This window comes from Alphaproteobacteria bacterium, assembly GCA_030680745.1.
Taxonomy (GTDB): domain Bacteria; phylum Pseudomonadota; class Alphaproteobacteria; order JAUXUR01; family JAUXUR01; genus JAUXUR01.
In genome coordinates, this window is the sequence record JAUXUR010000034.1 from 1 (window position 1) to 49,750 (window position 49,750).

Here is a 49,750-nt window from a genome sequence, read left to right on the forward strand (position 1 = left end):
TAAAGGCAATCCATTCATATAGGATATAGCTGATTTTTCGTCTGTAACTTGAGTTGTTTGTTTAGGTGTCGTTGCAGCATTTGCTGTAAAATCGGATAAAATAGTTTTTGAGGTATCTTTTGAAGGATCGATATTTTGAGAAATATTGGTATCATGTGACGCATCTGTTGCCAATGGCTTTGCATTAATATCATTATGAACAGCCGCATCTAGATGTGGATCAGACGTATTTTGAGCATCGGCAACAGTAGTTGCAATTGCCGCATCAAACATGAATCTTTGCTCTAGCAATCGCATCGTCGTACGAGAAGATAATTTAGATTTTTTGCTATTTTGCAAATTAATAAAATCTTTTGGCATCTCAATACCTTTCAAAGAATACATTTATACTATAATTATACATCTAATTTGTTAGTTTTTTATTAAAAAAGTTATATTTTTATATGTTGTTACATTAATTCTTTATTAAGATTTATGTGATAAAACGCTAGACATGCAATTAAAAGAAACTTACAATGAATTAAATAAAATAATAATGTGGGAAGACTATGTTCAGCAAAAAAACCCAATTTGTATCAATCTCTTTTTTAAGCATTTTTTTAGCTTCTTGCTCCTTTCATACAAAACCATTTACGGAAGAAGATAGGCAGAAAAAAGTACTGAGTGATCGTGAAAAAATCAGAGAACATACACCGCGTCCTACAAAACCAATTACATTTTATGAAGCGCTTGCGCGCGGCATTAAATATAATCTAGATCATCGTGTTAAAACATTAGAAGAAGCTTATGCTTTAAATTTAAGCAATATTGCCGATTGGGATATGTTGCCGCCTATTACAACAAGTGCTGGTTATTCTAGACGTAGTAATGTGTTGGCTTCTAATTCGCAATCTGTTGCAACTGGACAACAATCACTTGAAACATCAACATCAACGGATAATAATCGCCGTTTATTTGATCTAGGTGTTCTATGGAATGTGCTTGATTTTGGTACTGCCTATTTTACTGCGCGTCAAAAAAGTGATGAAGCTAAAATTGCGCAATTAAGACGTCAAAAAGTACTTCAAAATATGGCTTTTGATATTCGCAATGCTTATTGGCGTGCTGTCACAGCTGAACTACTTTTAAAGGAAGTTGATCAAGTCATTGATCTTGGTTATGGTGCTTTAAAAAATGCAAGGCGTCTTGAAAAAGAACGCATACAACCATTGCCCATCAGTCTTAATTATCAAAAGATTATCCTAGACGCCATCAGCAAATTGTTTAAACAACGTCGTGAATTAGCAATGGCTAAAGCAGAGCTTGCTTCCCTTATGAATCTAGAGCCTGGCACACAATTTGAAGTTGAAACAATTCATAAAAAAAAGCTAAATCTTCCAGAAATAAATATTTCTGTAGATGCGCTAGAAAATATCGCTTTATTGCATCGCCCAGAAGTATGGGAAGAAGATTATAACAAACGTATCTCTAAAAATGAGATTTATAAATTATATACATCCTTTTTCCCCGGTATTAATCTTGAAGCAAGACGCAATTATGATAGTAATTCGTTCTTGTACAATCAGTCTTGGACAGACTTTAGTGCAAAACTTGGTTTAAATCTTTTCAAGATGTTGGCAACGCCGACCAGATTACGTGCTGAACGTCAAAAAGGATCGGTTATAAGCACAAGACGTTTAGCACTTTCAATGGCAATTCTGACGCAAATTCATTTATCGCTTGAACGCTATTCAATCGCTAAAAAAGAATATGTGTTCAGCAAACAAATTGATCGCGTTAATACAAAAATTGCAAGCATTTCAAAGAGCAAAGTTCAAGCTGAGCTTGAAGACAATTTGAAACTCATTGAAGATAAGGCATCCGAAATTGTTGGGCGCGTCAGACGATATGCTTCTTATACAGAGGTTCAAAATGCTTATGGACGATTGATTAATTCTTTGGGTGTTAATCCATTCCCTATGATTATTACAGAAGATTTGGATGAAATGACCAGATTGATTGAGTCTCATTTAAGTAAAACTGAGCTTAGGCTTGATGAACAAAGTCTTTTATCTTTTACCGTTAATCCCAATACAGCTTCTTAAAAAGGTGACAAAATGCGCTTTTATGTTCCACTGATTACTTGTATAGCAATTTTAGGCACATTGCCTGCTTTTGCTGAAGAAACACCCGTCAAAGACGCTAAAGAGCTGCGTGCTCTTGTTATTGCCAAGCGTGAAGCTACCATTTCTGCAGGCATTAATGGTAAAATTGACAAAATGGATGGCGATATTGGTGATCGTCTTAAAAAAGGACAAGTGATTGTCAGTTTTAATAATAGTTCTTATCTTGCTGAATATAATAAATCTAAGGCAGATCTTCAAGAAGCTGAAAAAATACATTCAGCTACTCAACAATTGCGCAAAAGCAATGCAGTGAGCATGATTGAGATTACAAAAGCCGAAGCAGGTCTTGAAAAAGCAAAAGCTGATTTACAGTTAAAACGCTATTATTTGGACGAATCTGTCATTCATGCACCTTATGATTGTCGTGTTACGAAAAGATTAACAAATGCACATGAAGTTGTGCCCGTTGGTACAAAACTCGTTTCAATTGTTGGTGATGAGGCTTTACGCATTCAGGCTTTAGTGCCTTCCTCAATGTATGCCCAATTGAAATTAAAAGATAAAATTTCAATTACACTTGATGAAACAAAGCAATCATATGTGGCGTCTATTTCACATATTGGCGCAAAAGTTGATCCTGCCAGCCAATCAATTGAAATAATAGCTGATTTTGATAAATATGATCCAAATGTTATTGTGGGGATGAGTGGCGCTGCAAAAATTAACTAATGAAGTGTGTTGACAATCGTATAGTCAACTAATGTACGGGACAATTTTTATATTATGTTAAAAATTTGCCTACACAACTCTTTTGCTTTCCTGAACGCCTTGAAGCAAGGCTTCGAAGGCAGATTCAGGATCCAGAAGGAAATACATGCTCGAAAGAGCATGATTCCTAATTTTTTAACATGTCATGATCTTTGATCATGAGTATTATCTGGACCCTGAATCTGAATTCGAGTCCTTTGGACTCTCATTGGTTCAGGGAAACTGTGGGTTGTTTGTAGATTTAGCTGAAACTATATTTTGTCCAGTAGATTGATCGACGGTAGATTCAGGATCCAAAAAGAAACACATGCACGTAAGAGCATGACTCTATTATATTAAAGCATGTCATGTTCTTCGATCATGATTATTCATTGGACCCTGAATTCGTGCTCGAAGCTTTGCTTCTTACCTGTTCAGGGAAACAATAATGGCGGGCAATTTGGTTATTCTTCTTAAGTCCGCCTTTTTTAGGTGGTGGGAAACGCGCAATGACGTATGGTGGTTGTCATTCTTTTTAGTCTGCCCCATCTAGGTAGTAGGAAACGTGCAATGACAAATCTATTAGCCTAATGGATAATACAATAATTTCGAGTTCGTGCTAATTAGGACGTGAGCAAATCGTGAAAGAATAAAAGATGAGTGACGCCGCACAACAAACACATCATATTGATCGGCAACATTTTGCGCTTGCTTTATTTATTCAGCTTGAACAAGAAAGTCGGCATGTTAAATCACTTCAAGAGCTTTATTTTTTAATCGCTAATGAAACGAAAAGACTTATACCTTATTACCAAGCTTTTGTTATTAATCATGATTTTTATACAAAAAAATATGAACTTGTTGCAATTTCAGGTGTTCCTGATTTTGAAAAGCACTCCCCTTATATTCGATGGATCAAAAAAGTTATTGCTGAAATAAGCGCTCAAAAAGATACTCACAAACCAATCATTATTACTCATGAAAATTTATCTGCCTCAATTTTAGAAGAAGGCAAAGAATGGTTTTTGGGCACTTTCACCTGGATTCCTTGTGTCGATAGACATCAAAAAATTCAAGGCGGTCTTTTATTAACACGTCTAGATAATAAATGGGAACAAAATGAGATAAGTCTTTTGGAACGGTTAGGCGATGCATATGCCTTTTCATGGCTTAGTTTACGTGGACATGAAAAAAAAACAAGAAGCATTTTTAGATTTTTACTTAAAAAAACATTCTGGATTATTTTTCTAATTCTTTTTGTGAGTATTTTTTTTATTCCTGTACCTCAATCTGCTTTAGCGCCTGCTGAAATTACACCCAAAGATCCTTTTATTGTGACGTCCCCCCTTGATGGTATTATTAAAGAATTTTTAATTGAGCCCAATACAATTGTAACAAAAGGTCAAATTGTTTTAAGATTAGATGATACAAATTTACGTAACAAATTAGAAGTTGCTAAAAAAAGCTATGATATAGCACTTGCTGATTATACTAAAACACGGCAACAAGCATTTTTGGACGAAAAAAGCAAAGCACAAGTCAATTTATTAAAAGCACAAATGGATGAAAAAGCAGCTGAAGTTAATTATAATCAAGAGCTTTTACAACGTGTTGAGGTTAAAGCTGACAAAGACGGCATTGCTATATTTTCGAATCCTTTTGAATGGATCGGGAAACCTGTTCAAATGGGTGAAAAAATACTTTTAATTGCCGACCCCCAAAAAATTGAATTAAACATAATGTTGCCTATTGATGAAGCTATTTCACTTAAAAACGGATCAGATGTTAAACTATTCCTAAACATTGACCCCATTAATCCATTAGAGGCAAGTCTTACTTGGGCAAGTTATGAAGCAAAACAAACACCTAATAATATTATGTCGTATCAGGTTAAAGCAGATTTCAAAAACCCAAATGACATTCCACGCATAGGTCTTAAAGGAACGGCTAAAATATTTGGTGATGATACCACTTTGTTTTATTATGTTTTTAGAAGGCCTATATCATCTTTTAGACGTTTTTTCGGCATATAAAGCTGCCCAGATTATGGCCAAATTCGTTGTCATGTATGCGCTTCCGATACTCATGTACTTAAGTACACGCCGTTTCGGTTCTCTCCTTTCCTAGACTTTGCCACATAATCTGGGCAGTTAGTTCAAGGATCTTGTAAGTAGTAATCTTTGACGCCCTCACAGCTTGAAAAAGGAAGGGTAAAAATGTTTTCGATGCAGCAAAGCCCTATGGAACAATTTTTGGGACAGAATTTGCCCAAAATCCGCGCTGATCTCGAAATTTATGATGGTCCAAAAGATATCGATTCAATGCCCAGTTGGACATTGCATGATCCATTAAAGCATCTTTTTTTTCGTTTGGGCTGGGTTGAGTTTCAATTTTTAGGTCTTTGGGGCGACAAAAAACCTCAAGAATTATGTGATGAAATTGAAAGCAAAACAACATTGCATCTTGAACCTGAACAGCTTTTTTATTTTGTTCAATTTCTATCTCAGAATAATTTAACGGAAAGATCTGATCCAGCGCTTAAAGAAAAATTTCTTGAATCCCTAGAAAAAAAGAAATCAGGTGTTTTTTGGTCATTGATTAAAAATTATTTATTTTTTAGGATACCGCTCGTTCATCCGTATAATTTTTTAAAAAAAACATTGCCTTATGTGCAATGGATTTTTACAAAACAATTCCTTTATTTTAGTCTTTCTATGCTTTTTGTTAGTCTTTATCTTATTTTTAGACAAATGGATCAATTTATTAATACCTTCATCTATTCATTCACTTTTGAAGGTTTTATTATTTACGGATTCGCCATCATCTTTGCAAAAATTATTCATGAATGTGGGCATGCTTATACGGCAACTTATTATGGGGTTAAAGTACCCACAATGGGCGTTGCTTTTCTTGTCATGTTTCCTGTGCTTTATACCGATACAACCCAAATTTGGAAAGTCTCAAGTAGAAAGGCACGCCTTGCTGTTGGTTCAGCTGGCATGGCTGCAGAATTGTTGCTTGCTATTTACGCGTCGCTTTTGTGGCAATTTACACCACCGGGCCCCATTCAAAGCGCTTTCTTTGCCCTTGCAACAGTAACATGGGTATTAACGCTTATTATCAATCTTAGCCCTTTTTTAAGATTTGATGGCTATTATCTTTTATCAGATTTTTTAGGTATCGAAAATCTACAAGGGCGATCATTTGGTTTGGCGAAGTGGCAAATGCGCGAATTTATTTTTCATTATGATTATCCACCACCTGAATATTTCTCGCCACGTATGCATAAAATTCTTTTAATTTATGCATATTGCACATGGATTTATCGTTTTTTCCTTTTTATAGGGATCGCCTTTCTTGTCTATTATTTTTTCTTTAAAGTATTAGGCATTCTTTTAATGCTCGTTGAAGTCATTTGGTTTATTTTACTGCCTATTTTAATAGAACTCGGAGTATGGTACAAAATGCGTCATAAAAGTAGATGGTCTTTAAGTGGTTTTTTTACTCTATGTCTTTTTATAGGAATAATCACTTTTCTTTTTTATCCTTTTCAAACAACAATTGATGCGCCTACTTTTGTCTATAATCCAAAAGCAACAACACTTTATCCCGAGATTTCATCACAAATAAAAAAAATACATGTTCAAAAAGGTGAATATGTCAAAAAAGACCAGCTTCTTCTTGAGCTTTCTTCGTTAGATCTAACATTTTTAAAAAATAAAACGAATGAAAAAATAAAAATACTCAAATATCAATTAGAACATCAGTTGTTGGATGAAGCGCGCGCTCAAAACACTAAAGTGCTTGAACAAGAATTTGAAAAAGCAATAACAGAATCAAATGGTTATGAAAAACAACTTCAACAAACTTTTATAAAAGCACCTTTTGATGGGTATCTTGCTGAATTTGACGACCACTTAAAAGAAAATCTATGGATTAATCCTAAATGGGCTATAGGGATTATCATCAAGCAAGAAAAACCTCTTTACGAAGCTTATGTTCATGAAGAAAATATTGAACAGGTAAAAAAAAGTAATAAAGCAAATTTTTACCCAGAAAATATTTGGACGCCTTCAATCCCTCTTAAATTAGTAGAATTCGATAAAACAAATACAAATCATCTTAATCGTGCAGAGCTTTCATCTCTTAATAAAGGAGATATAGCGATTGAAAAAGATGACAAGAACAAAATGGTGCCTACTAAAACTATTTATAAAGCCGTTTTTGAAGCTACTGATTCACAGCCTGCGCTTGCGCAAACACAACGAGGTACCATTAAAATTGAAAGTGATCCACATAGTATTATGGGCCGTGTTTGGAAAAATGTAGCATCCGTATTTATTCGCGAAAGTGGGTTTTGATGAATATGTTCGAATAATTTGAAAATACTTAAGGGGAGGGTTATCGCTCCCCTCCTACGCCCAGCGGATTGACCACTGGGTCAAAAAACCTTTAGTTTCTTTAATGTAATTTCTTAAACACATAATCATGCTGCCCTTCAATCATTTTAAAAGAACCTCCCTCCATAGGGATCAAAGTAAAACCAGTAAAAGGAGACATGATAAAACCTAATGTATTTTCACCATTTTTTTCTTCATGCATCATTAATTTTGTTTTATAAACACCCATATCAAAAATATAATTTCCTTGATCTTGCTTAATCTTAAATACGCCTAACTCATCGTTTTGATACTTTCCTAAAAAAGGTCTCATCCATTCTGCTTTAGGTTCAGATAATTTTTCTTTAAATTCAATGTCTTGATTATCAGATAGCTGTGAATAATGTTCAAGTAATTCAGATGATTTTTCATTCGTATCAAACCACAATTCAAGAATTTTACTACTGATATAATCATGTAAAAAATCGCCAGCAACCCCATTGGTTAATATAATAAAACCACATTTTTTATCTGGATAAAATCTTAGCATTGATTTAAATCCGAATGTACCACCACCATGACGAATACAGTTAATCCCTTTTGGCTTTGTAAGTCCCCACCCTAATCCATAATAACTATCATGACCTAATTTTATTTGAGGTATTCTTCGATACATTAAATTTTGTTTATCAAATATACGTTTTCCAAAAGGATTAATACCATTTTGTAATTCTGTTATCAAATAAAGAGCCATATCATGGGCGCTCGACCATATCCCTCCTGCAGGTTTTTGAAAATCTGAAAATTCATCGTCTTGCAAAGATAAGAATTGAACTTTTCCATCTATGGTTTTGGAATGGGGTAAAGCAAAATTTTCAATCGGCGTAAAAGTTGTTTGTATCATCCCCATAGGCTCAAAAACTTTTTCAACCATTAAATCACAGAAAGCTTGATCCATTGATTTTTTTGGATAAACTGCATGAGCCGACACATAGCCTACAGCTGTAATCATTTGATTGTTGTATTGAAATGTTTCCTTGGATTCAGTAGTCGGCTTTGTTGTTGCAAGCTGTTGAAATACATCCTTTGACTTATAATTTAAAATCATAGGTAAATCTTTTCTAGGCATTCCAGTACTGCCGCTTGCTAATTGCTCCATTACAAATGTTTTTGATAAAACATCATCATCTACTTGAAAATCTGGATATATTTCTTGAACTTTTGTGCACCATTTAAATTTTCCTTCTTCTATTAATTTTGCCATTAACAAAGTCGTCATGGATTTTGAAATAGAACCAATCTTCATTAAGGTGTGTTCATTTATATGATCTTGCTCACCCCATTTTTTAACACCATACCCTTTTTCGAAAACAATCTCACCATTTTCAACAATTGCAATTGATATGCCAGGCACATCTAGTTTTCTCATGGCTTGAACAATTGATTGATTAAATTGACCGATATTTTCTTTAATTGATTTAAGAGGTTTTGCCGTAAGATCCTCTATAATCATATCAGGAATTTTCAAGCTGCTTAAAAAACTTAAGATCTGTGAATTTCTTTTATGAACTGTAGCTGCAGGTCCTGATATCAGAAACGCCCAAATCGTGTCATTCTTTCTTTGGGCAAGCGCCTGAATAAATGTTTCTTTATCAGCCTCATAATTTTGTATAAGAAAAGCATCATAGCCAGAAGGTGAGGGTGGCTCCATTGTCTGCGCAATTTTGTGATCAAATTTAGGTATCACAGATTTCCAGGCGTCTTCAATGGCATGTTTTAGATTACTTCCTTTTGATTCAATCAAAAAAATGTTCATATCTTTTTCAGGAGATTCAAGTTTTATTCTTTTATTTTCTTGATCTAATTTCTGGATTTGAAATCCATCCGGAATTTGTAATGTGGCGCCAGAATTCATACTGATATTAGTTATCATTGTACTTGTCTCATTTGCTGGAGATGAATTTACTTGTATGTTTATATTGACATTTAATAACTGAAAAATAAAAGTTAAATTCCTTTTATTCCCCATTTTTATTCGTGAAAAATGGATTTTAATAAACAGATCGGTGATTAATTTAATTTTTTATGTCTATTAATTTCTTCATCGATGCGTCCCTGATATTCAGGTACAAGATGCTTAAGAGCTGTCAAAGATTTTTCTATATCATGGTGCAAACATTTTTCATTTAATTCATTAATAGCTTTATTTAGAATGGCATAATCAGGTGTCCGGGGAGAGGCAAGCATAATACCTTCAATAATGGTTTTATCAAGTGCTTCATCACCATAAAAAAGTTCTTCGAAAAGTTTTTCACCAGGTCTTAATCCTGTATAAACAATTTTAATGTCTTTGTTTGGCTGAAGACCAGCTAATGTTATCATTTGGTGTGCTAAATCAACAATTTTAACAGGTTCGCCCATATCAAGAACAAAAATTTTACCAATATCCGTTTTTGAATCTAATCCAATAGAAGCACCTTGAAGAACAAGTTCTACAGCTTCTCGAATCGTCATGAAAAAACGAATAATATCAGGATGGGTAATTGTTATGGGACCGCCTGCTTCCATTTGTTTTTGAAAAAGCGGTACAACAGATCCGTTTGACCCTAACACATTGCCAAAGCGCACAGTTATATAACGTGTTTTACATTTCGATTTCTGGACTTCATGGTCTAATGATTGGCAATAGGATTCAGCCAATCTTTTGGTTGTACCCATAATATTGGTTGGGTTAACAACCTTATCCGTTGAAATCATAACCATCGCTTGAGCTTGATATTTACGACATAAATCGGCAACGTTTTTGGTACCCATAACATTGGTTAAAATACCTTCCATGGGTTGTTCTTCAACAATAGGTACATGTTTAAGGGCTGCCGCATGAAAGACTATGTCTGGTTTTTCACTCGAAAAAATGGTTTCAAGTCTATTGAGATTTCTTACGTCTGCTAAAACAGAAATTTTAGATAATTGTTGATATTTTTCTTTTAGTTCTAAATCTATTGAATAAAGAAGATATTCTGATTGATCTAACAAAATAATATGTGAAGGATTATATGAACAAATTTGTCGAACAAGTTCACTGCCAATACTGCCACCTGCGCCGGTGATTAAAATACGTTTGCCATTAATAAGATGATTTAATCTTTGTGTATCAAGAATATTTTGTGGACGCCCTAAAAGGTCTTCAATAGCTACGGGACGAATTTGACGTGCCGCTTCTTCACCCGCTAAAAGATCTGTGATTTTGGGAAGTCGTGAAATCGGAAATCCAAAAGTTTCTGCTTTTTGAACAAGTAATCTTAATTTTGATCCTCTGAGCTTTTCATCGGCAATAATAACATGTTGAGGTTTATTATTATGCATGGCTAGACGTTCAATTACTTTGTCAAAAGATTCTATTGAGCCATAAACTTTAACATTACGTATTTGAAGACCAACATGTTTGGTGTCACTATCAAGAAGACCTACAACACGATAAGGCGCATTTTTGGAACGTGCCATTTCACGAATAAAAAGTTCAGCATTATCACCCACACCAATCAATAATACAGGAATTTTGTTGGATTTGTTTTCATTTTTAAAACGTCCGGAATCTTTAAGCAATCGATAAAGAAGCCTTGGTCCACTTAAAAATGCAATAAGAACAAATCCATTGGCTAAAAAGGAAAGTCTAGGATAATAGCCAAGGCCATTAATAAAAAACAATACGCAAACAAAAGCAGGAATTGCAAAAATAGAAGCCCAAAAGATTGCCGTTACTTCGTTAATAGAGGCATAACGCCAAAAACCACGATAAAGCCCAACACTTAGAAAAGAAAAAGTACAAATCATCATAAATAATGCAGTGTCTTCTATTAATTTAAGTGAGGCTATACTTAAAAAATTTTCGCCAAGACAAATGTAAAGAGAAACGATAAAAGAAATACCTGACATAATAATATCATGTAAGAGTGCAATCTGTGCGCGGGGAGGCATTTTCAATTTACCGAACATTTTTCTATCTTTTTTAGAGGCTAAACAGATTATTTATTAATACGAACTCGGCATTAAACTTATTAAAAATAGAAAAGTTCGTCGTTGCGAACCCCCCTCTTTTTTAGGGGGTGTGGCAATCCAGTCCTACAATCAACATTTGAAGCTTTTCAAATAGTTTTTTCTGGATTGCTTCATGGCCCCTTTTAAATTTGGGCCATTCGCAACGACGGAAACTCCACGTTTCATAATATAAGGTATTACCGAGCTCACGTTATTAAACTTAAAATAAACGCCTGGAATCTATTTTGCAAGATATTAATAACATCTATTCTATTTCTAATGAACGCGTATTTAAGTACTATCGCACAATTGGAACGTAAGCCGGCAATCTGTTTTCTTGCACCCCATGACATTCAACATAACCACCAGGAACTGGTGTTGGTAATGGCATTTCAGTCTTGCATCTTTCGTTGGCAAAAGGACAACGTGGATGGAATCTACAAGCACTCGGTGGATCTATAGGATTAGGCACTTCGCCTGCAACAGGCATACGATCACGACCACTCATATCCAAATCTGGGATAGTATCAAGAAGAAGACGTGTATATGGATGCAAGGGATTGCTAAACAAAGATTTTGAATCTCTAACCTCAGCCAATCGCCCTAAATACATGACCCCTACATGGTCGGATATGTGATAGACAACGGCCAAATTATGAGAGATAAAAAGATATGTAAGACCAAGTTCTTTTTGAAGATCGACCATCAAATTAAGAATTTGGGCTTGAACTGAAACGTCTAAAGCTGATGTTGGTTCGTCACATACAATAAATTCAGGTTTGCTAGCTAAAGCACGTGCAATTGAAATACGTTGTCGTTGACCACCTGAAAATTCATGAGGAAACTTATCACCATCAACTTTTGTGAGCGACACTAAATCAAGCAGTTCATTAACGCGTTTATCAATCGTATGATTATCACTAAGCGTTTTATGCGCACGAATGGGTTCAGCAATAATATCTTTAACGTGCCATCTTGGATTTAAACTCGCAAACGGGTCTTGAAAAATCATTTGCACATTTTTGCGTAATGTTCTTAAGGCTTTTGGTGAGTCCAAATTCGAAATATCATGACCTTTAATTTTAATTTTGCCATCTGTTGGTTCGTAAAGCCCTACAAGAAGACGCGCAATTGTTGATTTACCGCAACCGGATTCGCCAACAAGAGAAAAAGTTTCACCTTTTTGAATTTTAAAACTGATACCATCAACAGCTTTCAGAATTTGCTTGGGCTGTCCTGAAAAAACACGTGAAAGCCAAGGCGCTGAAACATCAAAATATTTAACGAGATTCTGAACATCAACTTCAGTTGTGGGCATTATTTTGTTTGTCATCAGAAATTACCTTGTTTTGTCATGGAGCCAACAGGCAGCAAGCGAGTCTTGCGCTGTCATTAAGTCGGGTCGATCATGATAACAACGTTCAAAAACTTTGGGGCAGCGCGGATTAAAACTACAGCCTGTAGGAATAGCGTTTAATCTAGGCATAGCACCATCAATTTGCGCTAATCTTTCAGCTTGGTGTCCAATAATAGGGATGGCAGCCATTAATCCCTGCGTATAAGGATGTTGTGGGTTTTTAATGACAGATGCAACAGGTCCAATTTCAGCAATACGCCCAGCATACATAACAGAAACACGATCAGCGGTTTCGGCAATGACACCCATATCATGCGTAATAAGCATAATAGCTGCACCATGCTCTTTCGACATGGTTTTAAGAAGACGTAAAATTTGTGCTTGAACAGAAACGTCTAAAGCAGTTGTGGGCTCATCTGCAATAATAAGTTTTGGATTGGCGCAAATAGCAAGTGCAATCACGACACGTTGACGCATACCGCCTGAAAATTGATGTGGATATTGTTCAAATCTTTTTTCTGGTGCTGGAATACCAACTTCAGTTAAAAGGCGTATCGCATGATCTTTGGCCTGCGCTTGATTCATGGGTAAATGCGTCATGATTGTTTCAACCAAATGAAATCCAACGGTATAAAGCGGATTTAAACTGGTTAAGGGATCTTGGAAAATCGCGCCAATCTTAAGACCACGTAAACGACGCATTTCCTCATAAGGAAGATTATCAATACGTCGATTTTCAAAAAGGATTTGACCTGATTTAATAAAACCTGGTTTTTCAAGCAAGCCCGTTAAGGCTGATCCCGTTAAGGATTTACCAGCACCAGATTCACCAACAACCCCCAAAATTTCACCAGGGGCCATTTCGAAAGAAATATTATCAACAGCGGTTAATTCACCATGACGTGATTTAAAGGCAATGGATAGATTTTCAACTTTTAAAAGAGCTTCTGTCATTTAACGCAACTTTGGGTTCAAGGCATCACGGAGCCAATCTCCGAGGAGATTAACCGATAAAACTAGGGCAGCAAGTGCTACACCGGGGAGGATAGAAACCCACCATTCGCCAGACAATAAAAATTCATTGCCAACACGGATTAGGGTTCCGAGAGATGGTTCGGTGGGCGGTAAGCCCACACCTAAAAATGAAAGGGTTGCTTCTGTAATAATGGCAAGGCCTAAATTAATGGTCGCAATAACAAGAACAGGGCTCATGACATTGGGTAAAATATGACGAATCATAATAAAGATTGGTGTTCTACCAATGACTCTGGCTGCTTGTACATATTCTTTTGATTTTTCAACAAGTGTCGAGCTACGTACTGTTCGTGCAAATTGCACCCAGCTTGAAAGGCCAATTGAAAAAACCATGACATAAATCGCTAAATTATCATGGGCGTCACGGGGTAAAATACCGCGAAATATACCATCAACAAGAAGCGCTACAAGAATGGCTGGAAAAGTGAGCTGAACCTCAGCGCAACGCATGATAATATTATCGACGGTGCCACCTAAATAACCGCTTAAAAGGCCCAAAAAGATACCGATGACCATTGAAAAGAGAACAGAGGCAGCACCTACAAGAAGTGAAATGCGTGTACCATATAAAATAGCCGATAATACATCGCGACCTTGATTATCGGTTCCCAGCAAAAATTCTTTACTACCATCTGGATACCAAGCGGGTGGCATCGATCCATTCATAAGATCAAGACTTGCCAGATCGAATGGATTATGAGGTGCAAAAATATTAGCAAACGTGGCCGTAACCACAATCAAAATAGTAACTAAAAATGCCAAGATTGTTACAGGCGATTTTCTAAAACTATAAAAAAGATCACTTTCAAAAAAACGTTTCATGATTATCACTTTACTATGTTGAACGCGCTACGACATTGCCAGTTTTTAATCTTGGGTCGACCCAAAAATATAATGCATCCACGATAAGATTAATAATAACAAAAATAAGCGCTACAAGCATTAAATATGCGGCCATAATGGGGATATCGACATTATTAATCGCTTGAATGAATAATTGACCCATACCTGGCCAATTAAAGACAGTCTCGGTAATAATCGCAAAAGCAATAATTGTCCCAATTTGAAGGCCTGTAATAGTAATGACAGGCAAAAGCGTATTTTTAAGGGCATGTCCAAAATAGATAGCGCTATTTTTAAGACCGCGCGCACGCGCAAATTTAATATAATCAGTGCGAAGTACTTCAAGCATTTCAGAGCGTACTAATCGCATAATCAGGGTCATTTGGAAAAGGCCCAAGGTAATGCTTGGTAAAATAAGCGCTTTTAAACCAGAAATCGTTAAAAATCCTGTTGACCAATATTTACCCAATTCGACAACATCACCTCGACCAAAAGGAGGCAACCAATGCAGCTCAACAGCAAAGATCCAAATCATAAGGATACCGATTAAAAAAACGGGCATTGATACGCCAATTAAAGACGTGGTCAGGAAAAACTTACTTAAAATACTATCTTTTTTAATACCGGTATAAACGCCCATAGGAATACCAACGCAAAGTGCAAAAAGAACAGCAACTAAGCTGAGTTCCAGCGTTGCGGGTAATCTTTCGGCAATAATTTCAGAAACTGGACGTCCGTGTCGATAGGATGTGCCAAAATCACCTTTTACAGCATCTTTTATAAATTTATAAAACTGAACATAAAAAGGATCATTAAGACCTAAAGCTTCTCGTAATTTTTCACGATCTTCCATGCTTGTTTGTTGTCCAACCATGTTATGAACAGGGTCACCTACGAAACGAAACATTGAGAATGCAATAATAGCGACAACCAGCATCACAAAAAGTGACTGTCCAATACGTCTTAACACAAAAGCAAACATCAAAAATCCATATGGTTCAAAAATTAATATTTTATACGGCGATAATTGTTTCAAAAACCTTCAAGTTTTTGTCATGCTCAACTTATTTTATTTATTAAGTTGAGGGTGAGCAAAGCGATTCAAACGAACGTATCATCTAGAAACACCGAACACGCCTTATCCTATTTTAAACAGAATAGGAGCTAGAATTAAACAAAAGTTTTATTATGTCAACATGTTTTTACCATTATTAAAATAAAATTATAAAATAATATGATTTTTTGGTTTATAATTTCATTTAATTGACTGTTGTTAAATTTATAGCGTCAAAATTGATAATTTACATCTTGTTTCTAAAGAATGTATTTTTTATCAAAGATACCAACATTAAAAAATTATTTACTTTAGTAAAATAACGATGTATTAATGATGAACTTAAAAAATAATATGTTAAATAGAAAGTTTGTTATGTTAAAAAAAGTTTATTTCTTTATCGTTTTCTCGTGTCTTTTTTTTAAATCTGTTGATTGTTTTGCAACTATTTACGATGTTGATGATACAGACATCATTATCAATGATAGTGAAAATCCGTTTGCTGATACTCGATTTTGTGGTTTTGAAAAATTTAAAGAATGGTTCGGATTTAATGCTAAGAAAAAAAACAATATTGACACTGAAAACTTAAAGCATCTAAAAAATGCTGTATCATTGTATATGAAATACAAAACAAGCAATGAAAAAGATTTACTTGATGAAGCGACTTGTCTTTTAAAAGATGGTGCGCAAAACGGATGTCCAAAATCAATGCAGTGGCTTGCCGATTTAAAAGTAGAGCAGGGTGATAATGCACCAGATGAAGAAAAAGAAAAATTTTATAATGATGCTTTTTCATGGTATATCATTTCTTTTTGGATGCAAATAATAAAAGAGGTTTACATAAATCAAGAAATAACATTGCCTTTGCCAATTATTTCAAAATTAGAAACACTTATTAAAAAACATAAATTTTCTAAAAATCGTTTAAATCATTTTAATGAAATTAAAACTAAAATGATTTGTTTTCCATCAACACTTTTTTCACATGAAAAAAAGAATTTTTATTCCAGACTTTCATTTATTTGTTATCACATTTGTTTGAATTATAAAAATAATAATTTTTTTGCTGATAAAAAATTATCCATATTTGTTTATAATTTTCTTGAATGGGTCTACACTGAAGGAGATCAGGGATTAAAAATTAAATGTGAGTCTTATTTTCAAGAGTTTGCGCTTATATTTAGAAAAAATAAATTTATTAATGAAAGCAATTATTTCTATCGGAATCCACCTTTAACTGAGGAAGAATCAGTTTGTAATTTAGCAAAAGCAATTATGAATAATCAAAGAAACATTGATCAGAATGGAAGAAGATTTAGAGAACAAGATAGAAATAAGATTGGATCCAAACTATTGTGGAAAACTAATTCAGTAACATTAAAACAACATATTATACAATTGATAGATCAAAATGTAATTCGTACCGATGTGTATGGTAAAAATATAACAAACAAATATGAATTAATATTAAAATTATGCTTAGAAATAAAAACACCTTATGCTTTGGATAGAATCGGAATGTTAATATGTGACAATCATATTAATATGATTAATAAAAAAAACATTACTAAAAACGAAAAATTTAATCTTGCTGCAGATTATTTTAGAAAATCAAAAGATCCTAATGCCATGTTTAATCTAGGGACATTAATAGGAGAAAAAAATGTTGATAAAGATGAGAATAATCAATTTATTCCTATCGATCAACGATTTGAAGTTGCGGCAAAGTTATATCGAAAATCAATTATTGGTCACCCTTTAGCTGATTCCGCGCCATTATGTAAACTTGCGACATTAATTCGCGAAAGAAAAATAAATACAGATCTGCAGAATAAATTAATTCCAGAAGGTGAACATTACGAGGTTGCAGCAGATTTGTATAGACAATCAAAATATGAACCACTTTCTTTAAGTTATCTTGGCTGGCTGATTCATCAAGGTCTGATTAAAAAAGATTTGAATGGTATGGATATACCACAAGGTCAGGAATATGAAATTGCGGCAAATTTATATAAACAGTCAAAAAATGTGCCATTTTCTGTATTTAGATTTGGACATCTTATTTTTACAGGCTTGATTACAAAAGATATGGAAGGTATTGAAGTTCCTGAGGAACAAAAATATGAAGTTGCAGCACGTTATTTCAGACAATCAAACAGCGAGCCAGAGTCTGTCTATATTCTTGGACAGCTTATTGAAAATAAGATAATTAAAATGGATTTAGAGGGCCATGAAATACCAGAAGGTAAACATTACGAAGTTGCTGCAAACTTATACAGAAAATATAAGAATGAGCTTAGCCTTTATTCGTTAGCAAATTTAATTTTTATAGGTAAGATTTTAACTGATTTTAATAATAATCCGATTGTATCTGAGGCTGATAAAAATAAAATTATGATTGATTTGCTTTTAAAATCAGATACACCTGATGCGTATTATTTGATTGCTTTAGTAAAACTTATACCATTAAAAGAAAAACAGATAGAAGTTAGAGAAGATGCTGTGGAAGTTATAAAAGAAGCTATGGACTATTTAATGAAAGCTTCCATGGGCGGCGTAGAAAATGCTACTTCTTGTTATGAAATATTGAAAAATACATTACCACATCCTATTTTAGACGATACAAATCAAAGTGATGAAATTGTTTTTAAAGAAAATAAGACCGTCGACGATACTGATAATAATGAGAAAAATAAGACTAATATTGAAAATCAACAATTAAATAATAAGAAATCTTCACTAAAAACAACAACTGATACTTCTCTAGACGAACCATATGAAGAATTAAGTTTGTTACAACGAAAAGAACTGAAAGCACTTAAAAAAAAGCAAAGAGAAAAAAATAACAAAGATCAAAAGAACCTCTTTAGAAAATTTATAACGGATCAGATCTTACAACACGAAAAACGATTTTTGGTCTCACCATCAAAAAAAAATATATATTCATTTAACAACATGAAAATTAAATTTGATATAAGGGCACAAAACCAATGGGTACAGCTAAATGAATATGAACGTCATAAAGTGTCTGAACTTATTGCCGATATTAAAATAGGAGGAAATCTTGGAAGGGTTGAAAAATTAAAAGATTGTGAATTATTTTCTAGAAAAATTACAAAAAGTGATAGACTTGTATATCAGATAGAAAGTAATAATGATGTTACCATTTTGTCCTGTAAAGGGCATTATAATGATTGATCTGCCCTATTAACGTGAACTCGTAATTAACCTTATAGGAACCTAGGGTTTCCCTCGGCGAATCCCTACCCATAAAAAAGAGTGGGGGATTCGTAACGATAAAACTCTTTATTTTTTATCACCAATAAGTTGAACGTAACGGCCTTGATAAAGAGTGAATCCTAATTTTTGTCCTGTTTCAACGGATATGTAAGAATCACAATGATACAAAATAAAGCGTTCTGATCCTATCGAATTCACATATTTTTTAACTATAGTTGCATTTTCGTTTTCGTTAAAATTTGTATTCCATATTAATTTTAAAAGATCAACATCTAGCATTTCTCGATTTATAAAGGGTAATGATTTTAATGTTAGCCCACTCAAACAAAGTTTATACTGATGATCTTTAAGATATTGTCTAGCAGATAAAAAAGATCCAATGTCAGCATATACATCAGCAAGATCAACTTCGATAACTATTGTACCACGTGTAGAAGCTTTAATATTACGGTCAAAGCGCATAAATTGAGACGATAATATTGTTTCAACACTAAGATTTAAACAAAAAGCTGAATCAAAAATTTTTTGACCGCTTTGTTCTAAGCTTGAAAGAATACGTTTGTTTAATAATCTTGTGAGATACCTAAAAAGCCAAAAATCTGACGTGAGATTTGTTTTAGGGATAACTTGTTTTTGAAAATCTGGTAATGAAACATAAAATTCCCGTAAAATTGTTTTTACAATTTTATTGTTCATGATAACGCAAATTGGTTGTTGCCGTAAAAAAGTACTTAGATTAACGTTTTCAAGTGCAGTTTCAAGCTTTTCAAGCTTACCAGGTGTTAATGGTTCACGTGCTATGTCTTCCTTAAATTTATTGCAATAAGCGCCAAGACCAATACGTTCCAAAATATTTTGTGCAAGAAAAAAAACATCATCGAAATCTACTAATAAATTATAAATCTTATATATATCGACAGATGCAAGAGAAGACGTTTCTGAAGAATTTCCAAATATATCTTTAAGTTTAAGGGCAATTTTTTGAACGTCATCGAGTTCAGTTAAATGAAAAATATAAAAAAGATCGCCGCTTCGAAATTTAAATAATTTAGAATCCGTATGTTGTGTAAATTTTTCAAAAGTACGTAATCCCACTTGATAGGATTGAGAATTAATAGGGTCTTTAATAAGTTTGGATAATCTTATATGAAGACCCCCAAATCCTTTGCATTCCTTGATTGATTGAAGATGATCAATAAATTTTATTTCGTCATAACTTGCTTCATTCGGTGAAGTTTTAGCATTTGCAAACATTTTTTTTACTTAACTTTGATGTTTATGAGTACGTCTTTTCATGCCTTTTGATCCGAAGCCAGCTTTGCTATTTGCCCATAATCCGATTCTTCCTGCTTTTGCTTTGTCTTGAAGATCAATAAGTTCAGGATCATGTCCGAATTTTTTGGACATCCAGGCATGACCATTTTTGATCATCCAGGCATTTACATTAATGTCGTCTATAAAAGCTTTTACAACTTTTTTATTTGTAGAATCGCTGCTTAAAATTTGATAAGTAATATTTTTATTATCGATTAATTCTTTAATTGCCTTAAGAGATTCTGGTCCATGGGGTTTATCAAGGTAAGGTGTATTGATTTCAGCGAGTCTTAAGACGTGCTCTTTGCCAGCATCATCTTTAACGGAGAAGCTAACGCTATTATGTATGGTTGAAACTTTACCATGATGAAGTTTTACTTTTTTGATATTATCTTTTTTTTCGGATTCAGTTGGTGCGGGTTGAGGAAGTGCCGTTGCTGCGTGTTGCTCTTTATTTTCCGGTTGTGTCAAAGGTTGTGTTTCAGCCGTTGAAGGAATCGGAGAATCTTCTGCAAAAACAATATGATGAGTAAGTAAAAATAAGAAAGTTGTTAATAATAAGGCAGTTAGGCGCATTTGATTCCCCGTGTTTTTTTAATTTTGGCTAAATAGCGTTTCTTATTAGTATTCTACAAGGGGTTTCAAATTTTACAAGGTTAAATAACATGTTAGATAATATTAATTGATGTTGGTTGAATCCAAAAATTAGGAAAAATTAATTTAAAATTTTCAGCAGCTTTTTTTGCATCTTCAATCGATGAATATAGTCCAAAACAAGTTGCGCCACTGCCTGACATGCGTGCTAAATGGCAATTTGGATCAGATTGAAGTGCCTCTAGGATGCTTTTGACCTCAATGCATATAATTTGAGCGGCATGCGTTAAATCGTTCTGCATAGGCTTTAGCGAGGTAATAAAGGATGCTAAGTTTTCAGTTTGGGGCAATTGACAGGGCTCTGAAAAAACGTCTTTGCGTGTTTTAAAAGCTTCAATTGTTGAAATTGATTTTAAAGGATTAATTAATAAGATAGGCATATTAAAAGACAGATGAAAAGGTTCAAGATGCTCACCAATACCTGACATAAGACAAGGTTTTTGAAAAAAGCAAACAGGTATATCCGCCCCTAAATTTAAAAGAAATTCAGGCCAATTTTCAGGAAGTATTTTAATTTGCCAAAAATTGAGCAACATTTTAAGCAAAGTTGCAGCATCTGATGTGCCGCCGCCAATACCCGATGAAATAGGCAGGTTTTTTGTTAAGGTAATTTCAACATTTAGTTCTTTTTGAAAGAGTTTTGCTGCTTTTTGAGCGGCTATAATTATTGAATTTTGTTTTGGATAGGGCAAATCCTTGGCAAAAGGACCTTGTATGTTAAATATTAGGTGCATTGCAGGTTTAAGTTCAATCAAATCGCCAAATTCTGTAAAAACGACAAGACTTGATAATTCATGATAGCCATTTGGTCTTTTGTTTGTGATGTGCAAAGATAAATTAATTTTTGCAGGTGCCACGTATTTTAATAACATTTAATGTTAACCTATTTGTTTTATATAAGTATTCATATCAGAAGATAAAAAAAACGTAAATACTGTTTTTCTTTTCTTCACAAATAATTAAACAGAGTGTATAGTCAGTAAGACTTCCCTTTATTGAATGTCTTAATTTAAATTATGGAGATATAAGTGTCTAATATCATGAAGAAAATTTCTTTTTTAAGTCTATCACTTGCGTTATCGAGCGCTTTATGTTCAGCAAAAACAAATTATGAAGAGCTTGTAACTTTTTACAAAGATTCAGCAAACAATAATTTAATTAATGATAATATTCTCATTGCTGGTTGTGATCCTTCAATTGAGTATGATTTTTCTATTGCAGGCAATAATTTTTATTTTGATTACCCCTTTGGTTTTGCTGATAATATGGATGTAATCGAAGATGGTTTTGCTTCAATGAATTCAAAAATAGCAAGAATTTTTAGGAATGTGTCAAAAGGTGGTAATCTTAATGAATCATTAACTGAAAATCTTAAAAAAGAATTCAAAATTACTGCGCCTAAGATTCTTGAGCAGATTTCGCAGAATACGGCAAATATTGAGGCAATTCAATCTGTTTATAAAGATGCAAGGGACAATGCTGGTGAAATTATTTTGACAGCACAAGAAAATCCTGAACAACAAAAACAAATAATTCTTGATGGAATTATGCAGGTATCTGAAAATTTAAATCAAAAATACAATATAAGCACTTTAGCAATTCTCAACAGAAGTAAAACTATAAGACGTTATATTGCACAAGAAGCTAAACGTAGTGAAGAAAAAGCACTTTATGCAAAGCAATATGCACAATTCAAAGAAGAGCATGCAGCAAAAATTGCTGCAGTTAGTCAGTAAATATAAAAAAAGGGGCGTTGCGCGCCCCTTTAAGTTACTTAATTTGCCGTTAATTTCTTTTTATCCATGTCTAGTAAACGCATAATATTATTATCATGTTCATACACATCATCATAAACATGCAATACTTTATTATGATCTACAAAGACAGTTGCATACATAATATGAACATCTATGGAGCTAGGCAAATTAACAACGTTGGTGTTGCTGCCTTGCATTGCGGCTTTTACTTGGGTGAGATTCCATTTTTGACTATCAGAAAGAACGAAATTGGCAAGGACTTCAGGATCTTTAACACGAATACAGCCAGAGCTTAAGGTTCTGACATCTTTATCAAAATTTTCACGGCTTGATGTATCATGTAGATATATATCGTAAGGATTGCTTATTGAGAAACGAATTTTCCCAAGTGCATTATTCGATCCAGGCATTTGAACCAGTCTATAAGGAAAATTAGATGGCGATACATTTGCCCAATTAACTGAATGCGGATCAATTTCACCACCTTTGGCAGAAGAAACGCGCATCCGATAGAAACTAAAGAAATTTTGAGGATCTTCTTGTATTTGAGGTAAAATATCGCGTGCTGCAATTCTAGGGGGCACTGACCAAGTAGGGTTAAATTTAACGCTTGTCATGGGCGCGCTAAAAATAGGTGTTTCACGGTGTTCATTGCCGACAATTACTCTTTTCTCAAAGGCTAATTGATCATTGTCATAAGCATAAAGCATAAAACCAGGGACATTTACCAATATATTTTTTTTGCTTGTGCTATGGGGTAACCAGCGCCATCTTTCCATATTAATTGCAATTTTTTTCAAAATATTCATTTGAGGACGATTAAAAGCTGCACGTGTAACTGGATTTAAAACACCATTAGCGCCTAATTGATGACGTTTTTGAAATTTTTTTAATGCATCTCGCATCGTTTGATCAAAAATTGTAGGTGTCAAACTTGGTTCTTCAAGGTCACCTTTTGCCAACAGATGATCATGTAGAAGCTTGATTGCTGGATCATTTTTATTCAATGTAAGATTTGAAATTGCAGGAATAGGTGGCAATTGATCTACTGTATGATGTTCCTTTTTAATCAATATTTCACGTAATAATTTATAACCAGCATGCTTTGGCGGAAGTCCTGCCACAAAAGACGAAAAATCATTTGTTTTTAACCCTTCGGTTAAAATAAGACGTGCATCTGGTTCCGGTGCTGCTTTTGTTCTATCTTCGTTTGTTTTGCGTAATTCACGACGTCCATAACTTACATCAACAATATATTGCATAAAGGCTGATGTTAAACGAACATCTAATTGACTTTGTTCTTGAGGATTTTGTGAAGATATTTCAAGTGGCAAAAGATGAATCACATAATCTTGCGGAAAAAGGCCTTCATTTTGCGAATGATGCAATGCATCTAATGCAATTTTAGCCTTAGTATTCCATTGATTCTGCTCAATCCAAACAGGTTGGTATTGGTGTGCTGCATAAAATTCTGAAACAAAATTCGGATTAATATCCATAAAACTTGCGAAAGACTTATTTGAATCTGTTACGATTTCTCTTATGTGTGAAACACCTTCATTAACAAGTGAAGCGCTAACTTGTGCAGATTGAAATGCCGTTGCATTTTGAACTTCTGTTTTTTCAGGAGAAGAAGCTGCACCTATCTGAGTAGCGTTTTGGTCAATTTTGACAATCTCATTTTGAGTTTCTGTATATCCAAAGGATGAAAGGCCCAAACATAGTGCAAAAGAAATTGTAAAAGATAGTAGAATTTTTTTGGTCGTCATGAAAAACACTCCCAGAATTTTCGAAGTAAGAAACTTGCATATCGTTAAATGCTATTCTAGCTGAGAGTGTCGCAATCGTAAAGGTCTTGTATTGAGCAGAGAATCAGAAGGGTTGCTCAAAAGGAGGTGATTGAAATTTCACTTTTTCTTCTTCAGTAATTATAGGTTGTGGCTGTGGTGCCATTTGAGGGCGTTGCACCCTTAATTTTGTTTGCGGCTGAAGAAATTGAGGTTGTTGTGGTGATGGTTGCGTTGATGGTTGTTGCATGATTGGCTGTATCGGCGGTTGCTGCATTGATGGTTGTTGCGTGATTGGCGGCATCGGAGGTTGCTGAATTGATGGTTGTTGCATCATTGGCTGCATCGGTGGTTGGTGTATTGATGGTTGTTGCATGATTGGTTGCATCGGCGGTTGATGTATTGATGGTTGCTGAAATTGCATTGCTGGTTGTATTTGGGGCTGTATTTGTGGTTGCATCTGATTTTGATATTGAAAGTTTTGTCGCGGTTCTGAAGCTATTTCAGCATTTATTTCGTTAACGAGGCGCATATAATGTTCACCGTGCTGCAATAGATTTTCTGCCAACACACGATCACCACTTAATGTTGCATCGCGTGCAAGGGCTGCATATTTTTCAAAAATTTGATAAATAGTGCCGCGAATGCGCACATCAGGTCCAGAGCTATCAATATTTTGGTTCCGAAGGGATTGGTGTGAGCGAGTGGTCCCAGAATTTACGGTAGGTCCTTGTCCCGATTGTCTTGACATGGGTCTTCTTGGGTTTGACATCTGTTGTTTTGGGTAATGTCCATTGTTTTGATGCTGGTTTGTTTGTTGTCCAGTGCTTTGGTAATGTCCATTATTTTGATAAGGCGTATTAGGTTGATCTCTGTGTTGTGTATTATGTTGGCCATTAGGATAAGAAGGCGAACTCATTTGTTGAGGGCCTGCTGCCGTTTGTTGGGGATTATTCATAAAATGATGTGGTGTTTGATTTCTTTTATCGTTTCTAATCATTGTAACTTGGTGCATCCTATGTAATGACAGCTGGCATTTTGCCGAGTTGGAATTTTCTTTCAAAAAAAGTGACAGATCACCTTATATACGGCGCAATTGTTAAAATCAGTTTTTAAGAAATGATGATATTAGGCTATGTTTAATGATATTTCATTTTGCCTTTACTTATAGAGTAAACTTTATTGCACATTCTTCCAAGTGTTTTTTTTGTTTGATCGCAATTTTTTGTATAAATTCTCATTTTGCAATAAAATGTGCAAGCAAAATTTGTCGAGTGGATCAACATATCGCCACTTAATCTTCGACGCACAATGCCAGATTTCTGTGCTTTTGAAAAGGGTTAAGATATTAATGTTTTGAATTTTAAAATGTTTCGCTTGTTCGCAAGGCATAGGAATGATGTTGTAATGTGTTGTAAAGTAGTTTTCAAGATAGAACTGTTTTCAATTATATATAAAAAATTAAACAAGTTAATAAAAAAATAATTTTATATTGTATTTCAATATTTGTTACGTTAGAATAAAAAAATTAATTTCAACTTATATTAGGCATTAAAATGAAAAAAATAGTTTTTATCTTTCTGATTTTATTTTCAAATTCTTCTTTTGGTGATAAGTTAGATGATTTTATTCAGCATTTGAATCAATCAATTGATCAAATCAACTCTATGCACAGCAAATTACAAAATCATCTTTTTTTTCTTACTTTAAAAGACAATGAAAAAGCTCAAAATGCATGTATAAAATATTTTGGAAAATTTGATGTTACTGAAAAAGAAGTTGGTCAACTTAAAGATATTTTTGCTTTTATTGAATTTATAAAAAGTCCGTTGAAGAATTATATTCCTCAGATAATAAATAATGAATTGATTAAAAGGCGTCCAGAACTTTTTTCTGGTTTACTGTTTAAATTATATGCGCAGCAAATTATGCCTATAAAAAAAATTGAATATTTTCTAAACAATCTTAAAGTAGATGCTATTGAGTTAAAAGAAGGCATGAAAAGTGTAATTGAAAATTTAAATTTTGTGCAAGATTATTTAGATGATTATTTTAAATATATTTTACAATTTTTACAAATTGAATGCACAAATAAAAAGAATTGTATATATTCTGCTACATTAAATGTTAATACCATATTATTAAATCAGAAGAAAAACCTTAATAATATTAAGTCAATTTTAGGTAAAATGAATTTAGATCTTTTTAAAATGCCAGATTTTTTTAAAAATAGATTAATAAATTTATTTAATGGATTAAAAAAAGATTTAATTATTGCTAATGATCAAAAAATTAAAATAAATAAATCGACAAGGAAAATTTCTAAAATAGATATACTTTTAGATGGAGATATAAGTTTTCCTAATTGTATAAAAGATAATTATAATAATATAAGAAAAGCGTATTCATTTGTGATTAATCCTCTTTTAATTAAATTTGAGGAAGATGGAAATGTATTTGAACTTACTGAAGGTGAAATTGAAGAAAATATGCCTATTTTGTTAGACATGTTGCAAAATATTTCTGTAGATTTAATTGAAAAATCACTGCCTTTAAAAAATAAGAAAAAAAAGAAACGTAGCAAGAAAAAGTTAAAAAAAACAATTAATGCGAATCAAGAAAATAACAACATTATCATGACAAATGAAAAAGCAGAAATAGATACCAATATTATTGATGGTCAGACGGATGATAACATTATTGATTCTTTGGTTGAAGAATCGAAAGAGATTGAGGAAGAAATCAATATCATTGATGAGTCACCAGTTGAAAAATGTAAAAATTGGCTTAAAGAAATCATGCTCAATTCTTCTGTAAAAGATGGTGAATTTTTCTCAATTTTTTATAAAGCGCATGATCTTTATAAGCAACTTGAAACACATGAAATAATATTGTTAGATCAAATTCAACAAGCAATTAGTGAACTTGCTTTACGCATGCAAAACATTCAGACAAATTCTATTCAGTATAATCGCCTATCGACAATTTTTGTTCCTAAAAATTATGAAGAGGATTTTCTTTACGTAATGTACACACCTGTTTGTTATTTGAATAACAATGTTCGATTTGGCTTTGTAAAAAGATTAATAGAGGGATTGGGTGGTATTGTAGATGAAAGTCGTTCAGGATCAAGAATTTCTTTACATTTGAATGGCCAAACGAGTTCTTTGCACGTTCATGATTCAGTGAATGGTCTTTTGGATGGTGGTCGTATTACTTCATTGCGTGAATTCTTTATTAACGCAGGTGTGATGATGAAGGATTAACAAACCAATTTCGATAGGCGTTCTTTTGAACGCCTTATCCGACTAAAACAATTAAGATTCTTTAGTTTTATAAATTTCCTTTGGCCAGCGTCGATGAATCCATAACCATTGTTCTGGACGTTCTCTGATCCATCCCTCAAGAAGTTTATTAATTTCAGTCATCACGAGTTCAATGTTTTTCGTTTTATCGCCTGTGTCTGGCAATATAAGGGGCGGATAGGCACTTACTCTGAAACGTGCGCCTTTAAGACGTTCAACGCGTGTGGGAATGATGGGGCAATTATAACGATAAGCGAGTTCTGCGGGCGCTGCAGCCGTTTTTGCAATATGTCCAAAAAAAGGAACGGCGACGCCCTTATTCAATTTTTGATCGACAAGCATCGCTAAAAACTGTTCGTCTTTTAAATATTGAATGCATTTTTTAGCGCCTACTCGCCCTTTAGGAATAAGCTCCCCCAAAATAGAACGTCTTGCGAAAAGTACTAATTTTTCAACAAAAGGATTGTTTGAATGTCTATAAATCCTATGTAATGGAATACCCCGATTCGTTGAAAGTAAAGAAGAAACTTCCCAATTGCCTAAATGACCTGAAAATAAAATGCCACCTTTGTTACCTTTAACAAAAGGTAAGGCGTATTCTTCACCGACGAGTTCTATACGTTCGTTGTTTGCGTAATTTTTTATATTGGGTAAATGCGGAAACTCGCCTAAAACGCGTCCTAAATTATTCCACATGCCGTTTATTATTATTTCGATTTCCTCAGGGTTTTTTTCAGGAAAAGCGAGTTTTATATTAATGCGCGCATATTTAGTCGATTTAAAATGTGGTCCTATTTTAGATAATGCCCATCCGCCGAAAGCTGAAGCTGCATCCAGTGGTAATATGCGAAAAAATCCATATAGAAAATAAATAGGAATGGCTTCAAAAAAATAACGAATATATTTTAATTTTTTCATGTTGTTCCCTTTTTGAGCAAGTTTATAAATGTATCATTTTGTTTTATTTTAATTTTTGCTTTAATGGGCAAGATCATATTGCTTGGTTCTTTAAGACGGGCAAAATCTTTTTCGGTTGTGATAAGTTTGGCCCCTTCATCTTCTGCGCATTTATACATTGCTTGCAAATCTTTTGTTTTATAAAAATAATGATCAGGATATGAGAAAGTGCGTATTACATTTAAACCTTCGTTTTTAAGGGATTGAAAAAATTTTTCAGGACGGCCAATGCCTGCAAAAGCAATAATTTTTTCGTCCTTTAATATATCTGGGATATCTATTTCTAAATTCATTTCAAAAATGGGTAAAGAATCATTTGAATGTTTTTGTATATCTTGCGTCATATTACCCATGACACAAAGGGCATCTGCGCGTCTTAAGCCATCGTGAATATTTTCACGCAATGGACCTGCAGGCAATCCAAAACCATTTCCAAATCCAATTTGAGCGTCTACAACACATAAAGAGATATCTTTAAAAAGGCTTGGATCTTGAAAGCCGTCATCCAAAATAAGATGTGTAGCGCCTTGCTCAAAGGCTAATAAAGCAACTTCTGTGCGCGATTTTGCTACCCAAACAGGCGCAATTGTTGAAAGAAGTAAAGCCTCATCACCCACTTCTTCTGCATGATGATTTGGTTGAACTTGAAAATTCCCATGTATTTTTCTGCCATAACCACGTGTTATGAAATGTGGTGAAAAGCCTTGCTCGATAAGATGTTTTACAATGGCTATTGATAAAGGTGTTTTGCCAACACCACCTACATTGATGTTTCCAACACAAATAACAGGAATGGGTATTTTATACGGTTTTTTAATGAATTGTCGTATTGATGTGCTTTGTTTATATAAAAAACCAATAGGCGCTAAAAGATAAGAAATAAAATTACGCTTGGCCCAGAATGTTGGTGTCTTGCAAAACAGACTCATTCATTAAAGCCAGTTTTTTCAAATGCCTTTAGATCCAAAAAAGGATTTATATGATCCATGACGCGATTTAAAACTTCTTTTTGGGTTTCTGCATAAAGGCGTGCTTTTTCAGCCATTTCTTGTGCAATTTCAGGGTGTTGAAGTAATTTAATAACCCAATCTGCAAGTTGTTTGGGGTTTGTTATTTCTTCTGCAGCATTTCGCTTCAAAAGACCATCAGCACTATCACGCGTATTTGCCATATCGGGTCCAAAAGAAATTGCGCATTCCAAAAGAGCGGGTTCAAGAGGATTATGGCCGCCTAAAGGTTTAGAGCTTTTAAGAAGAGAGCCTGCAACAAAAACAATATTTGTTAATTTATAAAAACTACCCAATTCGCCCATCGTGTCGATCAAGTAAACATTTGTGTCTTTTTCAGGGTATTTTAATTGAGAACGTAGATCATATTTCAAATTACTTTTTTGCAGTAGATTTTGAATTTCTTCCCGACGATTTGTATGACGTGGCGCTATAAAAGTCAAAATATCAGGGTATATTTGAGCAATTTTTTTATGTGCTGCTATAATAAAATCATCTTCGCCGGGATGGGTGCTTGCTGCAAGCCAAAAGGGACGATCTTTCATCGTTTCTTGAAATTGTTGTATTAAATCTTGATCAAAAGGAAGCGGATCTGCAGCTGCTTTAAAGTTACCAATTGTTGAAACGTTAGAGGCGCCTAATGTTTTGTAACGTTCAGCCATTTCATCTGTTTGTGCAAGGCATATATTAAATGAAGAAAGAAGGTTTTTCGAAAATTGCGGTATTTTTTGCCATCTTTTATAGCTTCGCAACGATAAGCGCGCATTTAAAAAAACAAGAGGTATATGTCTTTTTTGTGTTTGACGCAATAAATTTGGCCATAATTCAGATTCAATCCAAATACCCAAAGAAGGTTTCCAATGATCTAAAAAACGATTAATCCATTTAGGCACATCAAGGGGTACAAATTGTTGGATAATCGAATCATCGAATCTTTTTTCCATCATCCGGGAAGCAGTGACAGTTCCATATGAGATTAAAATTTGAATATGAGGATATAATTTTCGTATTTCTTGAATGAGGGGAACTGTTGATTGGGCTTCACCCAGGCTTGCGACATGAATCCAAACCACAGGACCCTGGGGTCTTTCGCGTTTTGTTCTACCATATCTTTCGCATAATCGCGTTTTAAGTTCTTTGCCTTTTTTTAACCTATGATTAAGGTGTAACCGAAGGAGAGGTTTTAAGGAGGTTGCTAACAAAGAATAAAGTTTTAATAACATCACAAACGATTTCAGGAGGCTTGCGCCTCCATAATTTTACAAATTCCAAGTCTTCACTTTAGCAGGCATTTCGATGTTACGCCAGATCCCTTTAAGGTCAGCAATAATACCACCTTGTTTGATAAGGTGCGCTAAATTTTTTGTTGTAAAGTCTTTAAACTCATCATGTGGAACGGCACCAATTAAGCAATCATATGGTTCGATTTCATCTAAATCTTTAACAAGCGGTAAATTATAATATTTGAAAGCTTCTTCACGATTTGCATGAGGATCATATACATCAACATTATGACCGCGTGCGCTTAAAGCAGACACAAGATCATACACTTTTGTATTGCGCAAATCAGGTACATTTTCTTTAAATGTTAGTCCCATGATTAAAACACGGGCTTTGCTGCCATACGCTAAAATATTTTTTAGTTCATCGGATAAATAATCAGCAATGACAAAACCCATTGCATCATTGATGCGCCTACCTGAAAGAATGATTTCTGGGTTATGGCCCAATTCTTTTGCACAATGTGCAAGATAAAAAGGGTCAACACCGATACAATGTCCGCCGACTAAACCTGGTTTAAAGGGTAAGAAATTCCATTTTGTTTCAGCGGCTTCTAAAACGTCATAAACAGAAATTCCCATTTTTTTAAAGATGAGTGCAATTTCGTTTATAAAAGCAATATTAATATCACGTTGCGCATTTTCAATAACTTTAGCAGCTTCTGCTGTTTTTATTGTAGGCGTAATATGGATATTATTATTGTTGGTAGCGCCATAAATCTCGCCTAATAATTTTGCAATTTCAGGTGTTTGCCCTGAAACAACTTTTGTAATTTTATCAACAGTATGTTCTTTGTCGCCTGGATTGATACGTTCTGGGGAATAACCTAAAAAGAAATCTTTACCACAAACAAGATTTGATGCGCGTTCAATAGCAGGTCCACAAATATCTTCTGTAACGCCTGGATAGACAGTGCTTTCAAAAACAACGATAGCCCCTTTTTGCATCACTTTTCCAACCATTTCAGAGGCTTTTAATACGGCCATTAAATCTGGTTGATTACGATGATCAACAGGTGTTGGTACAGTGACGATGTAAATATCCTGTGCTTTAATGTCATCAAGCGTATAAGAGACGTTTAATGAAGAAGCTTGTAATCTTGCTTCGTCAATTTCCCAAGTGCGGTCATAATGATTTTTAAGTTCCTGAATACGCGTTTCATTAATATCAAACCCTGTAACTTTAAAATGTTTGGCAAGCGATACTGCAAGAGGTAAACCAACATAGCCAAGACCAATAACACAAATTTTCAAAGAGCTAGATACCGTATTCATGATAAAATTCCTTATTGTTCTTGGCGAGATTAGATAAAAACATTGTTTTTGTCAAGAAGAATGCTTGTTTTTAAGAAAATAAAAGAGTTCAATAAAGAGGGGAGCTGACCGTTCTGTAAAATATACTCAAATTATTTCTAAAGGTGGGCGGACAGATGAAAGGCTATTAAGAAGAACGTGTTCTTTATAAACAGTATGTTGAAGCTAAAACTTGATATTCCACACAGCTTGAAAGCATTTGAGTATAAAAAAATTTGGAGGATATTATGGCACATTATTTAGTTACAGGTGGCTGTGGCTTTATTGGATCTCATTTATGTGAATTTTTACTTCAACATGGACATAAAGTTCGTGTTCTTGATAATTTATCAACGGGTAAAAAAGAGAATATTTCTTGTGATCAAATTGAACTTCAAATTGGTGATATCACAAACGCACAAGACGTAAAACAGGCTTTTATTGGTATTGACGGTTGTTTTCATTTGGCGGCTATCGCTTCAGTCCAAAAATCAAATGAAGAATGGCTTGCAACACATCAAACAAATTTAACGGGCACGATTCGTATTTTTGAAGAAGCGACGCGACAATTAAAAAAAACACCTATTCTTTATGTATCTTCAGCAGCTATTTATGGTGATAACACACATTTGCCTTTAGGTGAGGATTGTCTACCCAGACCATTAACAGCCTATGGCGCTGACAAACTGGCTTGCGAGCACCATGGACGTGTTGCAAGTCTAGTGCACCACATACCTACGATTGGTTTTAGGTTGTTTAACGTGTATGGTACACGCCAGGATCCATCTTCACCTTATTCAGGCGTTATTTCTATTTTTATGGATAAAATTGCGCGCCAGGAACCTGTGATTATTTATGGGGATGGTCATCAAACACGTGATTTTGTGTATGTAAAAGATGTTGTGCGTTATTTTGCTAAAGCAATGCAACATCTTGGGCAAGATCAAAGCCCTGATCATGGTGTTTTTAATATTTGTAGAGGTGAAAAAATTAGTATCCAAACGCTTTTGGAAACATTAAGTGATATTGCTGGGTTTCATCCTAAAATTACTTACGCAGATGCGCGTCCCGGAGATATAAAACATTCGCAAGGGTCCTACCTTAAATTGCTTCAAAAATTCAGCTTTAAACCTGAAACAGATCTTAAGGATGGATTGAGGGAGACTTATTCTTTTTTTCACCAACCACACCAGAAAAATAGTGCGCTTGGTTATAGTCGATAGACATTGGAAGGATACATCGTCACGCCTCACTCATGTATATAAGGATACACTTCGCGCATCATTCCTTGTCTACTTCTCAAGTCTATCGACTATAGTATAGTGGAATAACTCGAAAACGATATAATCCTCCTACTTCCCGCGGCAAGTCCCTCGGGATCTATTGTGCAGAAGATAGCTGATTGATTTACCGTGAATTTTCTAAGATTTGATGGACCCCGCGGGACTTGCCGCGGGAAGTAGGAAAGGAGAGGCTATGGTCTTCAGCTTGTAGCGTTTTCAAGTTATTAGGTATGTGTTTTATTTTTTTTGGGATTTAATCTCATAAATATATTTAATTTGCTATAAGTAATTTTATTGTAATGAAAATTAATATTACATAAATAAAAAAAGGTAGTTTTATGAAAAGATATATTATAACAGGTACACCAGGTTGTGGAAAAACATCAATCATTAGTGCATTAGAAAAGCAAGGACATGCAATTATTCATGAGGCTGCAACAGATATTATTGCTCATGAACAAAAATTGGGAAATGAAAGACCTTGGGAACAATCGATTTTTATTGATAAGATTATTAATTTGCAAAAGCAGCGACAAATACTAGCAGATAATATATCTTCATCCATACAATTTTATGATCGCTCGTCCATTTGTACGTATGCGCTAGCTAAATATCTCAACGTTGGGCCATCTGAAGTTCTTTTAAAAGAAATTGAGCGCATTCAAAGCAATAAAATATACGAAAATAAAGTGTTCTTTATTGAAAATTTAGGTTTTTGTACACCAACAGAGGCTAGAAAAATTAGTTTTGAAGAATCCTTGATATTTGAAAAAATTCATGCTGAAACTTATGTCCAATTTGGATATGAATGTATTCAAATTCCAGTTTTACCTTTACTTAATCGGGTTAATGTTATACTTGATTTAGTGTAATATAGATTTGGAGTAAACATGTATTTTAAAAGCGATAATACTTCCCCTATTTGCTCTGAAATGATGCAGGCTATTATTGATGCAAATAACGGTTATTTTACGCCTTATGGTGCGGATGATTTGAGCCTTAAGCTTAAATCATCCTATTCAGATTTATTTGAAACGGATTTAAGTATTTTTCCTGTGTTGACAGGATCTGCTGCCAATTGTTTAGCTCTATCAGTTATAACGCCGCCATACGGTATTATTTACGCTCATGCTGAATCGCATATTTATACCGATGAGTGCGGTGCACCTGGTTTTTATACGAGGGGTGCTAAAATTGAACCCATTGAAGGTGAACAAGGTAAAATTTGTCTCAAAGAACTTAAAAAAAGGCTTTCAAAAGCTGGATTTGGCAATGTTCATGCGTCACAACCGGCTATGGTTACAGTGACGCAATTAACCGAATTAGGGACAATATATAGTCTTGACGAATTGAAAGAAATTTCGGACATTGCTCATTTTTATGGATTGCCCGTTCATATGGATGGTGCACGTTTTGCTAATGCTGTAGCAACATTAAACGTAAGCCCTAAAAAAGCGAGTCTTGATTCTGGTATTGATATCCTTTCGCTGGGGGCCACCAAAAATGGTGCAATGGCTGCCGAAGCGGTGCTCTTTTTTAATGAAGACCATGTAAAAGATTTTGCCTATCGTCAAAAAAATGCAGGGCATCTTTTATCAAAAATGCGTTTTGTGTCTGCTCAATTATTGGCTTATGTCAAAGACGATCTATGGTTGCGTAATGCTGAAAAAGCAAATTTTATGGCTCAAAAATTATCTGAAGGTCTTGTAAATTCAGGTAAGGCTAAAATTTTATATCCTGTGCAAGGCAATGAATTATTTGTTGAAATGGATCATATGCTTTTATGTCATCTTGAGGCAAAGGGCGCTCAATTTTATCGCTGGCCAAATGCCGATAGCACAATCATCCGCCTTGTGACGAGTTTTTCAACAAATCTTGAGGATGTGCATCAATTTTTGAATCTAGTTCATAGCTTCTAACGCTTTGTAAATCATGTTAAACTTCCTAAGATTGTCATCTTTTAGGGAGTGTTATAATGAGAACATTTAGAATTATGAGCCTTACTTTCATGCTAGCTTTTTGTGCATCACTTAAACCTGTCTATGCCGAACAGCAATTTGTAAATATTATTCTCAATTTACCTAATGCTCAAAATTATGGATATTTTGTGAGCACTGAACATGGTGGTGTCCAAATATTGGAGGGTCAGGATCTAGAAAATCAGAAATTTTTTACATTTCAAACAATAAAACAAATGATTATAGATCATACAAAAGAAACGGGCGAGATACTTCCTTTTAATAAAATGCAATGTAATTTTGATGAAGAAGCTCAGCAAATAATTCATCTTGCCCCAATACATGAGCCAGAAGTTCAAAAGGTAATACCTAAAATTGAGATTATTATTGACAATTCTTGGGTTTCTTCGTGGAGCTCCTTAGCGACACTCAAAGAAAAGAAAATATTGATCATGCCTGTACATTTAACTTCTGATCAAGCACAAGATGATATTACTAAAAATTCATTTGTTTGTACGCTTCATATTGAGAAAGGTCAAAAACCTGGATTTACACAAAACATTAATGTGACTGATGATACTAAATGTACTCAGATTACAAGGGGTCATGCGTTAAGTATTTACCCTTAAATCATAAAATGTATCGATCATCATTTTATCAATAGCTTGCATTGAAAAGTTATGCCCTAAAGAAACAAGCGAGGTCACGCCATAATCCTTAATACCACAAGGAACAATGGCGTTAAAATGTTCTAAATTTGGGTTAATATTGATTGCAATGCCATGATAACTTATCCATTTACGTAAGCGGATGCCAATTGCTGCAATTTTTGCTTCCGTACCTTCTTTTGTATTGACCCAAACCCCAATACGATTGGGCACAATAAAGGCATCAATGCCTATTTTTTGAAATGATTGTATCACCCAATTTTCAAGAAATTGTACAAAGCGCCTCACATCTTGTGCGTGATTTTTAAGGTTGAGCATTACATAGATAATTCGTTGTCCTGGTCCGTGATAAGTGTATTGACCGCCGCGATTTGCTTCATAAATAGGAAATAAATTCGGATTCAGAAGATCACTTTCTTTTGCTGAAGTGCCTTTTGTATAAAGTGGGGGGTGCTCTAAAAACCAGATAAGTTCATTTTCGTGACCTAAAATAATTTGTTCGACTCTTTTTTCCATAAAAGCCACGGCTACATTATAATCCACCAAATCTTTGGATATCTTAATATCGACTTTTGGGTTATTTAAATTTAGATTGATCATTTTATTTAAGAGCATTTTTGTCTATACTTAAAGAAGGTAACGTTCCTATATAACACAAAAAAGTGATTGTACCCACTATATTTTAAAATGTGGGTCAAGAAGAAGAGTGGTGAGGCACGCGGCGTGTAGCTCTTTGTACATGAGCATGGCGAATCCCGAAATTTGACGCCCTCCACAGTTTGAAAGATTTGGGTATATGCGATTTAAAAATAAAACAGTGATTATTACGGGCGGTGCAAAAGGCATTGGCAAAGCATGTGCAGTACGTTTTGCTGAAGAAGGCGCAAATATTTTTATAGCGGATATAGATCACGAAGCGGGAATTAAAACAGCCGAAGAGCTTGTTCAAAAAGGATGCCACGCATATTTTATGTTGGCTAATATTGAGGACAGATATGATTGCACTTTAATCATAACAGAAGCCCATAAAATATTTCATACTATTGATGTGCTTATTAATAATGCGGCTATTTTGAAGTCAGATAACTTTCTAGATTTTGATATAGACGATCTTGAAAAAACCTTGAAAATTAATTTAATCGCTCCTTTTATTTTAACGCAATTGGTTGCAAATTATATGATTGAACATAATATTCAAGGTTCTATCATCAATATGAGCTCCGTGAATGCAGTTCTCGCTATCCCAAATATTAGTGCTTATGTAATTGCCAAAGGAGGGTTATCGCAATTAACAAAAGTTGCAGCCATTAGTTTGGCGGATAAAAATATACGCGTAAATGCTATTGGCCCTGGAAGCATCATGACAGATATGTTAAAAACAACCATGTCGGATGAAGTTGCACGTCATAAAATTTTATCGCGTACACCTATGGGTAGGGCAGGTGATCCAAAAGAAATTGCTTCAATCGCAGCTTTTTTAGCAAGTGATGATGCAAGCTATATTACTGGTCAAACAATTTATGCCGATGGTGGTAGAATGGGCCTGAATTATACAGTATAGTTAAATGACTTGAATTGATACGTCGTCGCGTCTCACTCATGTATATAAGGATACACTTCGCTCGTTGCTCCTTGTCTGAATTTCAAGTTATTTAACTATACAAGTTAACGAAGAGAGTTTTGCATCTTCATAAATTATATTATTAAAGGTAATAATAATGCGCATTCTTTGTATAACACATGCAGATTTTGAAACGCCTGGTATTATCCAGGATTGGGCAAAATCTCATTTTTATGATTTTAAAATTGTACGTCCTTATAGAGGAGAAGATTGTTTAGCTGAAAAAAATTTCGATATGCTGATTGTCATGGGTGGTCCACAATCATCTGTTAATATTGAAGATTATACTTATTTAATTGATGAAGTAGCTTTAATTCAGAAATCTTATTTTGGGAATAAGATCATTTTAGGTTTTTGTTTAGGTGCACAATTGATTGGTGTCGCTTTAGGGGCTGAAGCTGTTCATAGTCCTTTTAAAGAAATCGGTGTAATGCCTGTTACACTTACCAAAGAAGGCAAAAAGGATCCTTTGTTACAAAACATGCCTGCGCAATTTGATGTGACGCATTGGCACAATGATATGCCTGGTTTAACTGAAAATGCTGTTATTTTGGCTGAGAGTGAAGGTTGCCCAAGACAAATTATTCGTTATGATCAGAATGTTTATGCTTTTCAATGTCATTTGGAAATTACGTATCGTGGCATGAAAGACATGATTAAAAATTGTGCTGCTGATTTAACGAATGATCGATACGTTCAAGATGCTAAGACGTTATTGGATCAAGATTACGAAAATATTAACAATATTATGATTAAGATTTTGGATCAATTGGTTGCGTTGCAGGATGATAAGTTTAAAACCATTAGTGTTTAATTTTATTATTTTCTCTATTTGTTTAATAATTGCTAAACAAAATATTTTTTTATCAAATTCAATCTTTGTAAAAAAACTTGTAAAAGTTTTATAAATATATTTAAATTAGAATAAGATAGAAAAATAGGTCGTTAGGGTGAAAAAATTATTCTTATTGTTATTAAGCGATATAAAAGGTCGAATTTTTTTATCCTTTTTTTTAATTATTACATTTTTACTTCTTCTTTTTTTTTCGCTTGGAACGCACAATGTTCTGGAGAAAGATCCACTCATTCAATCATATGAGCCTGAAAAAGATCGAAAATTTGGGGATGCGCCACCACATATTGAAGTAGGGCTTTTCGTTCGTTCTATGCCACAATTTGATATTGATAATGGGCAATTTAGTCTTATTGGGTCTATTTGGTTTTATTATTATCCAAGTCAAACTTCAATTACAGATATTAAAAATTTTAAAATAGATCGTGGTGAAATTATTCAAAAATCTGAACCAAGATCAAAAAAAATTAAAGATCGCATCCTAACAGTTTTTGATATAAATGTTAATTTTTCATCAGAATTGAATTATTTATACTTTCCATTTTCAGATCACAAACTTTATCTCGTGTTAAAATTCCCACAATCAACTGCTCAGGAAATGCTTCTTACTTCTGGAAAATCAAATATTATTGTAGATAAGGATTTATTGCCAAAAGGATGGACATTAACTGATGTTGATGTAAATGTTGGGTTTTATAGCGAACAGCTTGATGAAAATGAAAAAAATAAATTTCTGTCAAATCCTCAAATGTATTTTACGTTGAATTTTTCAAAACCTGGCTTCCGTAAAATTCTTGTGATTATTATTCCAGCACTTATTCTTTTCTTTTTGGCTGTCCTGTCCTTAATTATTAAAGTGCCAGAAAATAATACGATTCCACTTAATTTATCGTTGGCCGCTATTTCAGGTATGCTTGTCCATCGATTTGTTATTGAAAATATTTCACCCAAAGTAGGTTATTTTACAACGGCTGATTCACTCTATGTTGCCTTCATAAGCTGCGCTTTTATTTCGTTTTTAATTAACCTTGTACATGATAATAATGTAATTTATTGGCGTTTTAGGTTTATTTCTTCTTATGTTATGCAAGTATTTATTATAATTTATTTTTATTTTTTAGTGTTGAGAGGCTTATAAATGCGGTTCCTTTTGTTTTTGCTTGTATGGTTAAGTTCCTCAGTTTCGATTGGTATGGTTTTTCCTAATTTTGATAAATTTTATGAAAATTCTCTTAAAAAAAATGAATTTCTTGATATCAAGCTTAAAAGCCTTGTTTCACCAAATTTTGATTCTTATTTTTGTGATTATTCTAAAGATCAAAAAGGACTATTAAATAAAATAATGAATTTAGGCATCAAAAAAAATATTTTTAATTCAAAAAAAGAACTTAAAAAATTATTAATTAATCTTCTTGAAGACAGCATAAATAAAGATACACAAAAAAGTTCAGTGGATTTACGCGCTGTGGAGGATGATCGATTTTATATTTGGGGTGATTTATATGGTGCTTATCATTCATTCTTAAGATCATTAAAATGTTTAAAAGAAAACCACGTGATAGACAATAATTTTAAAATCTTAACACCTAAAACGTTTTTTATTATTAATGGTAATGCTATAGGTTTTAGTGCTTACAACATAGAAACGTTGCTTATTATTCTAATTCTTAAGCATCAAAATCCAAATAATGTTATTTATTTAAAAGGAAACCAAGAAGATAACAAAAATTGGATGGATAATAATTTTAATAGACAATTGGAAAAATGTTTTAAAAAAAATAATTTTAAAGAAACGCAATTGTTTAGTAATGTAAAGTCATTTTTAAATTTATTACCACTAAGACTAAATATTTATACAGAAGTTGATAAAAATAACTTTGTGTTGTTCTCGCATAATTTAGGAAAAATTAATAATGGTGATTTAGATATTGAAGTTAATGATAATGATCAGTCAACACAAGGAAAACCAATCGTTATTTTTTCATCGACAGATCGTTTAACAAAATATTCTAAGCCATCAGGTTTAGAATTGCGTCCTCAAGAAATGGCTGCGATTGTTTGGCACCAATTTTCAGGCCTTGTTCCAAGTTTTTATCAATTGTATCAATATAATATTGATTCATTCTCATGTTTAAAACTAAACAATGATCTGCACAAAAGTGTTATTGAGCATTTTTCTCATCCTTTTAATAGCGCTCAAAAATTTCATTTAGATACTTACAAACTTCTATCTGGTGAAAAAATAAATCCACAAGAAAATATCGACAAGATCATACCGCAAGAAATAAATATTGCAACAACGATTGATTTTAGCAATGGGGCTGCTATTTTAGGTGAGCGTTTGATGAAAGGGCTTGATTTAAAAATACGTAAATCTAATAAAGATAAAAGTGTACATCCTAAAATTATACGTAATTTCTATGAAAATGATGAATATAATCCTTCTAATACATTAAAATTTCTGCAAGGTTATTTTAAAAAAAATGATATTTCAATTTTATTATCACCTTTAGGCACCCCAACCGCTACTGCCATCAAAAATTACGCTAAAAATGAAAATATTGCGATTTTATTTCCTTATACAGGTTCACTTTCTTTTCGATATGATGGTCCTTTTTTGCATTATAGGGCAAGTTATGCTGATGAAGCTGAAACAGTAGTTAAATATGCATGTGATAAACTTTTTAAACAAAAATTTGCTTTTTTCTATCAAAATGATGATTTTGGTAATTCTTTATTAAGTGCTGCAAGAAAAATTCTTATTGAGCACTATAAGATAAGTGAAGATGCGATTATAGAGGCACCTTATTCAAGAAATAGTCTTTCTGTTGCGAATGCAGCTCAAAAAATACGTGAAGGTAATGTAGATGTTCTATTTTTCTTTTCAACTTATGCGCATTCTCGAGAGCTTGTCAATCATATGGGTGTTATAGAGCTTCAAAATATAACGCTTATGGGGATATCTTTTTTGACGGATCGCTTTCGTGACTACGTTTCAGGTATTGATGATCCAAAGCTTGAGGGTAAGGGCTTAAATCTTATTCTTTCGCGCGTTGTGCCTGATCCAGAGACTGATGATCGTGAAATTGTAAAAGAATATCGATCTGAAATGCAAAAAGAATATTCAGGCATTCGTATGGATGCAGATTCGCTTGAAGGCTATATTAATGCATCAATTTTTGTTGAGATTCTTGATAAAATTGAAGGCCCTATCACGCCACAAAAAATATTGGAATATGGTAAGTCTTTGAAAAATTTTAATTTTAAAGGATTGAATCTAAATTATGATGCCAAAAGATTTTGTTTTTCAAATGAAATCTGGCTTGATCTTGGTAAGGATAAATGGATTCAAAACATTATTCCAACACCTTAATATAAGTTCAAGCTGATACATAAAGCCACGTTTATATATAAGGGTGCATATCGCGTATCGTTTCTTGTCTGATTTAAAATTAATTCATTGCATATAAAAACACTTGCATAAAAATTTTGGACGCGTTATGTTAGTTTCCCAAAAGTAAAATGACCTCCTTATTTAAAAACAATAAAAAGGATTAATCGATGACGCCAGTATCCCAATTTTAATACACGTCTTTATTTTATAATTTTAGAAAGCACTTATCAAAAAAGCGTCTTATTGTCTTTGAAACAAACTACACACCCTATGGGCAAATTCGTCGTCAAGTCTGCGCATTCCTGTACTCATGTACTTAAGTACATTCCGTTCCGGTTCTCGCCTTTCCTAGACTTTGCCACATAATCTGTATAGTTTATGTTGATGGGCTGAGCAATTACCTTTGAAATAAAGACACAAAATTACACTTAAATTTTTACATACAATTCTACCCTTTCGCATGTCCAAATTTTGGATCATAAGGGGTAATGGAGTTTACTATGCATATCGTTACATCTAAAGAAAGCTTGGCGTTTGTCTTGCGCTCTATTGCCAAATTTAAATTTGGTATTTTTATTATGCTTCTTATTGCCATTTTATGGGCTATTGAAGCATCACTCTCGCCGTATCTTATAAAAATTATGCTTGATCGTGTGTCAGAAGGTATAAGAACTGATGCTGTTTCATTTTTGTTGCTGCCTGCTATAGGCTATATTTCCTTAGGGTTGAGCATGACTTTTCTCTTTAGGCTCCATGGTTATTTTGTTGAAATTGTGATGATTCCAAAATTACGCCGAAATATTGCTGATAATATGTTTTCATATATTTTGGGCCATAGTCATCATTATTATCAAAATACTTTTTCAGGAAGTCTTGCAAATAAAGTAAATGATTTGACGTCAAATATTCCTGATTTGCTTCAAATTGCCTTAGATCGATTATTTAGTCGTTTCCTAGGGTTGGTGGTTGCTGTTTTAATGCTTTGGACAGTGAGTATAAAATTTGCATTGTTGCTGTTGATGTGGGCAACAAGCTTTATGATTTATGCAGTGATTGTCTCGAAGAAATTACAAAAAGAATCCACTGCCTGGTCAGAACTTGGGTCGCTTATTACAGGTAAAATTGTTGACGCATTGTCAAATATTTTATCAGTACGTTTGTTTGCACGAAAAAAAGCTGAAAAAGATTTTCTTAATGAAACATTAGCAGAGGCTGTTAATGCCGAACAAAAAATGCAATGGACCTATTTTTGGATTTGGTTTGTCTATGGTATTTCATACGGGATTACAGAAGCGATTGTTCTTTATAATCTTATTATTGATTTTAAAAACAATTTGATTTCTGTAGGTGATTTCGCCTTTGTGTTGACTATTAATTTGACGGTTGTTCAATTTTTCTGGATGCTTGCACTTGAATATTCTGATTTTTCAAAAAAATTGGGTAAAGTTACGCAAGCATTGCAAATGACAACTTTGCCTATTGAGATTGTTGATAATGAACATGCAAGCATATTAAGCGTTACTAAAGGTCAGATTGATTTTGATAATGTGCAATTTCGTTACAAAAATACGGACCCTTTGTTCGATGGGTTGTCCATTCGTATTAAGGGTGGTGAAAAAGTAGGGCTTGTTGGTTATTCTGGTAGTGGTAAAACGAGTTTTGTGAATCTCATTTTAAGATTATATGATATTGATCAAGGGCGTATTTTGATTGATGGCCAATCAACAAAAGACTGTACGCAGGATTCGTTGCATGAAGCCATTGGCATGATTCCACAAGATCCCTCTTTGTTTCATCGGACGCTTCTGGAGAATATTGCCTATGGGAAGCCTGAAGCAAAAATTGAGGAAATCTATACGGCTGCAAAACAAGCACATGCCCATGAGTTTATCCAAAATTTACCTGAAGGATATCAATCCTTGGTAGGTGAACGTGGCGTAAAATTATCAGGTGGACAACGCCAACGAATTGCCATTGCGCGCGCGATGCTTAAAAATGCACCGATTTTGATCTTGGATGAAGCGACGTCTCAATTGGATTCTGTGACAGAAAATGATATTCAGGATTCTTTATGGGTGTTGATGCAAAAAAAGACAACGCTTGTGATTGCACATCGTTTATCGACACTTCTTCATATGGATCGTATATTAGTGTTTAACAAGGGTAAAATCGCTGAAGATGGTACACATAAGGATTTGCTTGCTTTAAATGGTCTTTACAAAACATTGTGGGATGCACAAGTCGGTGGGTTTTTACCTGATACAGATAGGAACCTTTAAGTTGATACATCGTCATTCTGCGCTCATGTATAAAGAATACACGTCGCTTATCATTCCTTGTCTGAACTCAAAGGTTCCTACCTGATAAGGAAAATATAGTAAAATAGCTCCAAATTGATGCATCGTCATTCCTTGCCTGAATTTAAAGTTATTTCACTATAATTAAGTTGTTACAAATAAGCACTGTTTATAAATTACGAAAACAGTGCTTATTTATAATCCAATATGTTAGAACATTCCTTTAAGTTTATCCAAGAAACCTTTTTTAGCTGGATTCTCTTTCGCCAACGTCACTTGTCGATCAAATTCGATTTTAAAATGATCACAAGATTTTTTCATAAAATACAAAATCTGATCAATGTCGCCCCACATTGTTTTTCTTTTATTTGCATCCGTTTCTTTTTTAAAAGTAGCGAGTTTTGTATTGAATTTTATTTTTTGATCACTCCAAGCATTATTTAAATCACCATATTTTGCTGTATAGTCTTTTTTTGACCAATTTGACGTCTCTGATGGTTTGTCATGAAATAAACTTTCTTTACCACCAACAGCTGTAAAGGTATCTTTACAATTTTTATTGAAAACTTCTTCATATCGGTCTTGAAAATTGCTTGCGGCGATAGTTGGGTTTTTATCAGCATCTGATGCTGTCAGCACCGTAACATCTGCATATAAATTTGATGTTAATACGAATGCAAAAAAACTAATGAAGACAAATTTAGTTCTCATGGCGTTTCCTCCCTTTTTATATTTCTTTTAATTAATTTTATCATATGAGCTTAATTAGTGTATAGTATTTTAAATAAAATATATCAGTATCTATCGTTGTTTTATTGATATCTAAAAAATAACGCGTTGTTTAAGCAAGTTTTTTTATTGTTTCAATAGTCATTTTATTGAAATCTTTTATAATATCAGCATCAATAACTTTAAATAGGAAGCTATATGAAACGCGCCAAATTTTATTGTTTTGCGTCGCAATTGTTACTGTTTTGTGATTAAGGCGAATGACAATGCCTATTATTTGATCACCGTCTTTGTCGAAACCAACACATTCATTAACGCGCAAATTATTTTTGGATAATTTTTCTTTATTGGGCTGAATATCTGTTTGGGCATTGCGTATATTTAAAAAATAATAAGGTATATTCCAAATTTTTTGATCATGAATATTTTTGATTTGAACACGTTTTGTATTTTTTTCAAGAATTATTGCATCAATCAGCGCATTTTGAGTGGTATCAAAATAGGCAATTTGATCACCTATTTTAATTGTTTTACGCAATTGGTGAATACGTTCAGGATCTTCCATTTCATTTTGAATGCTTACATTTAATCTGTACAAATCAAAAAGAGAGGCTGTTTTTAAAGCGTTTAAAATTTCAGTATAATTCATTTTTCTATATGTTATGGGTATGAAATGAGTGAAGTAAAGGGCACCTTTATTTTGTCGCGTCCTTTGAGTGCGCTTAGCTCAATAATGGTTGCTGCTGCACAAATTTGCGCATTCATTGCTTCCAATAGATGAATGGCTGCTTGTAATGTGCCACCTGTCGCCAATAAATCGTCAACAAGAACAATGCGTTGATGTTCTTGAATAAGGTCGCTTTGGATTTCCATTGTATCCGTACCATATTCAAGATCGTATGTGTATGACGTTGTTTTGCCAGGCAATTTACCTTTTTTGCGCATCATTACAAAACCACAATTTAATTGGTAAGCGAGAGGCGCTGCAATAAGAAAGCCACGTGATTCAATGGCAGCTAATAAATCAGGTTTTAAGGGAGCGATTATTTTGGTGAGCTCATTTATGGCGTTTTTCCACGCTTCACCATGTGCAAGTAGCGTTGAAATATCATAAAATTCAATGCCCGGTTTAGGGAAATCTTGAATGGTGCGTATATGTTTTTTGAAATCCATTTACATTCTTTCTTTTTCAAATTTCGTTTTCTTGGCTTCTGTGTAGGCCAAGAACAATGTCGCTGGAATGATAATCGCACATCCTAACAGGATAGAGTTTTTAAGTTGTTCATGAAACAGAAAATAAGCAAAAGCTGTTGAAAAAATTATTTCAACATAACGTAAAGGGGCAAGCGCCGATACGTCAACGAGCGCAAAGGCCTTTAAAATAAAGTATAAAATCAAATTGCCACCTGCACCTAAAATAAACAATAGAAATAATTCATTTAAGGTTGGGTTTTGCCAGACTAATATGGCCGGTATAAAACCAATGATTGTTGTTACAAGGGCTGAGTAAAACAACATCGCTAAGGTTGATTCCTTAACAATAAGGACTTTATTGATAATATCAAGACTTGCAAAAAATATGACTGATATAAGAAAGACAAGGCTATATATGTTAAAATCGGCTGAGTGTACTTCAAGGCTGACGAGAATACCAAAAAGGCCTAATATTGCTGCAGCCCAACGTGATAGGGCAATTTTTTCTTTTAAGAAGATATATGCCAAAATAAGTACAAAAATGGGGACGGTGAAGCTCATTGTTGTTGCAAGTGTGAACGGTACATCTTTGGCGCTTAATCCCATTGACCAAGCAGCGACAGCCACAAAAAGAAGTGCACCACGGATAAAATGAATAAAGGGTCTAGACGTATAGAAAGATTTTTTGCCGTAATAGAGCATGAAGGGTAGAAGACTTAAGGTGCCGAAAAAGAAACGAAACCAAGCGACTTGAAATGAATCAAGCCGTTCACCTAAAAAGCGCATAAGGACATCATTGCTTGATGAAATGAAGAGTGAAATAATAAAAAATAAAGATGCTTTAATGAAAAGCATAGAATTTGATTTTTGCTGCATAATGAATCCTTCAATTGTAGAAATGCAGCAATAAATTATACGCTCTTTAGCTGCATTTATAATGCGCCCGCAATCTGTGATCAAATCGGCGCTTGTTTCAGAATGTTTTTAACATAATTTACGAGAAGCGTCTAATAAATTATGAGTGCTCGATCTATATTTTGGAGATCTTTTTGTGATTTAAAATAATTGAATCCATTTTTTTGAAAAATAGAAACAACATCATCTTTTTGATGAATGCCTAATTCCAGAATAATGCGACCTTTGGGCGCTAGAAAGGGCTTCACTATTTTTGCAATTTGACGGTAACAAATTAAGCCATCGTCCCCGCCATAAAGTGCTTTTTCAGGATCAAACAATCGCACGTCAGGTTGTAAAATATCTTTATCTTTTAAGGGGATGTAAGGAGGATTTGAAATGATAAGATCAAAAGTGGTGTTTATAGCTTCAGTCCAATTTGTATTGAGAAGATATGCTTTGTCTGAAAGATTATGATAATTGATATTTTTTTGTGTAATTTGAAGTGTTTTGTAGGAAATATCAACGCCCAAACCAAAAGCATTCGGGTATTCTTTAAGAAGACTAATTAAAAGACAGCCTGTGCCTGTCCCTAAATCAAGAATCTTGAGCATTTTTTGCTTATCAGCGAATTGTTCGATACTTGCATTTATTAATGTTTCAGAATCGGGTCTTGGGTCGAGTGTATCTTTGGTTACGAAAAAAGGGAGGCTCCAAAATTCACGCATCCCTAAAATATGAGAAATGGGTTCGTAAGTTGTTCGACGTTGAATTAATGAAATGAAATAGTCTGATTGTTCTAATGATATAAGCTGATCTGGATTGCATATAAGATCAATGCGGTTGATTTGTGTGGCTTTTTCAAACAGTAGCATGCAATCCAACCGTGGATTTTGAATAGAGGTATCTTTAAGGCGTGTTAGGCCTTCTTCGAAAATAGTTTTGGCATTTTTTTTTTGCAGCAATTTAGTATGTTCTCATCAATATTAGTGGTCACTATTATATGCGAATGTAATTTTAAAAAACAATAAATCTATTTGTATTTTTATGATAAAACATAACATGATTTTCAAAAGGGGTATTGCTTAAGATCCCCCTTTTAGCTATCCTTATTGCATAAGAATAAGGAGGAAAAAATGGCTAAAAATGAATATAAACGTATCGCCCTTGCCTGTCAGGGTGGTGGTTCGTTAGGTGCTTATCATATTGGTGCGTATCAAGCAATGCAAGAAGCTGGTTACTTACCTGATGTTGTTTCAGGTATTTCGATTGGTGCTTTTACGGCTTCTTTGATTGCGGGTAATAATCCTGAAAACAGAATGGAAAAATTGAAGGCTTTCTGGGATACAATTTCATGGCCAGAAATTATGAATGGTATGCCTATTCCGCCTGAAATGCGCAAAATGCATAATTCAATGACATCGATGCAAGGTTTTATATTTGGGCAACCAAATTTTTTTGAACCACGTGTTCCTGGTGCAAAACATCAACCTAAAGGATCTCTTGGTGCTATTAGTCATTATGATACGTCCAAATTAAAAGGTACTTTGCTTAAATTTGTAGATTTTGATCGTATTAATAGTAAGAAAACACGTCTAATATTAGGTGCTACACGCGTTAAAGATGGTGAGCTTGTTTTCTTTGATAGTGCCAAAATGAAAATTGGGCCTGAACATGTAATGGCTAGTGGTGCGTTTCCTCCAGGTTTCCCACCTGTTGAAATTGATGGTGAAATGTACTGGGATGGTGGATGTGTTTCTAATACACCATTAGAAGGTATATTTCAGATTGAGCCGCGTGTGCATACCCTTGTCTTTATGATTGATTTGTTTAATCCAATCGGTGAAGTACCAAAAGACATGGAAGGCGTATCGATCCGCACAAAAGATATTATGTTCACAAGTAGAACAGCGCATCATATTGAACAGATTAGCAAACGTCAAAATCTTAAAAAAGCTTTGGGTCATATATTATCAAAGATCCCAGCAGAGTTTAAAAATGATCCTATCGTTAAGGAAATTAAAGATTTTGCTTCTGATACGGATTTTGATATTGTTCATATCCTTTACAATGCGCCAGCATACGAAGTGGATACTAAAGATTGTGAGTTTTCAAAAACCTCAATCAAGGATCGTTCAGATCATGGTTACACTGACATGAAAAATGCGGTTGAAAATAGTCCATGGCTTAGAGAGCCAGTACCACATGCGGGTTGTAGTGTTCATAAATTCCATGGGTCGGAATTTAAAGGATCAAAAATTAACAGATAAAAACGTCAATTTTTCCTTCTTGCTGGAAAAACCACCCTTCATGGGTGGTTTTTTTTAATTAAAATGAAAAAAATATGGTTGTTGAATAGATTTTTTAGATTGCTACGCTTCTTTACAGTTTCTAATGACCAAGATTTATATTGCTATAAAACAATAAGTTGAACTTTCGTTTTTCTGAATTTGTTGAAGCGAAGCTTCATACATAGATCCTGGATCCATAACGAAATATAGTAAAATGACTTGAAAACGCTACAAGTTGAAGGGCGTTTCCCACCCCATCCTACGCCCCGCGGCCATATCATTACCCATAAGTGTTTCAACCTATTGATTTTTAATATAATTTTTGCGACAATGTTTTCTTTTTAGGGAGCATTATTCATGAATTGGTCTGAAAGTGAATATGGTTTGATAGATTTAGGAGATAAACGTTTAAA

At 33.9% G+C, this 49,750-nt stretch carries 39 protein-coding genes; 17 read left to right on the plus strand and 22 right to left on the minus strand.

Going from position 1 to position 49,750, the window contains the following annotated elements; genetic code table 11:
- Positions 1–360: hypothetical protein (locus tag Q8L85_03050; protein ID MDP1723659.1), on the minus strand; the 360-nt coding region annotated here is incomplete at its 3' end.
- Positions 361–548: 188 nt separating this feature from the next.
- Here Q8L85_03050 and Q8L85_03055 point away from each other — a divergent pair.
- The 4 genes from Q8L85_03055 (at position 549) to Q8L85_03070 (ending at position 7,213) form a co-directional block, all read left to right on the plus strand.
- A complete protein-coding gene (locus tag Q8L85_03055; protein ID MDP1723660.1) occupies positions 549–2,084 on the plus strand; it encodes a TolC family protein in 1,536 nt (511 codons plus the stop codon).
- A 12-nt stretch (positions 2,085–2,096) separates the two neighbouring features.
- Entirely contained in the window at positions 2,097–2,834 is a 738-nt protein-coding gene (locus Q8L85_03060) for an efflux RND transporter periplasmic adaptor subunit (protein ID MDP1723661.1), read from the plus strand.
- Positions 2,835–3,508: 674 nt separating this feature from the next.
- Positions 3,509–4,885 carry an HlyD family efflux transporter periplasmic adaptor subunit gene (locus tag Q8L85_03065; protein MDP1723662.1) on the plus strand — a complete coding sequence of 459 codons (1,377 nt, stop codon included), beginning with the start codon at positions 3,509–3,511 and terminating at the stop codon, positions 4,883–4,885.
- A 147-nt stretch (positions 4,886–5,032) separates the two neighbouring features.
- Positions 5,033–7,213: a biotin/lipoyl-binding protein gene (locus Q8L85_03070; GenBank protein MDP1723663.1), complete on the plus strand. Its 2,181-nt coding sequence runs from the start codon at positions 5,033–5,035 to the stop codon at positions 7,211–7,213.
- A gap of 100 nt (positions 7,214–7,313) precedes the next feature.
- On the opposite strand, the gene Q8L85_03075 is transcribed toward Q8L85_03070, so the two are convergent.
- The 6 genes from Q8L85_03075 to Q8L85_03100 form a co-directional block, all read right to left on the minus strand.
- Positions 7,314–9,164 (minus strand): serine hydrolase domain-containing protein, encoded by a 1,851-nt coding sequence (locus tag Q8L85_03075; GenBank protein ID MDP1723664.1) that lies wholly within the window; start codon positions 9,162–9,164, stop codon positions 7,314–7,316.
- A 137-nt stretch (positions 9,165–9,301) separates the two neighbouring features.
- The gene (locus Q8L85_03080) at positions 9,302–11,227 is read right to left on the minus strand and encodes a nucleoside-diphosphate sugar epimerase/dehydratase (GenBank protein ID MDP1723665.1); all 1,926 of its coding nucleotides are present in this window, start codon (positions 11,225–11,227) and stop codon (positions 9,302–9,304) included.
- A gap of 340 nt (positions 11,228–11,567) precedes the next feature.
- Positions 11,568–12,602 carry an ATP-binding cassette domain-containing protein gene (locus Q8L85_03085; protein ID MDP1723666.1) on the minus strand — a complete coding sequence of 345 codons (1,035 nt, stop codon included), beginning with the start codon at positions 12,600–12,602 and terminating at the stop codon, positions 11,568–11,570.
- A 6-nt stretch (positions 12,603–12,608) separates the two neighbouring features.
- On the minus strand, positions 12,609–13,580 hold the full coding sequence (locus tag Q8L85_03090; protein ID MDP1723667.1) for an ABC transporter ATP-binding protein: 972 nt from the start codon (positions 13,578–13,580) through the stop codon (positions 12,609–12,611).
- Positions 13,581–14,483 (minus strand): ABC transporter permease, encoded by a 903-nt coding sequence (locus tag Q8L85_03095; GenBank protein MDP1723668.1) that lies wholly within the window; start codon positions 14,481–14,483, stop codon positions 13,581–13,583.
- 13 nt (positions 14,484–14,496) lie between these two features.
- On the minus strand, positions 14,497–15,486 hold the full coding sequence (locus Q8L85_03100; protein ID MDP1723669.1) for an ABC transporter permease: 990 nt from the start codon (positions 15,484–15,486) through the stop codon (positions 14,497–14,499).
- A 447-nt stretch (positions 15,487–15,933) separates the two neighbouring features.
- On the opposite strand from Q8L85_03100, the gene Q8L85_03105 reads away from it, so the two are divergent.
- A complete protein-coding gene (locus Q8L85_03105) occupies positions 15,934–18,759 on the plus strand; it encodes a type II toxin-antitoxin system YoeB family toxin (protein ID MDP1723670.1) in 2,826 nt (941 codons plus the stop codon).
- 108 nt (positions 18,760–18,867) lie between these two features.
- On the opposite strand, the gene Q8L85_03110 is transcribed toward Q8L85_03105, so the two are convergent.
- The 3 genes from Q8L85_03110 to Q8L85_03120 all read right to left on the minus strand — a co-directional run bounded on the left by Q8L85_03110 (position 18,868) and on the right by Q8L85_03120 (position 21,641).
- Complete coding sequence (locus Q8L85_03110) at positions 18,868–20,055, minus strand: hypothetical protein (GenBank protein ID MDP1723671.1); 1,188 nt, start codon at positions 20,053–20,055, stop codon at positions 18,868–18,870.
- A 9-nt stretch (positions 20,056–20,064) separates the two neighbouring features.
- On the minus strand, positions 20,065–20,691 hold the full coding sequence (locus tag Q8L85_03115) for a thermonuclease family protein (GenBank protein ID MDP1723672.1): 627 nt from the start codon (positions 20,689–20,691) through the stop codon (positions 20,065–20,067).
- A 92-nt stretch (positions 20,692–20,783) separates the two neighbouring features.
- On the minus strand, positions 20,784–21,641 hold the full coding sequence (locus tag Q8L85_03120) for a 4-(cytidine 5'-diphospho)-2-C-methyl-D-erythritol kinase (GenBank protein ID MDP1723673.1): 858 nt from the start codon (positions 21,639–21,641) through the stop codon (positions 20,784–20,786).
- Between the two features lie 156 nt (positions 21,642–21,797).
- On the opposite strand from Q8L85_03120, the gene Q8L85_03125 reads away from it, so the two are divergent.
- The gene (locus Q8L85_03125) at positions 21,798–22,505 is read left to right on the plus strand and encodes a hypothetical protein (protein ID MDP1723674.1); all 708 of its coding nucleotides are present in this window, start codon (positions 21,798–21,800) and stop codon (positions 22,503–22,505) included.
- Between the two features lie 38 nt (positions 22,506–22,543).
- On the opposite strand, the gene Q8L85_03130 is transcribed toward Q8L85_03125, so the two are convergent.
- A complete protein-coding gene (locus Q8L85_03130) occupies positions 22,544–24,295 on the minus strand; it encodes a L,D-transpeptidase family protein (protein ID MDP1723675.1) in 1,752 nt (583 codons plus the stop codon).
- A gap of 103 nt (positions 24,296–24,398) precedes the next feature.
- Positions 24,399–25,313, minus strand: a complete 915-nt coding sequence (locus Q8L85_03135; GenBank protein MDP1723676.1) for a DUF4167 domain-containing protein — start codon at positions 25,311–25,313, stop codon at positions 24,399–24,401.
- A gap of 556 nt (positions 25,314–25,869) precedes the next feature.
- On the opposite strand from Q8L85_03135, the gene Q8L85_03140 reads away from it, so the two are divergent.
- Entirely contained in the window at positions 25,870–27,579 is a 1,710-nt protein-coding gene (locus Q8L85_03140) for a hypothetical protein (GenBank protein ID MDP1723677.1), read from the plus strand.
- Between the two features lie 51 nt (positions 27,580–27,630).
- Here the strand turns inward: Q8L85_03140 and Q8L85_03145 are convergent, their stop codons facing one another.
- From Q8L85_03145 to Q8L85_03160, 4 genes are read right to left on the minus strand one after another with little or no spacing between them, the layout of a single operon-like run.
- Positions 27,631–28,536 carry a lauroyl acyltransferase gene (locus Q8L85_03145; GenBank protein MDP1723678.1) on the minus strand — a complete coding sequence of 302 codons (906 nt, stop codon included), beginning with the start codon at positions 28,534–28,536 and terminating at the stop codon, positions 27,631–27,633.
- Positions 28,533–29,504 carry a tetraacyldisaccharide 4'-kinase gene (gene lpxK / locus Q8L85_03150; GenBank protein ID MDP1723679.1) on the minus strand — a complete coding sequence of 324 codons (972 nt, stop codon included), beginning with the start codon at positions 29,502–29,504 and terminating at the stop codon, positions 28,533–28,535. Before lpxK ends, Q8L85_03145 begins: the two co-directional genes overlap by 4 nt.
- The gene (locus Q8L85_03155; GenBank protein MDP1723680.1) at positions 29,501–30,805 is read right to left on the minus strand and encodes a 3-deoxy-D-manno-octulosonic acid transferase; all 1,305 of its coding nucleotides are present in this window, start codon (positions 30,803–30,805) and stop codon (positions 29,501–29,503) included. Before Q8L85_03155 ends, lpxK begins: the two co-directional genes overlap by 4 nt.
- Positions 30,806–30,841: 36 nt before the next feature.
- On the minus strand, positions 30,842–32,137 hold the full coding sequence (locus tag Q8L85_03160) for a nucleotide sugar dehydrogenase (protein MDP1723681.1): 1,296 nt from the start codon (positions 32,135–32,137) through the stop codon (positions 30,842–30,844).
- Positions 32,138–32,403: 266 nt separating this feature from the next.
- Here Q8L85_03160 and Q8L85_03165 point away from each other — a divergent pair, with 266 nt between their 5' ends.
- The 4 genes from Q8L85_03165 (at position 32,404) to Q8L85_03180 (ending at position 36,025) form a co-directional block, all read left to right on the plus strand.
- Positions 32,404–33,378 (plus strand): SDR family NAD(P)-dependent oxidoreductase, encoded by a 975-nt coding sequence (locus Q8L85_03165; protein ID MDP1723682.1) that lies wholly within the window; start codon positions 32,404–32,406, stop codon positions 33,376–33,378.
- Positions 33,379–33,776: 398 nt separating this feature from the next.
- Complete coding sequence (locus Q8L85_03170; GenBank protein ID MDP1723683.1) at positions 33,777–34,310, plus strand: AAA family ATPase; 534 nt, start codon at positions 33,777–33,779, stop codon at positions 34,308–34,310.
- Between the two features lie 18 nt (positions 34,311–34,328).
- Positions 34,329–35,357: a low specificity L-threonine aldolase gene (locus Q8L85_03175; GenBank protein ID MDP1723684.1), complete on the plus strand. Its 1,029-nt coding sequence runs from the start codon at positions 34,329–34,331 to the stop codon at positions 35,355–35,357.
- A 56-nt stretch (positions 35,358–35,413) separates the two neighbouring features.
- Entirely contained in the window at positions 35,414–36,025 is a 612-nt protein-coding gene (locus tag Q8L85_03180) for a hypothetical protein (GenBank protein MDP1723685.1), read from the plus strand.
- Here the strand turns inward: Q8L85_03180 and lipB are convergent.
- Positions 36,008–36,679, minus strand: a complete 672-nt coding sequence (gene lipB, locus Q8L85_03185) for a lipoyl(octanoyl) transferase LipB (GenBank protein ID MDP1723686.1) — start codon at positions 36,677–36,679, stop codon at positions 36,008–36,010. The two genes, Q8L85_03180 and lipB, sit on opposite strands and share 18 nt — an antisense overlap.
- Before the next feature lie 181 nt (positions 36,680–36,860).
- Here lipB and Q8L85_03190 point away from each other — a divergent pair, with 181 nt between their 5' ends.
- The 5 genes from Q8L85_03190 (at position 36,861) to Q8L85_03210 (ending at position 44,211) form a co-directional block, all read left to right on the plus strand.
- On the plus strand, positions 36,861–37,625 hold the full coding sequence (locus Q8L85_03190) for an SDR family oxidoreductase (GenBank protein MDP1723687.1): 765 nt from the start codon (positions 36,861–36,863) through the stop codon (positions 37,623–37,625).
- Positions 37,626–37,782: 157 nt separating this feature from the next.
- Positions 37,783–38,499, plus strand: a complete 717-nt coding sequence (locus tag Q8L85_03195; GenBank protein ID MDP1723688.1) for a homoserine O-succinyltransferase — start codon at positions 37,783–37,785, stop codon at positions 38,497–38,499.
- A 136-nt stretch (positions 38,500–38,635) separates the two neighbouring features.
- Positions 38,636–39,676 carry a hypothetical protein gene (locus tag Q8L85_03200; protein ID MDP1723689.1) on the plus strand — a complete coding sequence of 347 codons (1,041 nt, stop codon included), beginning with the start codon at positions 38,636–38,638 and terminating at the stop codon, positions 39,674–39,676.
- Positions 39,677–41,911: an ABC transporter substrate-binding protein gene (locus tag Q8L85_03205; GenBank protein MDP1723690.1), complete on the plus strand. Its 2,235-nt coding sequence runs from the start codon at positions 39,677–39,679 to the stop codon at positions 41,909–41,911.
- 521 nt (positions 41,912–42,432) lie between these two features.
- Positions 42,433–44,211 (plus strand): ABC transporter ATP-binding protein, encoded by a 1,779-nt coding sequence (locus Q8L85_03210; protein ID MDP1723691.1) that lies wholly within the window; start codon positions 42,433–42,435, stop codon positions 44,209–44,211.
- A 228-nt stretch (positions 44,212–44,439) separates the two neighbouring features.
- Here Q8L85_03210 and Q8L85_03215 read toward each other — a convergent pair whose 3' ends face one another.
- The 5 genes from Q8L85_03215 to prmC all read right to left on the minus strand — a co-directional run bounded on the left by Q8L85_03215 (position 44,440) and on the right by prmC (position 48,011).
- On the minus strand, positions 44,440–44,940 hold the full coding sequence (locus Q8L85_03215) for a hypothetical protein (GenBank protein MDP1723692.1): 501 nt from the start codon (positions 44,938–44,940) through the stop codon (positions 44,440–44,442).
- Between the two features lie 130 nt (positions 44,941–45,070).
- Entirely contained in the window at positions 45,071–45,607 is a 537-nt protein-coding gene (locus tag Q8L85_03220; protein MDP1723693.1) for a hypothetical protein, read from the minus strand.
- An 11-nt stretch (positions 45,608–45,618) separates the two neighbouring features.
- Positions 45,619–46,131, minus strand: a complete 513-nt coding sequence (locus tag Q8L85_03225; GenBank protein ID MDP1723694.1) for an adenine phosphoribosyltransferase — start codon at positions 46,129–46,131, stop codon at positions 45,619–45,621.
- Positions 46,132–47,028 (minus strand): DMT family transporter, encoded by an 897-nt coding sequence (locus Q8L85_03230; protein ID MDP1723695.1) that lies wholly within the window; start codon positions 47,026–47,028, stop codon positions 46,132–46,134.
- A gap of 131 nt (positions 47,029–47,159) precedes the next feature.
- Positions 47,160–48,011: a peptide chain release factor N(5)-glutamine methyltransferase gene (prmC, locus tag Q8L85_03235; GenBank protein MDP1723696.1), complete on the minus strand. Its 852-nt coding sequence runs from the start codon at positions 48,009–48,011 to the stop codon at positions 47,160–47,162.
- A gap of 171 nt (positions 48,012–48,182) precedes the next feature.
- Between prmC and Q8L85_03240 the strand changes: the two genes are divergently transcribed.
- Positions 48,183–49,316, plus strand: coding sequence for a patatin-like phospholipase family protein (locus Q8L85_03240; GenBank protein MDP1723697.1), 1,134 nt, complete (start codon positions 48,183–48,185; stop codon positions 49,314–49,316).
- Positions 49,317–49,750 lie beyond the last annotated feature (434 nt).

Coding starts and splice junctions, on each gene's coding strand:
- Q8L85_03205 (MDP1723690.1), top strand. CDS start 39,677: ATGCGGTTCCTTTTGTTTTTGCTTGTATGGTTAAGTTCCTCAGTTTCG.
- Q8L85_03130 (MDP1723675.1), bottom strand. CDS start 24,295: ATGACGACCAAAAAAATTCTACTATCTTTTACAATTTCTTTTGCACTA.
- Q8L85_03140 (MDP1723677.1), top strand. CDS start 25,870: ATGAAAAAAATAGTTTTTATCTTTCTGATTTTATTTTCAAATTCTTCT.
- Q8L85_03165 (MDP1723682.1), top strand. CDS start 32,404: ATGGCACATTATTTAGTTACAGGTGGCTGTGGCTTTATTGGATCTCAT.
- Q8L85_03240 (MDP1723697.1), top strand. CDS start 48,183: ATGGCTAAAAATGAATATAAACGTATCGCCCTTGCCTGTCAGGGTGGT.
- Q8L85_03085 (MDP1723666.1), bottom strand. CDS start 12,602: ATGACAAACAAAATAATGCCCACAACTGAAGTTGATGTTCAGAATCTC.
- lpxK (MDP1723679.1), bottom strand. CDS start 29,504: ATGAGTCTGTTTTGCAAGACACCAACATTCTGGGCCAAGCGTAATTTT.
- Q8L85_03090 (MDP1723667.1), bottom strand. CDS start 13,580: ATGACAGAAGCTCTTTTAAAAGTTGAAAATCTATCCATTGCCTTTAAA.
- Q8L85_03210 (MDP1723691.1), top strand. CDS start 42,433: ATGCATATCGTTACATCTAAAGAAAGCTTGGCGTTTGTCTTGCGCTCT.
- Q8L85_03065 (MDP1723662.1), top strand. CDS start 3,509: ATGAGTGACGCCGCACAACAAACACATCATATTGATCGGCAACATTTT.
- Q8L85_03105 (MDP1723670.1), top strand. CDS start 15,934: ATGTTAAAAAAAGTTTATTTCTTTATCGTTTTCTCGTGTCTTTTTTTT.
- Q8L85_03175 (MDP1723684.1), top strand. CDS start 34,329: ATGTATTTTAAAAGCGATAATACTTCCCCTATTTGCTCTGAAATGATG.
- Q8L85_03110 (MDP1723671.1), bottom strand. CDS start 20,055: ATGTTTGCAAATGCTAAAACTTCACCGAATGAAGCAAGTTATGACGAA.
- Q8L85_03095 (MDP1723668.1), bottom strand. CDS start 14,483: ATGAAACGTTTTTTTGAAAGTGATCTTTTTTATAGTTTTAGAAAATCG.
- Q8L85_03080 (MDP1723665.1), bottom strand. CDS start 11,227: ATGTTCGGTAAATTGAAAATGCCTCCCCGCGCACAGATTGCACTCTTA.
- Q8L85_03225 (MDP1723694.1), bottom strand. CDS start 46,131: ATGGATTTCAAAAAACATATACGCACCATTCAAGATTTCCCTAAACCG.
- Q8L85_03190 (MDP1723687.1), top strand. CDS start 36,861: ATGCGATTTAAAAATAAAACAGTGATTATTACGGGCGGTGCAAAAGGC.
- Q8L85_03155 (MDP1723680.1), bottom strand. CDS start 30,805: ATGTTATTAAAACTTTATTCTTTGTTAGCAACCTCCTTAAAACCTCTC.
- Q8L85_03100 (MDP1723669.1), bottom strand. CDS start 15,486: ATGTTTGCTTTTGTGTTAAGACGTATTGGACAGTCACTTTTTGTGATG.
- Q8L85_03215 (MDP1723692.1), bottom strand. CDS start 44,940: ATGAGAACTAAATTTGTCTTCATTAGTTTTTTTGCATTCGTATTAACA.
- Q8L85_03145 (MDP1723678.1), bottom strand. CDS start 28,536: ATGAAAAAATTAAAATATATTCGTTATTTTTTTGAAGCCATTCCTATT.
- Q8L85_03170 (MDP1723683.1), top strand. CDS start 33,777: ATGAAAAGATATATTATAACAGGTACACCAGGTTGTGGAAAAACATCA.
- Q8L85_03120 (MDP1723673.1), bottom strand. CDS start 21,641: ATGTTATTAAAATACGTGGCACCTGCAAAAATTAATTTATCTTTGCAC.
- Q8L85_03055 (MDP1723660.1), top strand. CDS start 549: ATGTTCAGCAAAAAAACCCAATTTGTATCAATCTCTTTTTTAAGCATT.
- Q8L85_03160 (MDP1723681.1), bottom strand. CDS start 32,137: ATGAATACGGTATCTAGCTCTTTGAAAATTTGTGTTATTGGTCTTGGC.
- Q8L85_03115 (MDP1723672.1), bottom strand. CDS start 20,691: ATGCGCCTAACTGCCTTATTATTAACAACTTTCTTATTTTTACTTACT.
- Q8L85_03230 (MDP1723695.1), bottom strand. CDS start 47,028: ATGCAGCAAAAATCAAATTCTATGCTTTTCATTAAAGCATCTTTATTT.
- Q8L85_03075 (MDP1723664.1), bottom strand. CDS start 9,164: ATGATAACTAATATCAGTATGAATTCTGGCGCCACATTACAAATTCCG.
- Q8L85_03195 (MDP1723688.1), top strand. CDS start 37,783: ATGCGCATTCTTTGTATAACACATGCAGATTTTGAAACGCCTGGTATT.
- Q8L85_03060 (MDP1723661.1), top strand. CDS start 2,097: ATGCGCTTTTATGTTCCACTGATTACTTGTATAGCAATTTTAGGCACA.
- Q8L85_03180 (MDP1723685.1), top strand. CDS start 35,414: ATGAGAACATTTAGAATTATGAGCCTTACTTTCATGCTAGCTTTTTGT.
- Q8L85_03220 (MDP1723693.1), bottom strand. CDS start 45,607: ATGAATTATACTGAAATTTTAAACGCTTTAAAAACAGCCTCTCTTTTT.
- lipB (MDP1723686.1), bottom strand. CDS start 36,679: ATGCTCTTAAATAAAATGATCAATCTAAATTTAAATAACCCAAAAGTC.
- Q8L85_03135 (MDP1723676.1), bottom strand. CDS start 25,313: ATGATTAGAAACGATAAAAGAAATCAAACACCACATCATTTTATGAAT.